Below are 57,671 nucleotides of genomic sequence, written 5' to 3' on the forward strand. Positions count from 1 at the left end.
TGAACTCTTCTGTGTAGCGTTTTCCGCTCATGATAACACCTCATAGTTTATTGAATTATATAACTATTAAGTGTCTAGTGAAGTGGGGTCTTACCAAACGGTAGCTTCAAAGTTATAGTTATCACGATAGCGTTTTTATTACACGGACGAATAATCTGGCTCATTGGAGATCGGTAACCCCCTAATGCCTTCCCAGCAATTACAACATTGGTTTGCAACGCTAACCTCAAATAGTCCTTTCTTTTTTGCCATTATTGATAAGAAACACAGTTATCGAATGGTAAGTGAGCGCTATTGTGACATTGCGGGCTTAGGCCATAGCGAAATCATTGGTCTTAACGATAGCCAAGTTCTAGGTGACGTATTCTATAAGAAGCTTGCTCCTTACTATCAACGCGCTTTCAAAGGCGATCATGTAGAAGCAGAAATAACCCTAGATGAAACGGGCTTAGAGACTAACTTACATTTTAGTCTTTCTCCGATTAAAGAAGGGAATGAAACCCGATTCGTGGTATTTCATGCCATTGATACTTCTGAAAAACACATTCTTGTTCGTTCTTTAGAAGAGTCAGAAAGCAAATTTTCCAAGCTTACTCAGCTTTTACCTGATGGTTTGTTATTGGTTGAAAATGACATCATCATTTCTGCCAACCCCGCATCGTCTCGCTTACTTGGTCTAAACTCGCCACATGAATTGCTCGGAGAAGAGCTGTCTCGTCTATTCATCGATGAAAACAGCAAGAAAGTTTTTAGTCATCGCATCAGTTCACTCCTGTCTGAAAAACCGTTTGCCTGTTTAACCAGTGCAAGATGTGGATTTGAGCGAAAGGTACGCCTGCATGCTGACACCACCGCTGTTCTTGGCAGTGAATCCCAAATAATCCTTATCCAGGATGCCGACGACACACCTAAAACGCTTTCTTCAGGCTCCGCTGAAGATGCTCACATTGACTCTCTGACCAAGCTATACAACCGCTTTGGGTTTACCAAACGTCTTGAGCAACTGATTAACAGGCGCACGCCACTATTGGTGTTTTATCTTGACATCGATAACTTCAAAAACATCAATGACTCACTTGGCCATCACATTGGTGATAAAGTCATTCAGGAGGTATCCGCTCGTCTTAAGCACTCATTACCAAGCCAAGTAATCATTGGCCACCTTGGGGGAGACGAATTCGGTATTATTTTGCCAGAACCAGAAAATACCCGTATGGCAGAGAGCCTTTCCGAGCGCATCATCTCTTTGATCAACCAGCCATTTGATCTACACCACTTCAGTAAACGTCTTGCTTGTTCAATTGGGAGTGTGCGTTATCCAGAAGATGGCCAAGACGCACGAATCCTCCTGCAAAATGCCGATACGGCAATGTATGAAGCCAAGGATCGCGGCCGCAACCGCCTGATCAAGTTTAACGATCAGATGAATAAAGAAGCGCGCATGCGTTTGTGGTTGGAAATTGAGCTGCAAAAAGCATTGCAACAACACGGATTGGAAGTCTGGTATCAACCAAAAGTAAATGCTCGCGACTTCAGCATTAACGGAGCGGAAGCCTTAGTGCGCTGGAAGCACCCTGTCGAGGGTTACATCAGTCCAGGGGCGTTTATCCCTGTAGCCGAACGTGCCGGCTTGATCGAGCACCTTGGTAAAGTGGTCATGCGTGATGTATTTAATACTGTCAAGCGTTGGAAGCTACAGGGTATCCTGCCAGGACGTGTGGCAATTAACCTTTCTCCTGAACAATTTGGCAATCCTCAGCTCATTGACTACATGGAAAAGCTACTGCGCACTACCGAGCTCGATCCAAGCTGCATTACTTTCGAGCTAACCGAAAGTGCGGTGATGAGTGACAGTCAACACACACTGCAAATGCTAAACGCAATAAAGAAACTCGGCTTCAACCTTTCTATTGACGACTTTGGTACAGGCTACTCTTCCCTCTCTTATTTGGCACGCTTTCCAATCGATGAGCTAAAAATAGACCGAGCCTTTATCAGCGACATTGATATCTTGTCAAAACAGGTGACTGTTATTGAAAACATCATCAACCTAGGTAAATCGCTCGATTTAACGGTCGTCGCAGAGGGCGTAGAAACACACCAGCAAGCGACCCTGTTATCCAACTTGCAATGTAACTCGATTCAAGGCTTTCATTTCTATCGTCCTCAACCGAAGCACGAAGTCGAAGAACTGTTCGTACAAAACCGTCGCCACAAAAAATAATGCGCACTTTCCCCCCCTGACTCTCATGGGGGAAACGTATCGATAAAACTACAACCACTTAATATTCGAAGTGTTGCCTATCATACATGCCAACTCTGACTCCCGAAGCCAAGCCTCTCGACGTTACTTAAGGGATAAATCTCAACTTTATTGAGCTAAACCTAACTTAGGTCAATTTCGCTATTCATAATTCTTCATAAAATGCGACCATCTTTTTATTCTCTATGATTGTGAGCATATGGAACTCTTGTGCCCTGCGGGTAACTTGCCTGCGTTAAAAACCGCGATTGATTGCGGTGCAGATGCTGTATACATCGGCTTCAAAGACGATACAAACGCTCGTCACTTTGCTGGTCTTAACTTTAACGGCAAAAAACTTGAAAAAGCGGTGCAATACGTCCACGACCGCAACAAAAAGATCCATGTTGCACTCAATACGTTTGCTCACCCAAATGGATTTGAGCGTTGGACAAATGCGGTAGATAACGCTGCAGCCCTTGGTGTAGACGCACTGATTGTCGCTGACATTGCGGTACTTGAGTATGCTGCTCGCAAATATCCAGAGCTTGAACTACACCTTTCGGTACAAGCATCTGCAACCAACGTTGCGGCTATCGATTTCTACAAACAGAACTTCAACGTTAAACGAGTCGTACTGCCTCGTGTACTGTCGATCCACCAAGTGAAACAACTATCGCGTAACATCACTAGTGACGTCGAGCTAGAGGTATTCGCTTTTGGCAGCCTTTGTATCATGTCTGAGGGACGCTGTTACCTATCGTCATACATGACAGGTGAATCACCAAACACCGTTGGCGCTTGTTCTCCCGCGAAATACGTTCGCTGGCAAGAAACAGAACAAGGTCTAGAGTCGCGCTTGAATGATATTCTTATTGATCGCTACAGCGCAGGTGAAAATGCCGGCTACCCTACTCTTTGTAAGGGTCGTTTTGATGCTGAAATTGAAGGCGAAAAAAAACGCTATCATGCACTAGAAGAGCCAACCAGCTTGAACACCCTTTCTATGCTACCTGAACTGTTTGCGGCCAATGTTGCATCGGTGAAAATCGAAGGTCGTCAGCGTAGCCCTGCTTATGTAGAGCAAGTAACACGCACATGGCGAGCCGCGATTGATCGTTACCAAGCAAACCCTGAAGCCTATCAAGTAGAAGCGGCTTGGGATGCGGCACTAGCAAACGTGTCTGAAGGTACACAAACCACATTAGGTGCTTACCACCGTAAATGGCAATAGAGGTTAAGATGGATAATTCAATGAAATACGCACTTGGCCCACTGTTGTACTTTTGGCCAAGACAAGATGTAGAAGCATTTTACCAGCAAGCGAAATCAAGCTCAGCTGACATCATCTACCTTGGTGAAACGGTGTGTTCAAAGCGCCGTGAAATGAAACCTACACACTGGTTTGATATCGCGAAGGAGCTGTCTGCTTCCGGTAAACAAGTGGTGCTATCAACCATGGCTCTGCTAGAAGCACCAAGTGAAGTCAACATCATGAAGAAGTACATCGACAACGGTGACTTCGCGATTGAAGCAAATGACGTCTCTGCGGTTCAATTGGCTTCTGAGCACAAAGTGCCTTTTATCGTTGGCCCTGCGGTGAACACGTACAATGCGCATACGCTGAATGTGTTCTTAAAGCAAGGCATGACTCGCTGGTGCATGCCAGTTGAGCTATCACGTGAATGGTTGAGCAACACGCTGACACAATGCGATGAGTTAGGTATTCGCAGTAAGTTTGAAGTGGAAGTGTTCAGCCACGGTTACTTGCCACTGGCTTACTCAGCTCGCTGCTTTACCGCTCGTGCAGAAAACAAAGCCAAAGATGATTGCGAAACCTGCTGTATTAAATACCCAACGGGCATCCAAGTAAGCAGCCAAGAGGGTCAGGAGGTCTTTAACTTGAACGGCATCCAAACTCAATCTGGTTACTGCTACAACCTAATCAACGATCTACCAAGCATGGAAGGGTTGGTTGATGTGGTTCGTCTAAGTCCACTGGGCATCAGCACCTTCTCTGAACTGGACCATTTCCGTTCAAATGAGAAAGGCACTAATCCAGGTAAGATCCAAGATCGCCAATGTAACGGTTACTGGCATCAACTTGCTGGCTTAGAAGTGAAAAACATCTAAACACTTTCCACTAGTTTCAAAGCAATTAAAAAGCGAGGCACTACCCTCGCTTTTTAATTTGTCTTTTTCTTTAAGACGTTTGAATGCTCGGCTCAGCAGTGCTCTCATTCATTAATTTCTTAACATCACGCCACAGCATACTCATCACCACCAGGCTTAATGCAATATTGGAGAGTGGGAACGCAATCCAGATACCCGTTACGCCTAGGAGCTTCGGCAAAATAAATAAGAATGGCAACTGAATAACCATATTACCAATGGTGACAAACATCGCTTTGCTGCCTTTGTTCACCGACTGATAGTATGCTGCTGCTACCACCAAGAAACCATCCAAGAACAGCGCAAACATGTGCAGACGAATACCAACGACCGTCGCATCAATCAGATGTTGATCTGCGTTGTTGAACACAGAAACAAACTCGTAAGGAAAGAGGTTCATTAAGATGACGAACGCGACACCACCGAGTACAGAAGTACCCATCGCAATCTTCAACAGCTTGCGAATATTGTCTTGATTGCGTGCACCATGATTGTAACTCACCAAAGGCTGCATACCATTCGCGATACCCTCAGCAATCAAATAGTAAACCGTCACGATGTAGCCCAAGATCGCATAAGCGCCTATCAGCAAAGTACTGCCGTACTGAGCAAATAGGTTGTTGTGCAGCGCAACCATCATCGAGGTATAAGCATACATAAAGAAACTCGATGTACCGATGGTGACAATTTTGGGTACAACATCAAACTGCACCTTCAAATCGCTAATGGTTAGGCGTAGTTTTGCTTTCGACGTAAAGAAATAAGCTACGCCCAGAATCGTTACGATCATCTGTGCTAGCGCCGTCGCAATCGCAGCCCCCGTTAACTCCCAGTTTAACCAAGCAATAAAGATGTAATCCAATACGATATTAACGACCGCACCTATCACCATCAAAATGGTCGCTAGATTTGGACTATCATCATTACGAAGTAAAAAAGGCACCGCAATAGAGCCAAGAGAAAACACACAAGCGACAATGAGAATATGTAAATATTGCAAGCTCAGCTCATAGACTCGTCCTTCTGCCCCCTGCCAGTGAATGAAATCGTCTGCAAAAAAGAACAAGATCGTCGCGACCACCGGCATCAATGCGACTAGCAACAGTAGACCAGTGGAAAGAATGCGCTTCGCACCCTCAGCATCTTTTTCACCTTGTTTGATCGAGGCTAGCGCACCGGTACCGACTCCTACCATCATACCGATACCCAGAATAGAGCCAATGATCGGCCAAGCGACGTTAATCCCCGCGAGTCCGTCAGCACCAACGTAGCGACCGATAAAGATACCATCCACGACTTGATACAAACCGTTAACCAGCATAGCGGAAACGGTTGGAATTGTGTATTTCCAAAACTGTTTATAAATAGCGTTTTGCATGACAACCACCAATAGTTAGCAAGGCTAACTAAATAGTTAAAATAATAGACTTTGTTATTTGTTACTCAACGCTTTAGTCAGTAACGCTTGTAGTTGTTGTACTTCCTGATCATTTAAGTTTCTCATCATCTGCTCAGAAATATCTTTGTAGACAACTTGCTCTAACGACATCTCTTTCACGACTTCTTCCGTCAATACCGCGCGTTTAGAGCGGGCATCTTCACTGCATGCTATGCGCTTAACCAAGCCTTTTTTTTCTAGACGAACCACCATGTTAGAGGCCGAAGGCTTAGTTACTTGAAGCTCCGCAGCAAGATCAGTGATGCGCACACCTTCAGGGTAACGCTGAATAACTCGTAAATAATCAAACTCGTTAAAACTTAAACAAGAAAGCGGATCTTCTTTCGCATACACTCGCCATGCTTTAGCACAGAAGCGCTCTAAATCGATCAGGCTTTTTTCTAATGCCATTCTACTGACTCATTTAGTTAGCAAGGCTAACTATTTTAGTCAAGCCACTAAAAATCTTCAAGCACAAAAAAACCGCTCGTTTGAGCGGTTTTCCATGATTACTGTTGTTCTTTCTGCTGTTGCTCTGCTTTGAGCTTTGCCAACTTTTCTTGTTGTAGCTGCTCGTAAATCTGCCCCAGCTCTAGGAAAGAGTAACGGTGCTCCACATATTCGTAGACGTTAAACGAAATCGCGAGCTTATACAAAGAGATCGCATTTGCTACGTTCCCTTCCAATTGATGGCGTTTTCCTAAATAAAAATAGGTTTCTGTTAAACGCTCTGCAAGACGGTAATTTTCTCTGGTACCATCCATAATCGCTTTCAGCGCAGTATCGTCTGACACATCACGTAACATGATTGCAACTAGCACCCATCCCCACTCTTCACTGCGGTCACGTTGGTAACGCTGCTGAAGATTGGCTTTCGCTTGCTCTGGGTTCTGATCCGCTTCAATGATATATAGCCACAACGCACGAAATGGATCGCTTGGCATCTCCTGGTAATGCTTGGTCATATCTTCCAAAGCTAACCCTATACGACCACCATAGTACAATGCGATCGCACGGTTACGCTCTGCGTAAGAGTTTTCTGGAGCAAGCTCTAGCGTCGAATCAAACGCTTCATAAGCCGCATCAAACTCTCCCACTTGAGTAAAATACACCCCGAGTAGGTTAAAAATATCAGGCTGAGCTGGATTCAACTGCAAAGATTGATTGAAGTCCAAACGAGCAAGATCACGCAAACCGACACTGTCATAATAATTGCCACGCTCAAAGTGCATCTTTGCTCTTACTTCATCACTGAGATCTGGTCGCTGTAAAAGCTGAGATAGACGTGCAATCTGAACTTCTTGCTGGACACTTGGCTGCAGAGGAACCGCCATCGGTGGGTAAATCCACCTTTCTTCTGATTGCTGAGCGATATTAGCACAACCGGTCAGTGCAATAGACACACATAAACTTGCGGTTTGAAACCATTTCACTAATTTGTACTCCTGTTCGGACCGCTTTGGGCCTGTTTCTCTTAATGCACTATAGAATAAATAACCTCATTTGAGGCTGAATCCCTCGAGACAGGCCAAAAAAAGGGAGCAATAATGCTCCCCTTTTATAACATGCTTTCAGGCTCTTAAGCTAATAAAAGGCCTAAAGTCATCATTTCGTTTATTCGTCTTTTGCAGCAGGAGCTTCAACTGCTGCTTCTTCAGCAGCTGTTTCTACCGCTTCTTTCATGCTTAGACGAACACGGCCTTGGCGGTCGATTTCAAGCACTTTAACTTGAACTTCTTGGCCTTCAGCTAGATAGTCAGATACTTTCTCAACACGTTTTTCAGCGATTTGAGAAATGTGTACGAGACCGTCTTTACCTGGAAGAATCGTTACGAATGCACCGAAGTCTGCTAGACGCGCTACTTTACCTGTGTAAATGCGGCCTACTTCAACTTCTGCTGTGATTTCTTCGATACGACGGATTGCTTCTTTCGCAGCAGTGCCTTCTGTTGCAGCAATCTTGATTGTACCGTCGTCTTCGATTTCGATAGTTGTACCTGTCTCTTCAGTTAGAGCGCGGATAACTGCACCACCTTTACCGATCACGTCTTTGATCTTCTCTGCGCTGATCTTCATTGTGTAGATACGCGGAGCAAATTCAGAGATCTCTTCACGAGCACCCGAGATAGCTTCATCCATTACAGAAAGGATGTGCTTACGTGCACCTTGCGCTTGGTTAAGTGCAATTTGCATGATCTCTTTCGTGATACCTTCAATTTTGATGTCCATTTGAAGTGCAGTGATACCGTCGTTAGTACCTGCTACTTTAAAGTCCATGTCACCTAGGTGGTCTTCGTCACCAAGGATATCAGAAAGAACAACGAAATCGTCGCCTTCTTTAACAAGACCCATTGCGATACCCGCAACAGAAGCTTTGATTGGCACACCAGCATCCATAAGAGCCAGAGAAGTACCACATACCGAAGCCATTGAAGATGAACCGTTAGACTCAGTGATTTCTGAAACAACGCGAACAGTGTATGGGAATTCATCTACAGAAGGCATTACTGCTTGGATACCACGTTTCGCAAGCTTACCGTGGCCGATTTCACGACGCTTAGGAGAACCTACAAAACCTGTTTCACCTACACAGTATGGAGGGAAGTTGTAGTGTAGTAGGAAGTGATCTTTCTTCTCACCAGTTAATTCATCGATGATTTGAGCATCACGTTGAGTACCTAGCGTCGCCGTTACGATTGCCTGCGTTTCACCACGAGTGAATAGCGCGCTACCGTGTGTACGAGGAAGAACGCCAGTACGTACGTCTAGTGCACGAACCATGTCTTTCTCACGACCGTCGATACGTGGGTGACCGGCAATGATGCGGCTACGTACAACATTCTTCTCTAGAGAACCAAGCATCTTCTTGATTTCCATCTCGTCTTGCTCTTCGTCTTCAGCAAGAATTGCTGCAACGACGTCAGACTTGATAGCACCGACTTGCTCGTAACGAGCCATTTTTTCAGTGATTTGGTATGCTTCTGTTAAGCGAGTTTCTGCTAGATCTGCGATTTTCGCTTTAAGCTCAGTGTTTACTGCTGGCGCTTCCCATTCCCAAGCTGGTGTTGCAACTTCAGCTTTGAATTCATTGATAGCAGAAATAACCACTTGTTGTTGGTCGTGACCAAATACAACTGCCGCTAGCATTTCTTCTTCAGTTAGGTTGTCTGCTTCAGATTCAACCATTAGCACTGCAGATTCTGTACCCGCAACCACTAGGTCAAGCTTAGACGCTTCTAGTTCAGTGTTGCTTGGGTTAAGAACAAGTTGACCGTCGATGTGGCCAACACGTGCTGCACCGATAGGACCATTAAACGGAATACCAGAGATAGCGAGTGCCGCTGAAGTACCGATCATTGTCACGATGTCTGGTTGAACATTCGGGTTCACAGACATCACTGTTGCGATCACTTGAACTTCGTTTTTGAATGCGTCTGGGAATAGTGGGCGAATCGGACGGTCGATTAGACGAGCAGTCAGTGTTTCACCTTCTGAAGGACGACCTTCACGCTTGAAGAAACCACCAGGGATCTTACCTGCAGCGTAAGTACGCTCTTGGTAGTTAACCGTTAGCGGGAAGAAATCTTGACCTGGTACCGCTTCTTTTTTACCTACTACAGAAACGAATACAGCCGTATCGTCCATAGTAACCATCACTGCTGCCGTTGCTTGACGAGCGATAACGCCAGTTTCTAAAGTAACCGTGTGGTTACCGTACTGGAACGTTTTAACAACTGGTTTTTCGAACATTGTTATTCCTTGCTCTAAGTAGAACTTAGATAAATTGAGTGAGACTCAAAGCACTACGAATCGCGACTAGTGAAAGCAGACTCGATGATAAGCAAGCCAACTTTGAATAGTCGCGACCACTTGGTCGACTTGGTTGACTGTAATGCTAGGAGTATTTCTGAGAAATCTCGCGATGAGACTTGCCGTGCGTATTATAACGGCATAAGTCCTAATTTGCTAAATTTAGGCAATAAAAAAGGGGCATAAAGCCCCTTTTTTAAACAAACTGTTCTATGCAGCCGCTGATTAGCGACGTAGGCCTAGACGCTTGATTAGATCTTGGTAACGAGCAAGGTTTTTACCTTTCAAGTAGTCAAGAAGCTTACGACGGCGAGAAACCATACGTAGAAGACCACGACGGCTGTGGTGATCGCCTTTGTGTGCTTTGAAGTGACCTTGTAGGTGGTTGATAGAAGCTGTAAGTAGAGCTACTTGAACTTCTGGTGAACCAGTGTCGCCTTCGCCTTGTGCGTATTCTGCAACGATTGCTGCTTTAGTTTCTGCATTCAGAGACATAATTCTCTCCTAATAAGAGTAGGTTAATATTTGTGCCAGCCAATCTCTGATTCAGCCGGCACGAGGAGCGCGAATTATAAGGAAGTTTCCTCAATCACGCAATATAAAAATACCGGCACTAATTGCCGGTATTTCTTAAGCTTTACGAAGTCACTCTTCGTCGCGGAAAACCACCAAGCGTTTTGGTGCAACTTTTCCATCATCGTTCACTTCAGCGACACCAATAAAGAGCTTATCTTCACCGGAAGTCATGCGAATTGGTGTGCCTTCTGGGGCTCCAAATACCTGTACTGGCATACCATGCTGTACGAGATTGGTTAGCTCTGCGTTTAGGTTTACCTCTGGTAAATCTTCAACGGCGGTATCCATTGGTAGCAATAGTGAATCAAGCAGTTCTTTCGGTGCGATCTCATCACGATGCGCTTGCTCTAACAACTCATTAAGCTGCTCAAGTGTTACCATCTTTTCGTATGGGTACTTAGCAACGCCTGTGCGACGCAGCATCGTCACGTGAGCACCACAACCTAGCATCTCACCAAGATCATCAACGATAGTACGGATGTACGTGCCTTTTGAACAATGTACTTCCATTTCTACTTCATTTTCTTCAAAACGATGCAGGATGATTTCGTAGACGGTGATCTTACGAGACTCTCGAGGAACTTCTATCCCTTGTCGAGCGTACTCATACAATGGCTTCCCTTGGTATTTCAAAGCCGAGAACATCGATGGGATCTGATCAGATTCACCACGAAACTTCTCGATGCAAGCTTCCAACTTCTCTAGAGACACATCAACAGGACGTGTCTCAACCACCTCACCATCAGAATCGGAGGTGTCCGTGCGTTCACCCAACTTGGCAATCACTCGGTAACGTTTATCTGAATCTAATAGGAACTGAGAGAATTTGGTCGCTTCACCTAGGCAGATTGGCAGCATACCCGTCGCTAGAGGGTCCAAAGCACCCGTATGACCTGCTTTCTCAGCGAAGTAGATACGTTTTACTTTCTGTAGTGCGTCATTCGACGAAATACCTGTCGGCTTATCTAAAAGCACCACGCCATTAATTGGACGACCTTTACGACGACGAGCCATTAGCTATCTTCTCCAGTCTGAGATTGTTCATCTTCGCGACCAGAATCTTTTTGTTTGCGCTTATCTTCACTTACGACTTCAGACACTAGGTTAGACATACGCATACCTTCTACTAGTGTGTTGTCGTAATGAAAACGAACTTCCGGCGTCAAACGAAGACGAATACGCTTACCTAGCATCATGCGAATGTGAATCTCATGTTCACGCAGTGCTTCTAGGCAAGACTCAGGTGTTTGCTCACCCACACATAGGAAGGTCACGAATACTTTTGCATAAGCGAGGTCACGAGACACTTCTACGTCAGAGATGGTTACCATCCCTAAGCGAGAATCGCGAACTTCGCGTTGAAGGATCATTGCTAGTTCTTTTTGCAGCTGCTGTGATACGCGCTGCGTGCGGCTAAATTCTTTTGACATATTCATTCTCTTAAATAGAAAGAATGGGGGGATGGTCAAGCCAGCCCCCCATGGTGTATTCAACAACCAATTACTATTTGTCTTTTAGACGTTTAGTAATTTTAGTCAATTAGTCTAGAGTACGTTTAATTTCAACGATTTCAAACACTTCGATCTGGTCGCCTACGCGAACGTCGTTGTAGTTCTTAACGCCGATACCACACTCGTAACCATTCTTAACTTCTTGAACGTCATCTTTAAAGCGGCGTAGTGACTCTAGTTCACCTTCATAGATAACAACGTTATCACGTAGAACGCGAATTGGGTTGTTACGCTTTATCAGACCTTCAGTCACCATACAACCAGCGATTGCGCCCAGTTTTGGTGACTTAAATACGTCACGTACTTCAGCAAGACCAATGATCTCTTGCTTGAATTCTGGAGCAAGCATACCGCCCATTGCTTGTTTAACTTCATCAATCAATTGGTAAATGATTGAGTAGTAACGTAGATCAACACTTGCGGCTTCAATCGCACGACGAGCAGATGCATCCGCACGTACGTTAAAACCAAGGATGATAGCGTTTGAAGCTTCTGCTAGTACAGCATCAGTTTCCGTAATACCACCTACACCAGAACCAACGATGTTTACTTTCACTTCGTCAGTAGACAGTTTCAGTAGTGAGTCTGCGATAGCTTCTACAGAACCTTGTACGTCCGCTTTCAGTACTACGTTTAGTTCTGCAACTTCACCAGCCGTCATGTTAGAGAACATGTTCTCTAGTTTAGATTTCTGCTGACGAGCAAGTTTCACTTCACGGAATTTGCCTGCACGGTAGTTTGCAACTTCACGCGCTTTGCGCTCATCACGTACTACTGTTGCTTCGTCACCTGAAGACGGTACACCAGAAAGACCTAGGATCTCAACAGGGATAGACGGACCTGCTTGAGAAATTTCTTTACCTAGCTCATCGCGCATTGCACGTACACGGCCGTATTCTTGACCACAAAGAACGATGTCGCCTTTGTTTAGTGTACCTGATTGAACCAATACGGTTGCTACTGGACCACGACCTTTATCTAGGCGAGATTCAACAACCACGCCAGATGCCATGCCTTCGGCTACAGCTGTGAGTTCAAGAACTTCTGACTGAAGAAGGATTGCTTCTAGAAGACCATCGATGTTTGTACCCTGTTTAGCAGAGATGTGAACGAACATGTTCTCACCGCCCCATTCCTCAGGGATTACGTCGTATTGAGCTAGCTCATTCTTAACGTTGTCTGGGTTTGCGTCTTCTTTATCGATCTTGTTCACAGCAACAATCAGAGGAACGCCTGCCGCTTTCGCGTGCTGAATCGCTTCAACGGTTTGTGGCATTACGCCATCATCTGCTGCTACTACAAGAACAACGATATCTGTCGCTTGAGCACCACGAGCACGCATAGCAGTAAATGCCGCGTGTCCAGGAGTATCAAGGAACGTGATCATGCCGTTTTCAGTTTCAACGTGGTAAGCACCGATGTGCTGTGTAATACCACCAGCTTCGCCTGAAGCAACGTGAGTACGACGGATGTAATCCAGTGTTGATGTTTTACCGTGGTCAACGTGACCCATAATAGTAACAACAGGTGCGCGTGGCACGGCTTCTGCTGAACTGTCACGATCAGATAGAACCGCTTCTTCAAGCTCGTTCTCTTTACGCAGTACCACTTTGTGACCCATTTCTTCAGCAACAAGTGCTGCTGTTTCTTGGTCGATCACTTGGTTGATAGTCGCCATCGCGCCCATCTTCATCATCACTTTAATCACTTCTGTCGCTTTAACCGACATTTTGTTAGCAAGTTCTGATAGAACGATGGTTTCGCCAATCACAACATCTTGTTTAGCAACCATCGCCGACTTATCGAAGCCGTGTTGCATTGATGTTGGTTTCGCTAGTTTACCTTTACGACCACCTTTACCACCACGTTGGTTACGACCACCGCGCTCGTTGTCATCGTTGCGGTTAGAAGGTTTTTTCTTCTTCTTACGACGACCAGCTTCTGAGCTGCGATCTGCAGCGTCTTCTGCTTCACGTGCATACGTTGATGTCGTCACGTGGTAGTCAGAGTTTTCTAGCTCTTTCTTTTTCTTTTCTTCTTCATTCCAACGAGCTTCGTTTTCTTCTGCAAGTTTACGCGCTTCTTCTACAAGTTTTGCTGCTTCTTGCTCAGCTTTACGTTGGGCTTCTTCTTCCTGACGACGCTTTAACTCGTCAGCTTCTTTCTTTGCTTGCGTATTAACATCCGCATTTTTTGCATTCATGTCTTTCTTAGCCTTATCAGCTTGTGCGCGTTTTGCCTTTTCTTCAGCGTCACGTTTTGCATCCGCTTCACGTTTTGCTTTTTCATCGGCTTCGCGCTGTGCTTTTTCTGCAGCCTCGCGTTTGGCTTGTTCTTCAGCCTCACGCTTCGCAAGCTCTTCAGCTTCACGCTTTGCTGCTTCCTCAGCCTCACGTTTTGCATCGTCTTCGATAGTGCTGCGCTTCACATATGTGCGCTTCTTACGCACTTCTACTTGAACATCTTTACTCTTGCCACCACCTGCTGCAACACTCAATGTGCTGCGAGTCTTACGCTGGAGCGTTAGGCGAGTCGGCTCTGAATCACCTGATTTATCACCGTGTTCTTTTTTAAGATGAGCAAGAAGCTTTTGCTTCTCCTCGTCTGACACATTGTCAGAGCTCGCCTTTTTCATGCCAGCATCAGCAAGTTGCTCCATTAAGCGGTCAACTGGCGTACCAATCTCTTCACTCAGTGCTTTAACTGTTAATTGTGTCATGCCGCTTCCTCCTTGCTGAAATTATTATTCTTCGCCGAACCAACAGATGTTACGTGCCGCCATGATTAGCTCACCAGCACGTTCTTCAGTCAGGCCTTCGATACCATCCAAGTCATCAATACCTTGGTCAGCGAGATCTTCCAGTGTTGTTACACCTTTCGCTGCCAATTTAAACGCCATTTCACGCTCTAGCCCTTCAAGGCCTAATAGATCTTCAGCAGGCTCCAGACCATCGAAAGATTCTTCTTGTACAAGAGCAATCGTTGTAAGTGCATCTTTCGCACGGCTACGTAGCTCTTCAACGAGATCTTCGTTCAGGCCGTCAACTTCAAGCAATTCGTTTACTGGAACGTATGCTACTTCTTCAAGCGTTGAGAAGCCTTCTTCAACCAATAGTTGAGCGAAATCTTCTTCAATGTCTAGATACTTCATGAAGTTTTCGATTGACGCTTGGGACTCTTCAGCATGTTTCTTCTGCAGATCAGCGACTGTCATTACGTTCAGTTCCCAACCTGTTAGTTGAGACGCTAAACGAACGTTTTGACCATTACGGCCAATCGCTTGTGCTAGGTTGTCCGCTTCAACAGCGATGTCCATTGAGTGCGTATCTTCATCAACAATGATTGAAGCTACGTCTGCTGGCGCCATTGCGTTGATAACAAACTGAGCTGGGTTATCGTCCCAAAGTACGATATCGATTCGCTCACCACCAAGCTCGCCAGAAACAGCTTGAACACGCGCACCGCGCATGCCAACACACGCACCTACTGGGTCAATACGTTTGTCGTTAGTCTTAACCGCGATCTTAGCGCGAGAACCTGGATCACGAGCAGCACCTTTCAGCTCGATGATTTCTTCAGCGATTTCAGGCACTTCAACTCGGAATAGCTCAGCTAGCATTTCTGGTTTTGAACGCGTGATGAACAATTGGAATCCGCGCGCTTCAGGAGCGACTTTGTACAGAAGACCACGTACACGGTCACCTGGACGGAAGTTTTCACGAGGTAGCTGGTCATCACGTAGGATAACGGCTTCTGCGTTGTTACCTAGATCCAATACGATTGTTTCACGGTTTACTTTTTTAACAACACCGGTGATTAGGTCACCTTCGTTGTCGATGAATTGCTCAACGATTTGTGCGCGCTCAGCTTCACGTACTTTTTGCACGATAACTTGCTTCGCTGTTTGAGTCGTAATACGGTCAAACGTCACTGATGGAATATCATCTTCTACAAAATCACCCAATTGAACTTCAGGATCTTCGTACTGTGCTGCTTCTAGTGAAATCTCTTTTGTTGGATTCTCAACGTGGTCGACAACCAACCAACGACGGAATGTTTCAAATTCACCCGTTTTACGGTCGATAGCAACACGCACATCGATTTCGATTTCGTATTTTTTCTTAGTAGAAGTTGCAAGAGCAATCTCTAGAGCTTCAAAGATACGCTCACGAGGTACGGCTTTCTCATTTGATACCGCTTCTGCTACCGCTAAAATTTCTTTACTCATTGTATTTAGCCTCTAAGCTTCAAATTTTTTAGGAAACTAAAATTTAGGGATAAGGTTTGCTTTAGAAATATTGCTTAGTGCAAACATTTCGTCTTGCCCATCGACAGTAACAGCAATGGTTTCACCATCAACTGAATGGATGATACCTTTCCACTTTCGACGGTTACCAACAGCCATCTTCAGAACGATGTTGACCTCGTGACCAATAAATTGCTCGTAATGTGCTGCTTTGAAAAGTGGTCTTTCTAAACCTGGAGAAGAAACCTCTAGGCTGTAAGCAACTGAGATTGGATCTTCAACGTCCAGTACAGCACTCACTTGACGGCTAACTTCTGCACAGTCATCGACATTAATACCATTTTCAGAATCAATAAAAATGCGCAATGTTGAGTGTGCACCTGCACGAATGAATTCTAATCCAACCAACTCATAGCCCGATGCCTCTACTGGCGCTTCAAGCATTTCAGTAAGTTGTCTTTCTAAACCAGTCATTTGAACCACTCCAGAAACAAAAAAAGGGCTCAGAGCCCATTCTAAAAACCAAGCAACGATCTGAGTAAAGTTTAAAAACTCAGATAACAAAAAACCCCGAATAAGTCGGGGTTTTGTCGCTGGACCCTGATACGTTAAGCGTATCGAATACGAATCACTTAACTTGCAGTATGGTTAGCACTGCACAAACTTGCCAATCAGATAATATTCACTATACGAATATCGAAGATTGGTTGCGGGGGCCGGATTTGAACCGACGACCTTCGGGTTATGAGCCCGACGAGCTACCAAGCTGCTCCACCCCGCGTCCGACTTGCTGTGCATTATACGCACAAACAAGTGATTTACAAGTTTGTAAATACATGGTGCCGAGAGAGGGACTCGAACCCTCACACCAAAGGCACTAGCACCTCATGCTAGCGTGTCTACCAATTTCACCATCTCGGCGTCATAAACCATTACAGCTTATTGAGGAATTTCATCACCAGCTGGTGCTGGAACTTCACTCGCTGCATCGTTAACTTGTTCTACAACTGGTAGGCCTAACGTTGGGTCTATCCATTGTGACTCAGTCGTTTGCGTTGACATACGGCCAAGTAACAAGCTAATGATAAAAAATACGGTTGCTAAAATAGCAGTTGTTCGGGTTAAGAAATTACCTGAGCCGCTAGCGCCAAACACTGTGTTTGAAGCACCTGCACCGAACGAGGCTCCCATATCTGCGCCTTTACCTTGTTGAATCAACACAAGGCCAATCACACCAAGCGCTGCCAACAGGTAAATCACAAGTAGAACTGAAAACATTTTTTCCACCTATGTTCCAAATTGTTGAGCCAGCGCCGTTCAAAAACAATTTCATTTATCTAAGAACAAGGCTAGCGACCTCCTAACGGGAGGCGGAGCAATACTAGCGAAACCCCGTTACGCTGACAAGGGGAAATTAGAAAAAAATCAGTACTAACGCACTAAGCGCTCAAAAAAAGGGCAAAAACAGCCCTTTTCTCTCGCTAATCATCCTAAAGCAATGATTAGCAACTTGCTTTTACAGCGTCAGCAATCTTAAGTGCGGATGCTTGAACAAGGTCAGCATCTTCCCCTTCCACCATGACACGAAGAAGTGGCTCAGTCCCGGATTTACGCAGCAACACACGACCTTTATCGCCTAGTGCCGCTTCAACTTCAGCAACAGAATCTAGCACCGACTGTGCTTCCAGTGGATTGCTATCACCAGTAAAACGCACATTTTCAAGCACTTGCGGGTAAAGCATCATGCCTTGCGTCAAATCGTATAGAGACATATCGCTACCAACCACAGACGCAAGAACTTGCAGGGCGGCAACAATCGCATCACCTGTTGTCACCTTATCTAGCAAAATAACGTGACCTGAGTTTTCAGCGCCAATTTTCCAGCCTTTTTCTAGCAAACGCTCCATCACATAGCGATCACCCACTGCAGCACGTACGAATGGGATCCCGAGTTGCTTCAGACCGTTTTCCATGCCTAGGTTAGTCATTTGCGTACCAACAACTCCACCTTTAAGCTCACCACGGCGCAGAGCATCTCGAGCAATAATGTACGCAATCTGGTCGCCATCAACCTTGTTACCTAAGTGGTCGACCATTATGATGCGGTCACCATCACCATCGAAAGCCAACCCCAGGTTAGCTTGTTCTTCTACCACGCGTTTTTGCAGCGCACGTACATCTGTCGCGCCCACTTCAGCATTGATGTTGGTACCGTTTGGCTCAACGCCCATGGCAATAACATCTGCACCGAGTTCAGTGAACACGTTTGGTGCGATGTGGTACGTTGCACCATGCGCACAATCCACCACAATCTTCAGATTCGCCAAGCTAAGTTCGGATGGGAAAGTACTTTTACAGAATTCAATGTAACGACCTGCAGCATCATTTAGACGCGTTGCTTTACCAAGATCTGCAGACTCCACACATTCGATATCTTTATCAAGCTCAGCTTCAATAGCCAGCTCAATATCATCAGGCAATTTAGTGCCCTCTGAAGAGAAGAACTTGATACCGTTGTCGTAATAAGGATTGTGAGAAGCGGAGATCACGATGCCCGCTTCCGCACGGAAGGTTTGGGTAAGGTATGCTACTGCTGGTGTCGGCATTGGGCCAGTAAACGTCGCTTTTAGGCCTGCAGCCGCTAGACCTGCTTCTAACGCAGACTCAAGCATGTAGCCAGAGATACGTGTGTCTTTACCGATAATAACTTTCTTCGTGCCTTGTTTTGCGAGTACACGACCAGCCGCCCAGCCAAGCTTAAGTACAAAATCTGGCGTGATTGGGTATTGTCCAACTTTACCGCGCACACCGTCAGTACCAAAGTAACGTCTTTTATCAGACATAAAACTTTCCTTAATTCTTTTAGATATTGTTGTTCATCATCTCAACAACTTTCATTGCTTCGATCGTTTCTTCAAAGTCATGAACTCGAATGATTTGCGCACCTTTCATTGCAGCGATAGTTGCACAAACGACGCTCGCATTGACGCATTCCGCTGCAGGCTTATCCAGTAATTTGAAAATCATTGACTTACGAGACATACCAGCCAAGATTGGCAAGCCAAAGTCATGAAACTTATCGAGATGAGCAAGCATATGATAATTGTGTTCTAAGGTTTTGCCAAAACCAAACCCCGGGTCGAGGATAAGTTGCGACTTATCGATCCCAACCGCTTCACAAGCCTTGACACGCTCTTGGAGAAATACAGTAACATCTTCCATCAGATCATCATATTGAGGATCTGTTTGCATCGTTCTCGGCTGACCTTTCATGTGCATCAAACAGATAGGCAACTTTGCTTCTGCCGCCACTTCCAATGCACCAGGTTCTTGCAGGGCACGAACATCGTTAATTAAGTCTGCTCCTGCATCTACTGCTTGTCGCATCACCTCTGCTTTACTGGTATCAACAGAGATCCATACATCATACTTTTTACGAATGGCTTGAATCACGGGAATTACGCGCTGCAACTCTTCTTCCAAGGTAATGTCTGGCGCACCTGGTCGAGTGGATTCACCGCCTACGTCAATAATACTAACCCCGGCAACGATCATTTTCTCTACTTGCGCGAGTGCAAGATCAACAGAGTTGAATTTACCGCCATCAGAAAAAGAGTCAGGAGTGACATTAAGAATCGCCATCACGTGAGGACGAGAAAGGTCGAGGGATTTGTTGTTTGCTTTAATAATCATAATAAACACAAAAACCCCGAGCGAACTCGGGGTTTATTATTAGCACTAGGCGTTATTCAGAGTCTTTCTTTTCTGGAGCTTCGCTTGAAGTTGCTTCTTGAGTCGTTGACGGCTCTGCAGGCTTAGTTGCATCGACGCTATTCTCTTTCGCTTTTACTTCAGGTTTTGCTTGAGGTTTGTCATCACCTTCTGGTGGTGTTGTCGGCTTGTCGCCCCATCCAGCAGGTTCGCGAATATCCTCTTTACGCTCCATTAGGTCATTAATCTGACCGGCATCAATGGTCTCATACTTCATTAGCGCATCTTTCATCGCATGCATGATGTCCATATTCTCTTCTAAGATCTGCTTCGCACGGTCGTAGTTGCGATCGATGATATTACGAACTTCATCATCAATAAGCTTCGCAGTGTCATCAGACATGTGTTTAGTCTGAGTCACACTACGACCTAGGAATACTTCGCCTTCATCTTCTGCGTATAGCAGTGGACCAAGTTTTTCTGAGAAGCCCCATTGCGTCACCATCTTACGTGCGATCTCTGTTGCACGTTCAATGTCGTTAGAAGCACCCGTTGATACTTTCTCAGCACCGTAAATCAATTCTTCAGCAAGACGGCCACCGTAAAGACTTGAAATCATCGACTCTAGGTGTTGGCGAGACATGCTCACTCGATCTTGCTCAGGCAGGTACATCGTCACACCTAACGCACGTCCACGAGGAATGATAGATACCTTGTACACTGGATCGTGTTCCGGCACGAGTCTGCCTACAATTGCGTGACCGGCTTCGTGGTATGCCGTTGACTCTTTTACTTCTTCCGACATCACCATTGAACGGCGCTCCGCACCCATCATAATCTTGTCTTTCGCCAGCTCAAACTCAACCATAGAAACGTTATGTTTATTACCACGAGCCGCAAACAATGCCGCTTCGTTTACTAGGTTAGCAAGATCGGCACCTGAGAAGCCTGGTGTACCACGCGCGATAAGAGATGGCTCGACATCGCTAGCTAGAGGTACTTTGCGCATGTGAACCTTAAGAATCTGCTCACGACCACGTACGTCTGGTAATCCAACGACCACTTGACGGTCAAAACGACCAGGGCGCAATAACGCTGGGTCAAGTACGTCTGGACGGTTAGTCGCAGCAATCACGATAATACCTTCATTGCCTTCAAAGCCATCCATCTCAACCAGCATTTGGTTTAGTGTTTGTTCACGCTCATCGTGACCACCACCCACACCAGCACCACGTTGGCGACCTACCGCATCAATCTCATCGATGAAGATGATACAAGGCGCCGCTTTCTTCGCTTGTTCGAACATATCACGAACACGAGATGCACCTACACCAACGAACATTTCTACGAAGTCAGAACCTGAGATGGTAAAGAACGGTACTTTTGCCTCACCCGCAATGGCTTTCGCAAGAAGCGTTTTACCCGTACCAGGAGGACCGACCATTAGAACACCCGTAGGGATCTTACCGCCCAGTTTCTGGAAGCGGCTTGGATCACGCAGGTAATCTACCAGTTCTTTTACGTCTTCTTTTGCTTCGTCACAGCCTGCAACATCCGCAAAAGTCGTCTTGATTTGCTCTTCGCTCATCATACGAGCTTTGCTCTTACCGAAAGACATCGCGCCTTTACCGCCGCCGCCTTGCATTTGACGCATGAAGAAAATCCACACACCAATCAGTAAGATCATAGGGAACCAAGAAATGAAGATAGTACCTAGTAGGCTCTGCTCTTCAGGAGGCGTACCTTGTACTTTTACATTTTGGTTAATTAGGTCATCTAGAAGCTTCTGATCATACACAGGCATGTAAGTGACCATTTTGGCACCACCGCCGCGACGAACGAAACTGATTTCACCGTCTTTAAAAGTTGCTTCTTGAATCTGGCCTTGGCCAACTTCCTGTACAAACGTGGTGTAATCCACGGTTCTGCCATTGCTCTCTCCAGGGCCAAAGCTCTGGAATACCGACATCAACACGACAGCGATAACAAGCCACAGAATTAAATTTTTTGCCATGTCACTCAAGGTGTCAGCCTCTCGATAACTAATTGTAATTAAAGGTAGGGTACTACAGTTTATTAGCTGTAGCTATAGTGTTAACCATGTTCTAAACAAGCGAAATAGTTAACCTTTGTAACCAGTGGCTACAACAAAGACTTCTCGTGAGCGAGCTCTCGATGAGTCGGGTTTTCTGATTTTTACGGCTTTAAACATGTTTCGGACTTCTTTAACGTACTCGTCGAAGCCTTCACCCTGGAAAACCTTGACGACAAAGCTACCATTAGGTGCTAGAACTTGTCGACACATATCTAAAGCCAATTCAACTAAATACATAGCTCGTGGCTGATCGACTGAATTATTACCTGCAATATTAGGTGCCATGTCAGACATGACTACATCCACCATAGATGGTTGGATTCTTTCCAACAACGCTTCTAATACTGCATCGTCACGAAAGTCACCTTGTAAGAAGCTCACGCCCGCAATTGGATCCATAGGCAGTAAGTCACAAGCAATAATTTGACCTTCATCACCTATTATCTTAGCAGCATATTGTGACCATCCCCCGGGAGCGGCGCCTAAGTCGACCACAGTCATCCCAGGTTTCAGCAATTTATCTTTCGCTTGGATCTCATCAATCTTGAAGTAAGCACGTGAACGATAGCCTTTTTTACGGGCTTCATTTGCGTATTTATCATCAAAGTGTTCTTTCAACCAACGACCAGAGCTCGCTGAATGTTTTTGTCTACTCATTTTAATCCCAACAAGGCGCAAATAGGAGCTATTGTTTTAATAGGTCCAACCTATTACTCAATAAATTATAGTCTTCAGCAATAGATGGCGTTAAAATAGCTTTTTTCAACCCTTATTTTAAAGAAAATTGGCGGCGTAATGAACCTAAGCACCAAACAAAAGCAGCACCTTAAAGGCCTGGCTCACAGTTTAAAACCTGTTGTGCTAATGGGCGCAAATGGACTTACAGAAGCCGTGCTAGCAGAAATTGAAATCGCTCTAAACCATCATGAACTGATCAAAGTGAAAGTTGCATCAGAAGATCGTGAGACAAAACAGCTAATCATCGACGCTATCGTACGTGAAAGTGGCGCTGAAAAAGTTCAGACAATTGGTAAGGTACTTGTACTATACCGCCAGTCTGAAGAGCGTAAAATCGAAATCCCTCGCAAGTAGTTGCTACTTACTGAGTGGAAGAAGAAAAGGTCGCCAATGGCGACCTTTTTTGTATCTGCGATTCCATGCGAAATTCTTGATTAGATGTATTCAACACGGTCGATTTCGAAATCTTTTGCGCCACCAGGTGTTTGAATCACCACCTCATCGCCTTCCATTTTACCGATCAGACCACGCGCAATCGGTGAACTGATAGAAATACGGCCAGCTTTAATTTCGGCTTCATCGTCACCCACAATTTGGTAGGTTTTTTCTTCATCAGTGTCACAGTCAATCAAAGTAACGGTTGAACCAAAAATTACTTTGCCGGTGTTGTCCATCTTAGTCACATCGATCACTTGTGCTACGGATAGCTTGTATTCTATATCACGAATTTGCGCTTCACAGATCCCTTGCTCTTCACGTGCTGCGTGATATTCAGCGTTCTCTTTCAAGTCGCCTAGCTCGCGAGCCTCAGCGATTGCTTCAGAAATTTGTGGGCGAAGCTTTAGTAGACGTTCGAGTTCTGTACGTAGCAGCTGCTCGCCACGCATTGTCATTGGAACTTTTTCCATTATATAACCTCAATGCCAAAGGTGCCTTTGGACAAAAAAAGCCTACCCGACCATTAGGCTGGGTAGTACGTTCAAAGAGTTGATTCACTTAGTTTAAACAAACTCCGGTGTGAAATCACTTTAATTTGATTAAGCAACTTCGCATCTCTCATTACATTACCTTCTGGATGATTTTCAGAGCTGACCATTATCGCAATTTATTGAAAACCAACGCGGCTTATTACATTAGAAAAATCAAAAAACATAAAAACAAATCAATATCAGACCAATGTTATATAAATAAAAAGAATATAATAACAATAACTTAGCACTATTAAACCATTAATTGCACACTGTTCATTATTTTGATTGATATCATTTTACTACCTCATAGGGAAACTTTAGCAGTAAAACATGTCCTGCAACTTGTTACGGCATAGCTTTGAGCGAGTGAGTCGATTTCACCAAATAAAACTATGCATATAACAATAACTTGAGAGAGACTAACTCTCCCCATAAAACAATAATTATGGACAGCTAACTAGGACAAATAAAATGAAAAAGACTTTAATTGCTCTTTCTGTATCTGCAGCAGCTATGGCAACGGGTGTTAACGCAGTGGAACTTTACAACCAAGACGGCACTTCTCTAGAGATGGGTGGTCGTGCAGAAGCTCGTCTATCGATGAAAGATGGCGATGCAGCAGACAAATCTCGTATCCGTCTAAACCTTCTTGGTACTCAAGCAATCAATGACAACCTATACGGCGTTGGTTTCTGGGAAGGTGAATTTACCACCCAAAACGATCAAAACGTGGACACTCGTTACGCATACGCTGGTCTTGGTGGCGCATTCGGTGAAATAACTTACGGTAAAAACGATGGTGCACTAGGCGTTATCACTGACTTCACTGATATCATGGCTTACGCAGGCAACACTGCGGCTGACAAACTAGCAGTGGCTGACCGTACCGACAACATGCTGTCTTACAAAGGTCAATTCGAGAACCTAGCAGTTAAAGCAAGCTACCGTTTTGCTGACCGCGAGATTGATAAGCCAAACACTCCTGAAGCTAAATACACTGACAATGGCGAAGATGGCTACTCACTATCTGCTATTTATGCGTTAGCTGACACTGCAATTAACCTAGGTGCTGGTTACGCAGATCAAGCTGACGCTAACGAATACATGCTTGCTGCATCTTACACTATGGGCGACCTATACTTCGCAGGTGTATTCACTGACGGTAAAAAAGCTAAGAAAAATGGCGACTACACAGGTTACGAACTGGCGGGTGCTTACGCTCTAGGTCAAACGGTATTCACATCTACATACAACAATGCAGAAACCAACAACGAAACGTCTGCAAACAACTTAGCAATTGACGCATCTTACTTCTTCAAGCCTAACTTCCGTGGTTACGTATCGTACAATTTCAACCTAATCGACTCTGGCGATAAACTAGGTAAAGTTGGTGGTAACACAACTGCATCTAAGGTTGATGCTGAAGACGAGCTAGCACTAGGTCTACGTTACGACTTCTAATCCAGCCTTGTGATTTGAAGATAAAATGCCCGCATCTTGCGGGCATTTTTATATCCAGAATTCTTATGCTTTTCAGTATATACTCATTGCACAACCAACCTTATCAGTATTCAGTATTCACTATGCATTTACGTTGGCTTCTCACTGCCCTATTTTATTTCGTGCCACTTACCCTACAGGCCTACCCTCATCAAGAGATCTTGCCGGCAGGCTCTCGTGTGAGTTTGATTGCTGAAAAGCTTAATGGTCAAAGTAGAATCAACGGCATTCAAACTAATAGCGAACTTTTTCCGCCAGCGAGTACACTGAAAGTTGTCACAGCGTTAGCTGCTAAGCTAGAGCTTGGAGACCAATTTACCTTTCGTACCACACTCAAAGCATCAAACTCCGATGCTGTAATCACATTCTCCGGAGATCCTACCCTTAGCACACAAGATCTAAAAACACTGTTATTGCAGGCAAAACAAAATGGTCTAACACGTATAAATGGGGATCTATGGCTAGATAACAGTGCTTTTACTGGCTACGACCGCGCGGTTGGATGGCCGTGGGATATTTTAGGCGTTTGCTACAGTGCGCCCGCCTCTGCGATCACACTCAATGAAAACTGCGTTCAAGCATCCATTTACACTCAGAAAAATGGATCCACTCGCGTCTATGTTCCTGAACATCAACCAATAAAGGTTAAAACCAGCGTAAAGACAGTGTCTAAAAGCGTCCAAAAGAGCCGTCATTGTGATTTGGGACTCATGGCACATTCAGACAACCAATACGAGTTAACAGGCTGCTTAGTCGACCGAGGGGACAAACCGCTTCCTCTCAAATTTGCCGTACAAAACCCGGAACAATACACCGTTCAAAACCTAAAGACGCTCCTAACGCAAGTGGGTATTGATTTAAAAGGGTCAATTCACATCGGGACAGCACCTAAGATATCACGCAAATTCCTTGCTCAACACAAATCAGAACCGTTACCTAAGCTACTAGAAGAGATGCTCAAGCGTTCCGATAACTTAATCGCCGATACGTTAACCAAAACACTCGGCGCAACCTTCTTTGTTCAGCCTGGTAGCTTTACTAATGGTACAGAAGCGATCAAGCAAATCATTTTTTCCAAAACTGGCGTGGATATCCGTAATGCGCGCTTAGAGGATGGCTCTGGACTATCAAGAAATAATCGACTTTCAGCGACAAGTATGGCCGATATTCTTCGTTATATTTGGAAGCAGGATCATCAACTTAACTTAATTGCTATCATGCCAAGATCTGGCGAGTCTGGAACTCTTCAATACCGTCAAAGCATGCGTAAAGCCCCAATTAAAGGTCAATTGATTGCGAAAAGTGGCTCACTGTACGGAACCTATAATATGGCTGGGTATGGTCTAGATAAAAATGGTAAGCCGAACACTTTATTTGTCCAATTCGTGTCGGACTATTTCCCAGACAAAAGGGACGATAACAAACCTGTCGTCGCCCCTATTACGCGTTTTGAAAAACTGTTTTACCAAGATATTGTGAGTTTTAGTCAGGCAATGCCTAAGAAGTAATTCACCACCGTAAAGTAGATCCACATTCCTGAGATATCTACGATTGACGCCAAAACTGGACTCACCAATACGGCTGGGTCCAGCTTGCAAGCGCGCGCTATAATAGGAAGTAACCCACCCAGCGTCGTAGAAATGGTCACCTGAATAAACAGCGCAACCGCAATAGCCAACGCGATATCTTCAAGCGCAAAACCGCCTGTTGATTGGCCGCTACTAAACAGCATGATTCGCCCTACCATCACAATGCTGATAGCAAACGCAATAAATAGGGCTACGCGGCTTTCTTTCCAAAGCACCTCTAACCACTGACGCTTCTTTAACTCTCCCGTAGCGAGAGCACGAATCACCAAGGTCGCTGCCTGTGTTCCCGTATTACCACCCGCAGCCGCAATCACTGGCATATAAACGGCCAATAAAACCAGCTGACTGAGCGTGTCTTCGTATTGCGCAATGATCAATCCCGACACAATACCTAACAGTGCCAATGCAATGATCCAACCAATGCGCTGTCTCACATGCCCTATCACACTGGTAGAAAGGTAACCTTCCGGTGTATCCACTTCCGACATGTGCAAACCTAATTGGTGTGCGTAATGTCGAGCGCGTTTGTCATGTCCCGCTTGCTCCAGTTGAGCAATAAGGCCGTTCACGTAACCTACAGAGCAGTGCTGCAAAATACCCACCGCCTCATCAATCGGCATAATGGTCAGCAAATGCAGTTGTTGTTCTTGCTCGTACTTTAAAAATGCATTACGTGCGGCACCAATTTCTACTTGAGAAAAGTTGGGTGTAGTTTCAATAAAAGTGTTGTTCATTACCGTCATGGCGAATCTCCCGATTGGCATTGGTAACGACCATCGACAACGCACGTAAAAAGCCATCAACACACTCGCCTCTACCTTTAGAAACTTAGGCGTGAGAAAACATCAACGCAATCGCATTGTCTATTCAGAATTTATGAAGGAAATAACCAGAAGAAAAATTAGAAAAGATGCCTCACCACTTAGGTAAGGCGGAGATCGCCAATACCGAAGCGGGTTATTTCGCTCCCTTAATCTTACTCACCCAATAACTGGGAGGATGGTCGGTATTGTTCATGTAAATCTCCAATAATGTTGCCCGTCTAGCAACGCGCGTATAGTAGCAAAGTTAATCAACTTATACAGTTAATCTGATCTGTTTTAAGCAAATTTTCATACAAAAAAAGCGCCCAATGGGCGCTTTCATTTTGAACAGTTATTGATTACTTAATAGTAATACGTGCGAACTTACGTTTACCTACTTGGAATACGTAAGTACCTGCTTCAGGAGCAAACTTCGCATCTGCCACTTTCTCGCCTTCCATCTTCGCTGCGCCTTGCTTAACCATGCGCATTGCTTCTGAAGTGGATGCACATAGACCCGCTTCTTTTAGTAGATTGGCTACTGGTGTACCTACTTCGAAGTCAAACTCTGGCATTTCGTCAGGGATCTGGTTCTTCGCGAAGCGGTTAACGAACTCTTGCTCTGCTGCATCTGCATCTGCCTCACTGTGGAAGCGAGCGATGATCTCTTTCGCTAGCAGTACTTTGATATCGCGTGGGTTCTTGCCTGCTTCTACATCCGCTTTAAACTGTGCAATTTCTTCCAGAGGACGGAAAGACAGCAGCTCGTAGTAGCTCCACATTAGATCGTCAGAGATAGACATGATCTTACCAAACATTTCGCTTGGTGCTTCGCTGATACCAATGTAGTTACCAGAAGATTTAGACATCTTCTTCTCACCGTCTAGGCCAACAAGAAGAGGCATCATTAGTACTACTTGTGGTTTTTGACCATGGGATTTTTGCAGTTCACGACCCATTAGCAGGTTAAACTTCTGGTCAGTACCACCAAGCTCAACATCCGTTTCCATTGCTACAGAGTCCCAACCTTGCAGTAGTGGGTACATGAACTCGTGAATAGCAATTGGCTGACCGCCAGTGTAACGCTTTTTAAAGTCATCACGTTCTAGCATACGAGCAACCGTTTGGTTTGCAGCCAGGCGAATCATGCCTTCAGCGCCAAGCTCAGATAGCCATTCAGAGTTGAACTGAATTTTAGTCTTAGCTGGATCTAGGATTTTAAACACTTGCTCTTTGTACGTTTCAGCATTACGCAGAACATCTTCGCGACTTAGCGGTGGACGGGTTGTGTTCTTACCTGTTGGGTCACCAACCATTGCAGTGAAGTCACCGATTAGGAACGTCACTTCATGACCTAGTTCTTGGAACAAGCGAAGCTTATTGAAAATAACCGTATGGCCTAGGTGAATGTCAGGTGCTGTTGGATCGGCACCTAACTTAATACGTAGCGGACGGCCTTCTTTTAGTTTTGCGATCAGTTCTTCTTCTGGAATCAGCTCTTCAACACCGCGCTTAATCTCGGCTAGTGCAGCTTCAATGCTCGCCATTCTTGTTCACTCCCACAGATTTGGCAAAATATAATAGCTGCACATCTTACTTGAATAGCGATGCATTTTGAAACACGTTAGACTAGGTAGTTGTCAATTTTTACGTTTAATTTATCAGTCAAGTAACTCATGCATTCGATTTTTGCCCGACTTCCACTCTTACACAAAGTTCTGATCGGCCTTTTTAGTGCTCTTATCATCTTTGCACTTTTCTTTTTGCCCGATCCACGAGAGCTCGAGCCGCAACAAAGCCGACTCCAGGTCGGCCAATATTACTCGGTTCCACTTTCTTTAGAATCTCCCGAGCAAAGTTCTTCTAACCTACCTGCGGTTTTACGCTGGGAAACCTACCGAGTTAGTAATGGGGAAAGTGCGGCGGTTCTCTTCGATCGGGTGGGGATCTCTCCTCGCCTTCTGCATGAATTGATTACTCAAGATAAAGAGATTGAACAGCAGCTAACGCGCCTTCAACCCGGGGACACGCTGCATTTTGGTTTTGATGAAAATAATGACTTCGTTCAGCTCAAACGTACATTAAGTGCTTTTGAAACTTTTCGTATAAAACTTAAAGACGGTGAATACGTTTCAGAAGTCGATAAGAAAGAAGTCAACTACCAATACAACTACGCAGAAGCAACCATTGAGTCTAACTTTTGGAATGCCGGGATAAGTTCAGGTTTAAATGCGAACCAAATCATGGAACTGGCTGGCATTTTTGGTTGGGATATCGACTTCGCTTTAGACATTCGCAAAAATGACACCTTTCGGGTGTTGTATCAAGAAGAAGTCGTTGAAGGTGAAGTCATTGGTCGTGGAAAGATCATTGCTGCTGTGTTTAAAAACCAAGGTGACACATTCACGGCAATCTTAGATGAGAAAAGTGGTAAGTACTACGATGAGAATGGCCGAGCAATGAAGAAGGCCTTCTTGCGCGCACCATTAGACTTCCGTCGTGTCACGTCTAACTTCAACCCAACCAGACGCCACCCTGTAACAGGTAAAGTTCGCGCTCACCGTGGTACAGATTATGCGGCACCAGTCGGTACGCCCATTTGGGCAGCGGGTGATGGTATTGTACAAAAATCGGCGTACAACAAGTTCAACGGTAACTACGTGTTTATAAAACACAGTAATACCTACATCACTAAGTACCTGCATTTAACCAAACGTACAGTGAAAACGGGGCAGCGAGTAAAACAAGGTCAAACTATAGGTACATTAGGCGGTACAGGACGCGTAACAGGGCCTCACTTACATTACGAGTTCCTGGTAAATGGTGTACATAAAAATGCTAGAACAGTTAAATTACCGCAGTCAAAATCGCTGACAGGCAAAGCGAAACAAACGTTCATGGCAAACGCCAAAATCAGCATGATAAAACTGGATCGTTACAGCAAATTGCTCGCAATGAAATAACCGTCCCACAAACAAAAACTAAGAGGCAGCCTAAGCTGCCTCTTTTGTTTCTACTTGAGGTTCATCAATATTGTGCTCACGGCCTAGCATCAATAAACAAGGTGTCAAAACCAACGTTAGTACCGTGGCAAACGCCAAGCCACCAGCAACGGCACTCGCCAATTGAGACCACCACTGCGTACTTGGTGCACCAAACTCAACTTTTTGATTAATTAAGTCGATGTTCATTTCTAGTACCATAGGTAACAATCCCAAAATCGTAGTTACCGTGGTCAGTAATACAGGGCGTAAACGTTGTACTCCAGTACGCAAAATCGCGTCTTTCTTATCTAAACCACGCCTGCGCATTTGATTATACGTATCGATCAATACGATATTGTTATTAACCACAATACCAGCTAATGCGATGACCCCTATCCCCGACATAATGATGCCAAAGGGTTTTTGTAACACAAGTAATCCAGCAAACACACCAACCGTAGAAAATAACACGGCACTCAGAATCAAAAAGGCTTGGTAATAACTATTAAATTGCGTAATCAAGATGAGCGCCATAACACCTAGTGCAATCAAGAACGCCGTTTGTAGAAATGCGGAAGAGTTCTCCTGCTCTTCATTTTGACCACGAATCTTAAACTCGATACCATCAGGTAAATCAAGTTTTTGTATTTCCTCACTAATTCTAGGTAGCTCTAACGCTAAGTTATAACCCTCGACCATATCCGCTTTAATATTGATGACCCTGCGACCGTCCACTCGTCGGATTGAGTCTTGTTTATGATCAGGAAGAATCTGTGCAAAATTAGTGATAGGCACAAGGCCCGCTGCCGTTTTGACTCGGAGCTGATCAAAGCGACCAATATCGCGCTTATCTTGAGGGTAGCGAACTAAAATATCGACCTCTTCATCGGCATCATCAGGCAAGTAATCCCCGATCTTAAGCCCGTTAGTCACAAACTGTACTGTGTTACCGACAAGCGTGGCATCGGCGCCAAATCGAGAAGCATCGTCTCGACGGATATCAATCTGCCAATCAATACCCTCTTTATTGGTGGTGTCACTTAAATTAGTAAGTGCTGGGTTCGTATCAGCCCAATGCCGCACCAATTTAGCGGCGCTATCTAACATTCCAAGACTTGCATTTTGAGCCGACATTTCAATAACAAGATCATGCTCCACAGGCGGACCAGCATCTGGAAACTTGTATTCTAGCTCCACACCAGAAAAGCGATTGGTCACCTGCTTTAAGTCTTCGATAATAACTTTCACTTGACGACGGTATTGCCAATCGACAGGGGTTATTTGAATTTGTCCAATTTCATCACCACTGCTCGATTCAGATCCCGTGCGAGTATAAACACTTTCAAACTCATCATGTCCGAGCATCACGTGTTCTATTTCACGCATGACCGCATCTTTCTCATTAATAGAAAGGTCGCCATAGGATCGTACTTTAACCGTAAAGAATGCAGGATCGACTTCAGGAAAAAATTCCACCCCTAGCCCCGCCTTGCTGTAGGTATAGCTCACCCCTGATGCAAGCAATATAGCGCTTAACAACACTTTGAGTGGGTGTCGTAAGGCGATAGAAAGCGTCAAATAATAAAGTTTTGTGATACCTGTTGCCTTGTCAAATTCACCATTATGTAAGTCCAGCATCTCTTGTTTTCGCTGCTCATTGACAACTTGTGGTTTTCCTATGAGCCCCCCAATAACAGGAACAAACAGAAGTGCCATCATCAACGAAGCACTTAATGTTGCTATCAACGTCAGCGGTAAGTATTTCATGAACTCACCGGTAATATCGGGCCAAAACAATAACGGAGCAAATGCTGCCAGCGTCGTTGCTGTCGACGCAGTAATCGGCCAAGCCATGCGCTTTGCCGCATCACGATACGCTTGCTTTCTTTGCACGCCCTCTTGCATTCTCCTGTCTGCAAACTCCGTCACGACAATGGCACCATCCACTAGCATGCCCACCGCCATGATCAATGCGAACAGCACGACAATATTGATCGTCAACCCAAAAACAGACAGAACAAAAAGACCGGTTAAGAAAGAACCCGGTATCGAGATACCAACCAATAGTGCGGTTCGAACCCCTAAAATAGCAATGATAACAATAACCACGAGAATGATGGCCGAAAGAATGTTATTTTGCAGATCACTCAACATCAACTTCACATCATCGGACTGATCCCAAGTGTATTTGACTTGTAGATTATTAGGCCACTCTGACCGCTTTTGCGCCTCAGCGATGACCAACTTAACCAAATCAACCGTATCAATGATGTTCTCTCCCGCGCGCTTTTTTACATCCAATACAATTGCCGGTTCACCATCTAAACGAGCAAAACTTTCAGGGTCACGAAATGCTCGACGTACGCTTGCCACATCACCAAAAGTGATCACTTCTTTGCCATTAACCTTGATCGGCAGCTCTAACACATCTTTAAGAGAGTCAAATACCGAAGGAACCTTGACCGAAAATCGCCCATAACCAGTATCGACAAACCCCGCAGCAACCACGCGGTTATTCAATGCAATTAAGTTGTAAATATCCGCTTGATCTAATCCGTAACTTTCCATCAATAAAGGATCGACTACGATCTCAACAATGTCTTCTCGATCCCCCGCAATATCGACTTCAAGTACTTGGCGGTAGCTTTCTAGTTTGTCACGTAGTGCTCGCGCGATTTGTACGGTCGTTCGTTCAGGGACACTCCCATATAGAACCACAGTAAGCACTGGCTCTTCGGAAGCAAACGTCACTTCATTCACCGTTGGCTCATCGCTGTCGGCTGGTAATCTTGGCTTAGCCAAATCCACCGCATCACGAACATCAGCCATCGCTTCGGCTAAATTCACCCCAACACTGAACTCTAACGTGACCGAGGCATGCCCTTCTGATGCTACCGAAGTCATCTCTTTTACCCCTTCAATCGAACGCAGTTCCTGCTCAATTGGACGGACAAGTAATCGTTCGGCATCCGTCGGTGAAATGCCTTGATGACCCACCGACACATAAATAATGGGAATCGTGATATCCGGGCTCGACTCTTTAGGGATCGTAATATAGGTAATGACACCAGCAATAAGGATCATCATTAACAACGTCAACATGGTACGTGCGCGAGATAAGGCTGCATCAATTAAAGCGAACATGTTGCCCCCTACTGCCTAGTTGTGGAATCACTCACGTCATCCACTTTGGTTGCTGTGACCAAATCACCATCACGGGCAAAGCCTTGGCCTAGAACAATAATGTCGACTTGTTCACCTAAACCCGATAGCCAAACACCATCGCTTTCCGCTTTGACTAATTGGATCGGGATAAAACGCACATGCTGGTCACGTAATGTTTTTATCCCCAAATTTCCTTGCTCATCTAACGCTAACATGGCAGCAGTCACCTTAATCGCTGACACTTCACTTAGCGCTAGGGTGACTTCTGCACTGATCCCCGCAGGCATGGCGTTTTCAGTGTTATCAATTTCTATTTCAATTGGAAATGTATTGGTGGAAGTGGAAGAGACACGACCAATATAGCGAATGAAGCCCTGATGATGGCGGTTATCAATCGTACGAATGTCCGCTTGCTGGCCTTCTTTGAGGTATTGAATATGACGCTCACTGACATCGGCTTCAATAAGCAATTTTTTTAAGTCGATAACCGTTGCGATTGGGTCACCAACACCGACAAAATCCCCTAGTTCAACAAAGCGGTGATCCAAGATGCCATCAAAAGGCGCTTTAACTTCCGTATTTTTGAGCGCGGTCTCAACATTACTAAGATTAGCCCGTGCATCAACTAAAGCCGCCTGGGCTGTGGCAAAGGCGACCTCACCTTGTAAGCCGCGATTTTTCAACGACTGCGCCGCTTTAAATTCTTTCTCTTTGACACTCAACATTGCTTTGGCACGTTGACGTTGAATATCAAGATCACGCTTATCTATATTAGCAATCACTTGCCCTTGCTGAACGGCTTGTCCTTTTTCTACGTTAAGTCGTATGATTTTTCCCGCGACCTCTGCACCTAAACGAGCTTGCCGATTTGGTGCAGTACGGCCATATAACTCAATTGTTTTACTGGTTGGTTGTGCAATAAAGGTATCGAACATCACCTTAGCTACAGGCGTTTTTTTAGCCAGAGTATGATCAGAAGGGTGGGCCTCATCACCCTGCGCGTTGAGTTGCCCCATTGCGAGCCACGCAGCAAGCACAATGATAAGAGTAAGAGAGACCAGCCACGGGCGTCCGACGATATGTCGTCTAAAGGAAACTCCAGACATTCAAAATCCTTTTAATTATTCTTCACTGCAAAGTAGTGTTTACGTGTCTTCCTGCTACGCAAAAAAAACAGGCAGCCAACTGGCTGCCTGATGTCGTGTTAATCACACGCTGAATGATGCCCCACAACCACAAGTTGTTGTTGCATTCGGGTTGTTGACGAAGAAGCGTGCTCCTTCCAAACCTTCAGTGTAATCAACCACGCCACCGATTAGGTATTGCAGGCTCATAGGGTCGACAACCAGTGTTACACCACTGTTCTCAATTGTTGTGTCACCTTCATTTACGTTTTCATCAAAAGTAAAGCCGTATTGAAACCCACTACAGCCACCACCAGTAATGTATACGCGCAATTTCAATGCTGGGTTTTCTTCTTCTGCAATCAGCGCCTTAACGCGAGATGCTGCTGCATCAGAAAAAGATAATGGTACGTTTACTTCGCTCACGAAGACCTCTCTCACTCGTGTCATGCGTCAAGCCTTAAGCGAGACGTCAAATTCGTATTAATTAGAGTGATTATCCAATACCTGACCAACTCGTTCAAGTATTCACCGACGATTCTTTGTATCAGAGCAAGTTTACACTGCCTATGCCCACATAAATTGCGCAAAATGTTTCTAACTTGAGATTAGCTAGGTACAATTCGCACCTCTTGGTCCGAGCAATCAAAAGAGGATAATCCCATGACCAAATCATCAGAGCTGTATCAAAAAGCTCAGCAAACCATTCCTGGCGGTGTGAATTCACCAGTTCGTGCATTCAACGGTGTTGGCGGTTCTCCACTATTTATCGAACGAGCGGACGGTGCCCTGATTTTTGATGCCGATGGTAAAGCGTACATTGATTACGTCGGCTCTTGGGGTCCAATGATTCTTGGTCACAACCACGCGGTTATCCGTGAATCTGTGATCAATGCTGCGCAGCGCGGTCTCAGCTTCGGTGCACCAACCGAGATGGAAATCGCAATGGCAGAACTGGTTTCTGAACTCGTACCATCAATGGAGCAACTTCGTATGGTTAGCTCCGGTACTGAAGCAACCATGAGTGCAATTCGCCTTGCTCGCGGCTTCACAGGCCGTGACAAAATCATGAAATTTGAAGGCTGCTACCATGGTCATGCAGACAGCTTGCTAGTTAAAGCAGGTTCTGGTGCACTGACGCTTGGTCAACCAAGCTCTCCAGGTGTACCAGCAGACTTTGCTAAACACACCCTAACCGCAACATTCAACGACTTAAACTCCGTACGTGAGCTGTTCGCGGCAAACAAAGGTGAGATAGCATGTATCATCGTTGAGCCAGTAGCAGGCAACATGAACTGTATTCCACCTGTAGAAGGCTTCCATGAAGGTCTACGTGAAATCTGTGATCAAGAAGGCGCACTACTGATTTTTGATGAAGTCATGACCGGTTTCCGCGTGGCACTGGGCGGTGCTCAAGCGTACTACAACATCAAACCAGATCTAACGACGCTAGGTAAAGTTATCGGTGGCGGTATGCCTGTGGGCGCTTTCGGCGGCCGTAAAGACGTAATGCAATACATTGCCCCAACAGGCCCTGTTTACCAAGCCGGGACATTGTCTGGTAACCCAGTGGCAATGGCAGCAGGTTTTGCATGTTTGAACTTGCTAAAAGAAGAAGGCAATGAAAAACGCCTAGCGGCGAAAACAAAGCAACTTGCAAATGGCTTCAAAACACTTGCAGACAAGCACGGCGTTCCTCTTGTCGTAAACCAGGTAGGCGGTATGTTTGGTTTCTTCTTTACCGAACAAGAAAGCGTAACTTGTTATGAAGACGTGACTAAGTGTGATGTTGAACGTTTCAAGCGTTTCTTTCACCTAATGCTAGAGCACGGTGTATACCTTGCACCATCAGCATTTGAAGCAAGCTTTACTTCTCTTGCTCATGGCTCTAAAGAAATCGACGCAACACTTGAAGCGGCTGACCGCTGTTTCGCGATCCTTGCTAGCGAAGCAAAATAATCGATTCTTCTCGACTTAAAAAGGGCCGTCTCGGTCCTTTTTTGTTCCCTATCGACTTACCGCCAATTTAGAACGACTAAGATGGCTAACACTCCGACAACAATAGCAAACCAAGGCACACGCCTCGATTTCTTCTCGCTTTGGCATTTCTAATCGTTGTTACAGCACCCCATTTTTCCATCTCTTGATTGATAACCACCTGATTAATGGCCATTATAACTAGGCCCAATGTGTACTCCAATTCTGGCATGTCATAACATTGAAAGAATTAAGGATATACAGAAATATACATATGATGGAGTTGTCTAAGACTGGAAATAGTATAACTCATCCGAAAATTGGATTAATCTCATGCCAAATAACGTAAAAATCACCTCGAGTCATCGCGTTCTCGTTGTCGCTTTACTTGCCGCAGCTTTTGCTTGCTACCTACTGGTTGAGCCATATATCAACTCAATCGTAATGGCGTTTATCATTTCACTGCTCATGTTCCCGCTGCATGAATGGTTCGAGAGTAAACTACCAAAATATAGAAACATGACCTCATTACTCTCTTGTGTGGTTCTTACCTTTATCATCGTCATTCCATTATTGTTTGTGTTTGCGGCCATCATTCAGCAAGGCTCAGTCTTCTCACAAAACACCTACAAATGGGTTTCCAATGGTGGCATTCAAGAAATTTTCCAGCACCCATGGGTAGTCAAAGGGTTAGCCGTCGTCAACGAGTACTTACCTTTCGACAAAATTGAGCCTCAATCAATCGCAGAAAAAATAGGCCAATTTGCCACATCTTTAGGCTCCAACCTTGTGACCATCAGTGCCAAAATCTTAGGTGATGCGACCAACTTCTTGATGGATTTCTTCTTGATGTTGTTCGTACTGTTCTTCTTATTGCGTGATCACGACAAAATCATTTCAGCGATTCGTCACATTCTGCCACTGTCTCGTAGTCAAGAAGATAGAATTTTGACCGAGATCGAACAAGTCTCTAAGTCCGCCGTAATGGGCTCCTTCTTAACCGCTATCGCACAAGGTATTGCAGGTGGTGTTGGTATGTGGCTAGCGGGTTTCCCTGGCTTATTCTGGGGCACTATGATGGGCTTTGCATCCTTCATTCCGGTTGTCGGCACTGCATTAATTTGGATTCCAGCAGCGGCCTATCTATTCCTTACTGGTGATACGACTTGGGCCGTATTCTTGACAGCGTGGAGTGTGGTGGTTGTCGGGTCAATTGACAACCTACTGCGTCCACTGCTAATGCAAGGCAGCGCAGGTATGAATACGTTAATGATTTTCTTTTCACTGTTAGGTGGTATACATCTATTTGGCTTGATTGGTCTGATATACGGTCCATTAATCTTTGCCGTCACCATGGTGTTGTTTAATATCTATGAAGAGGAGTTTAAAGACTTCCTCAACCAGCAAGACAACACGTAACGTTAACTACTTCAAGCTTGGACCAGATTATGCGAAAATCTGGTCCAAATTATTTCTGATGAATCAAATTTATGTCTGCTTATATCGCTCCAAGCCAAATAGCACAGCGCCAGTTAGAGTATTTCAACGGAAAACACGTGCTCGTCGCGGGTGAAGTTGAAGACTTGTTTCCACTAGAATTAGTGGATCACTGTGAGTCTGTAGAAGTGTTTACTTCTAACTACAGCTATTACCGTCAAATTCGCAATTCTGACAAAATCAAAAGCCATTTTGGTTCAGAGTTTGACGTACAAACTCAGGCAAATATGATTTTGCTGTATTGGCCTAAAGCAAAAGCAGAAGCAGAATATCTATTGGCAATGCTGATGGCCAAGTTGGGAGTAAACACTGAGATCGTCGTAGTTGGTGAAAACCGCTCTGGTGTAAAAAGCATCGAGAAGATGTTCAAAGAGTATGGCCCTGTAAACAAATATGATTCAGCACGCCGCTGTTCGTTCTACTGGGGCACTTGCCTTAACGAACCAAAACCTTTCAATCAAGCCGATTGGTTTAAGTCTTATACCGTCACACTCGGTGAGCAATCACTGACAGTTAAGAGCCTTCCTGGCGTATTCAGTCATGGTGAATTTGATTTAGGCAGTCATTTGCTGCTTGAAACCCTGCCTAAGTTGTCTGGCAAAGTTCTCGACTTTGGTTGCGGCGCGGGCGTACTAGGGGCATTTATGGCGAAAGCAAATCCAAACATTGCGATTGAAATGTGTGACATCAACGCCTATGCGATCACATCAAGCCAAGCCACACTAGAAGCTAACGGATTAACGGGGCGTGTATTTGCGTCAGACATTTATTCAGATGCTTCAAATGACTATCGTTTTATCATCAGTAATCCACCATTCCATAGCGGTCTCGACACAAATTACAGCGCGGCGGAAACGCTATTAGGTCAAGCTCCTCGTTATATGACTCATGATGGTGAAATGCTCATTGTTGCGAACAACTTCTTAAAATACCCACCAATTATTGAACAAGCATTCAATAATTGCGAGACACTAAATAAGACCACCAAGTTCTCTATCTACTACGCTAAAAAATCGTAATCTCTTGCTGCGCAGGCGAAATCCTGCGCAAGCTTTGCCTAAAATACATCAAATTCAGCGAAAAACTGCGTCTTTCACCACGCTTTACACTCAACTTTCTTGTCAAAGAAAAAAAACTCGTTAATTTTGTTAATTCTATTGCGTCTAACGCCTTATCCGTTTTTAACGAGAACCTCGGCAAGCCCCAATCATTGGTCGCTGCCCTTTTATGAGTTGTAATCTTATTCATGTTTAAATTCTACAAAAAGCAGAAATTTAAGCGCCTGCAAAGCACACTGATGGCCGCATTTTTGGTTCTCAGCATCACCCCTCTTACGATCATTGCGATTTTCTTCCTGCAATCTCACAGTAAAGATCTTGAAGAGCAAAGTACGTCACACCTACTGTCAGTTCGCGACACCAAGCAACAACAGATCATCGATTATTTTGCTGCTCAGGAAACTGAAGTGATGGGCTTTGTACGTTCAGAATTAGCGTACGCAAGTGGGGGGCGGTTTTATGGTTTAGTTAATGCGTTCAGCCGGCTAGGCCAAGATCTTGAGACAGCAAGAGAAAATGCACAGCAACGCTACATCAGAGGCAGTGGCGATCAAATCAAGACATCGATTTTGCCGGAGTCTTCTGACTACGTAGGCAGTGAGCGTTACCGCTTGCTGCATAAACGCTACCACTGGGCATACCTCGAACTGTTAAAACGCTCAGACTTTAACGATATCTTGTTGGTCGATATCGACGGTAACGTCACCTACTCGATCAATAAAGACGAAAACTACGGCACCAACCTATTAACAGGTCGCTACAAAGAAACAGCATTAGGCAGAACATTCAAACATTTATCCGAAGATGTCTCCGCTCGTCGTAAGATAAACGAAGACTATACCCCGGTTATTATTTCTGATTTCGAGTCAGAAGGGGGAAAACAGGTTGCGTGGCTAGGGGCACCAATTGTTCAACAAGGCTACTTGCACAGCTACGCCATGTTCCGCTTGCCAAACAATGGTATCACCAAGTTAGTTGCCGAGATTAACCAAGATACATCCATAGATACACTATTGGTTGGCAGTAACCACCAACCTCGCACGATGAACACGAAACAAGGTGACATCGAAAATAGCTTAGAAGTGGTCGATAAGGCGCTTGCCGGTGAAACCAGAGTTGGTACATACAGTAACGGACTTGGTGAAGAGTTCATCGCGGCTTTTGCTCCGATTGAGACGCATGGCATAACTTGGGCACTTGTCGTCCAATTGCCTGAAAAAGAAGCCTTTTCTCGCGTCCATCAACTCGAAAAGATATTTGTTATTGCGATGCTCATTGCGATTATTCTCGTTGTGATTGCTTCGCATTACCTATCGAACTTCATCACGTCGCCACTACTAAAATTAACCTGGGCGGCCGAAAAAGTTTCTGCTGGTGACCTAGACGAAACCACATTCAACACAACACGAAAAGATGAGATAGGCCGCTTAGCAATTAGCTTCGCACGTATGCAACGCTCCATTCGTGAGAAAATCCAAACGATTAAGCAGCAAAATGAAGAGCTGGAAAGCAATATCAAGCTGATTCAAAAGCAAAACGAAGAACTGCAGCTTGCTGATAAGCTTAAAGATGAATTCTTGGCGACCACTTCCCATGAGTTACGCACACCACTGCATGGCATGGTTGGAATCGCGGAAACACTAGTCTCTGGTGCAAACGGGGCCATCCCTGCAAGTCAGAAATACCAACTGGACATCATCATCAAGAGTGGTCAGCGATTGGCGAACTTAGTTGACGATTTATTGGACTATCACAAGATGCGCTACGGCAGCATGGATATTCATAAATCGGCGGTGAGTCTCGCCAGTGCTACGCGGCTTGTACTTGAACTCTCCGGACACTTGTTGGGCAATAAGACCATTCGTATCATTAATCAAGTACCCGTTGATTTGAAAGCCGTCTCCGCCGACCCACAGCGCTTAGAGCAAGTTCTGTACAACTTGATTGGCAATGCGATCAAGTACACCTCAGAAGGTAAGATCGTTATTTCTGCTACAGTGGTGGACGAACAAGTACGCGTGCAGGTAGTAGATACCGGTCAAGGCATTCCTGCTGAGCAACTAGAGCACATCTTTGAGCCACTGATTCAAGCTGGACAAGATTCAAGCCGCTACCGTCAAGGCGCTGGGCTTGGACTCTCTATCAGCCGACAATTGATCGAGCTAATGGGAGGATCACTCTACGTCAGCAGCCAGCCAATGGTGGGGACAACGTTTAGTTTCACCTTACCATTAGCAAGCGAAGAAGAGATTCAAGCAAGCCAAACCCTAGCCGCTAGAGGTCACTTCCAAATTCCAGATCTCAATATGGAAAGCAACGACGACCTATCTCTACCAGAGAACCCTAATGGCCCGCTGTTGTACGTGGCCGATGATGAACCGGTAAACTTACGTGTATTAGAAAGCTTCCTACGTTTAGAGGGCTACCGAGTACGTACCATCTCTGACGGTCCAGATACCCTTGCGTTAATTAAGAAAGAAAAACCAGAACTTCTTCTTCTCGATATCATGATGCCAGGAATGAGTGGTTACCAAGTGTGTAGTGAACTTCGTAATACATACGATCACGCAGAGCTACCCATCATTATGCTTACCGCATTAAACCAAACGGAAGATCGCGTTCGAGGGTTTGAATCCGGAGCAAATGACTACCTGTCGAAGCCTTTTAATAAACAAGAGCTCGCCGCGCGCATTCAAGCGCATTTAACCGCAAGTAAAGCGGAGATGCGTCATGTAGAAAATAAACTGCTTGAATCAGAGCTCCGCCAACGAGCACAAGTAGAAGCGAGTCTTTTAGAAACGCAAGGTCGGTTACTAGAACAACTTGAGTCTGCGCCAGAAGCCATTATTTGTTTACGAGAAGATCAACGTATTCGGTTTGCTAACGAGGCGGCGTGTAAACTATTTAAGCGTAGCTTAGAGCAGCTCAAGCGTTCTTCGGCCGACGAACTTATTGCCCCGAAATTTCTCACCGTGGACCAACCGCACTACTGCGGAAAAATTGATATCTATATCGAGGACATCCGTCAAAACATTGAAGCGGACATTCTCAAGCTACCTGAAGGTTCTGGTTTGGATGTAATGTACATTTTTAACGTTGGTGGTGGTGCAAATGCGGCGCGCATTCATAACCTAGAAACGGCGGTAGAAGTACTCTCAAGCTACGCATTTGATGGTGATAAGGATCAACTGCAGAAACTAAAAGAGCTTGGTGGAGAGTTTACTCGCCTTGCAGATAAGGCTCTGGGCAATAAAAAGGATAAACAAGATTTAATGCGTGAAGTGTTAGTCGATGTGATGACCCATGCGCTAGAGTACTGGGAGTCCGTCACTGGAGAGAGCAAGTTTGCCTTTGCCGAGCAAAGTGGCTTATGGCGCGTCTATCTTGACCGCAGTACGCTTCAAACTCGAACCTTAGATAAATACATGCGTATTGAGACACTGCCTAAAACACCTCGCTGGAGAACCGTTCTCAGCTCAATTGAGTTTATTCTCGAGCACTGTAAAGAGCAGAGTCCAGATCGCTCCCATATTGAAGCACAGCGCGATAAGTTACAGCGGCTTCTCACTAGCTAAAGTAAAAAATGAAAGCTCACATCGCCCCGCCTATTTAGCGGGGCTTTTTATTACACTGAAAAGCCATGGTCTAAAAATGACCCAATGCAGAATCAACATCCTCACGACGACTATTCCTCTATCCCCAACAGCAGAACTAGATTGATAGGTAAGCACTCGACAATGGTTTTTAGTATCGCTCTTATAGCAAAGCTAATGGCAAAAACCTGGGTCAACTGGAATGCCTATATGCTCAATAAAAACCGCAAAAAAACACTTCATTTCCAACGTAAAACAAGCACAATAAGCGCCTAAAATTTGCTGGCAAAATGTACCTTTTTTTACTGGCAACGTAGATTTTGATGAACAATTGATAAAGATTGCGAACTCAATCACAACAGAACGGCAGATTAAATTTTAGCTGAATAATTAACGGAATTTTAACGTGTGAGCTAGATCGACAAAGGATTAAAACGAATAAAAACCACACAAAAATAAAGACCCACTGTGTTAGCAAGCACTAACACAACACATTTTCTTTAAATGTAAGTTGCGATGCACATCAATGTTAAAACATGAAACAAATGCGGATTAAAAATAAACAAAATGACGTTTATGACGTAGTTAGGGGTTCTTTTAACGTTTTTAACGGGAAACGGGTTTGCTTATTTTGTAGATACGGTGTTTTCTTGTCCTGACTAAGGCCTACAGGCCACTCTAGCAGCTACTCATATGCAAGGTGTAGTGAAGAGGTAGGCCTTGAAGAGTGTTTACCAATTGATAACATTCAATTCCATTAGTGAAACAAAAAGCAAATAGTAAGGAACAGCTATGCTTGCCAATATTAAAAAAACAGCACTAGCAACAGCAATTATTGCAACCGCTACGACAGGTTTTGCATCAGTAGCAACTGCAGCTGAACGCAGTGAACTAACTATCCACCCTAAAGAGTTTACAACTTTTGTTCGTAACTTTAACCCATACTTAGGTGCAACTAACCTGCACACAACGACGGACTTTATTTACGAGCCACTCGTTGTTTTCAACGAAATGCACGGTAACACGCCTGTATTCCGTTTAGCAGAAAACTTCAAAATGTCTGATGACCTAATGAGCGTAACTTTCGATATTCGTAAGGGCGTGAAATGGTCTGACGGCGAGAAATTTGATGCTGATGACGTTATTTACTCTTTCAACCTAGTTAAAGAGAAACCAGAACTAGACCAATCTGGTATCAACACTTGGGTTTCTGGCGTAGAAAAACTTAACGATTACCAAGTGAAGTTCCGCCTAAAAGAAGCGAATTCAAACGTTCCTTACGAAATTGCTCGTGTACCAGTCGTACCACAGCACGTATGGAGCAAAGTGAAAGATCCAGCAACGTTCACCAACGAAAACCCAGTAGGTACTGGTCCTTTCACGGTGATCGATACGTTCACTCCTCAACTATACATTCAGTGTGAAAACCCGAACTACTGGGATGCTGCTAACCTTGACGTTGACTGTCTACGTGTACCTCAAATTGCAAACAACGACCAATTCCTAGGTAAAGTTGTAAACGGTGAAATGGACTGGACTTCTTCATTCGTTCCAGACATCGACCGTACTTACGCAGCAGCGAGCCCTAAACATCACTACTGGTACCCGCCAGCAGGTACTCAAGCGTTCGTTGTGAACTTCAAAAACCCAGATACCGCTAAGAACGAAGCGCTAACTAACGTAGACTTCCGCCGCGCATTCTCTATGGCGCTTGATCGTCAAACCATCATTGATATCGCATTCTACGGCGGCGGTACTGTGAACGACTTCGCATCTGGCCTTGGCTACGCGTTCGAAGCTTGGTCTGACGAAAAAACACACAACAAGTACAAAGACTACAACAGCTACAACGTTGAAGGCGCTAAGAAACTGTTAGCGAAAGCTGGCTTCAAAGATGTAAACAAAGACGGTTTCGTTGATACACCATCTGGTAAGTCTTTCGAGCTTCTTATTCAATCGCCAAACGGTTGGACTGACTTCAACAACACGGTACAGCTAGCGGTTGAACAGTTGGGTGAAGTTGGCATCAAAGCACGTGCTCGTACTCCAGACTTCTCTGTGTACAACCAAGCGATGCTTGAAGGTACTTACGATGTTGCGTACACCAACTACTTCCACGGTGCAGACCCATACACATACTGGAACAGTGCTTACAACTCAGCACTACAGTCAGGTGAAGGCATGCCACGTTTCGCGATGCACTACTACAAGAACGATAAGCTAGATGGTCTACTTAACAGCTTCTACAAGACTGCTGATAAGCAAGAGCAGCTAGAAATCGCTCACGGTATCCAGCAAATCATCGCGGCTGACCAAGTAACGATCCCTGTGCTATCTGGTGCTTACATGTACCAATACAACACAACTCGCTTTACTGGTTGGTGGAACGAAGAAAATCCTAAGGGCCGTCCAAACATTTGGGCTGGTATCCCAGAGCGTCTATTACACGTACTGGACCTAAAACCAGTTAAGTAAGTAGAAGTTCATGTCTCGCGGCACACATTCCGTGTGCCGCCTATAAACCCCCTTGTTACGAAAGTAAATTATGGCGCTCGTCGTCAGGGGTTTTTTCGCTCTAAATTTCGCTAGGAGCGACCTGAAACCAGCAACAGGAAAAAAATCTGGGTGAGTAAGGTGTGAGTTATGGGTTATTTTTTAAGACGTTTGTCGTTCTATCTTGTCGCGCTCTTAGTTGCAGCGACGTTAAACTTTATTATTCCGCGAGCAATGCCTGGTGACCCAGTTACCATGATGTTTGCTAATGCATCAGTACAGGTAACGCCGGAACGAATCGCAGCAATGAAAGAGCTGTTAGGCTTTGTCGAAGGCGGTTGGATCGCACAATATTTTGCATACATTAAAAACATTCTAAGCTGGGAGCTTGGCACTTCTATCCAATTTTACCCACTTTCAGTGAACACGCTATTAGGTAACGCATTCGGTTGGTCACTATTCCTTGCCGGTACTGCAGTTGTACTTTCATTCTCGATTGCTTCCATTCTAGGTATCTTTGCAGCATGGAAACGAGGCAGCAAATACGATGCATTCGTTACGCCTGGCACGCTCATTATCCAAGCGATTCCGCAAATGGTTATCGCGATGCTAGCGCTATTTATCTTTGCTATCGGTCTTAAATGGTTCCCATCTGGTTACGCTTACACACCCGGTTTAGTACCTGATTGGACAAGCTGGGAATTCCTGAAGAACGTTGGTTACCATGCTGTGTTACCTCTGTTCTGTGCAACCATCGTTCAAGTTGGCGGCTTCTTGGTAAACATGCGTAACAACATGATCAACCTGCTGGCTGAAGACTACATTACAATGGCAAAAGGTAAGGGTCTGAGTGAGAACCGCGTGGTATTTAACTACGCTGCTCGTAACGCATTACTTCCTAGTGTTACCGCGCTTTCAATGTCTCTCGGCATGGCCATTGGCGGTCAACTCATCATCGAGATGATCTTTAACTACCCTGGTCTAGGCACTGTTCTTCTAAATGCAATTCATGCACGTGACTACCAGGTACTTCAAGGTCAGTTAATTATCATGACCATGTTCATGCTGTGCTTCAACCTAATGGCTGACATGCTGTATATGATTCTCGACCCTCGCCTACGTAAGGGAGGCAAATAATCATGAAAGAACTATTTAAACTAATTCTAAGTAATGCATTCGCCCGTATTGGCTTAGCTATCATCAGTCTGTTTATTTTTGTTGCGGTTGCCGCACCAATGATCACCAAACATGCACCCGATAAGCGCACTGGTAACCCCCACGAATACCCAAGTTTCGTGGTAAAACAAGCACAAAACAACCCTGACGGCTGGGTTGCTACAAACCTAGCCGATGACCGTCGCACACTGGTTATGTCTAAGAAAGCCGATCACGTACTAGGCACTTCTCGTATGGGTCGTGACATTTGGTCTCAACTGGCTTACGGCGCTCGTGTATCTTTAGGTGTTGGTTTTGGTGCCGGTATCATTGTTTGTTTCCTAGCAACCGTCATCGGTATTTCTGCAGGTTACTTCGGCGGACGTGTCGATGACGTTCTTAGTGCCGCAATGAACATCATGCTGGTTATCCCACAATATCCACTGTTGTTTGTACTCGCAGCCTTTATTGGTGAGGCGGGACCATTAACGATTGCATTAATCATTGCCGGAACTTCTTGGGCATGGGGTGCGCGTGTTGTCCGCTCACAAACCATGGCCCTACGTGAAAAAGAATTTGTTAAAGCCGCAGAAGTGTTAGGTGAATCTTCATTCCGCATCATCTTCGTTGAGATTCTACCTAACTTAGTTCCAATTGTAGGCGCTAGCTTCATCGGTTCAGTCATGCTTGCCATCAACACTGAAGCGGTTATCTCGTTCTTAGGTCTAGGTGATGCAAATACGATCAGTTGGGGCATTATGCTCTACAACGTTCAAACCTCTTCCGCAATGCTTATAGGCGCATGGTGGGAAGTGTTAGCTCCATGTTTAGCCCTAACCTTGTTAGTGACAGGGCTTGCTTTACTTAACTTTGCAGTTGATGAAATTGCTAACCCACAGCTTCGCTCTCATAAAGGCATGAAGCGTTGGAAGAAAATGGCAAAGCAAGACAAGAAAGAACGTGAGCCAGAATTGGCACCACAAAATGCACTATGGAGCGGAGATAAATAATCATGACTGCACCACTAATTTCTATCCGTAACCTATGCGTAGACTACATTACTGACGCGGGCGATGTCCGCGCTTGTAACAATGTCAGCTTCGATATTGCACCAGGAGAAGTCTTTGGTCTTGCAGGTGAGTCGGGCTGTGGTAAATCAACCGTCGCCTTCTCTCTAATGCGACTTCATAAGCCGCCAGCGTTTATTACGGGTGGTGAGGTTATCTTCAATGGTGAAGATATCCTTAAATACAGCGATGATCGCATGCAAGCGTTCCGCTGGAGCGAAATGTCAATGGTATTCCAAAGTGCAATGAATGCGCTGAACCCTGTTCTGAACATGGAAGAACAGTTCTGCGACGTCATCATGCGTCATACCAATATGACAAGAGAGCAAGCAAAGAAACGTGCTGAAGGCCTATTGGAAATCGTTGATATCCACCCTAGCCGTCTTAACGATTACCCACACCAATTCTCTGGTGGTATGCGTCAACGCCTTGTTATCGCGATTGCTCTAGCTCTTAATCCAAAAATGATCATCATGGATGAGCCAACCACTGCACTTGATGTAGTGGTGCAGCGCGAAATCTTACAAAAGATTTATGCACTGAAAGAAGAGTTTGGTTTTTCTATTCTGTTCATCACTCATGACTTATCGTTAATGGTCGAGTTCTCTGACCGTATCGGCATCATGTATTCCGGTGAATTGATTGAAGTTGCACCTTCTAAGCAAATTTTGGAAAGCCCTTACCATCCTTACACCAAAGGCCTGGGTAGCTCTTTCCCTCCATTAACAGGTCCAAAAACTAAGCTGACTGGCATTCCAGGCAATCCATTGAACTTGCTTGAAGTTCCACAAGGTTGTCGCTTCCAAGCTCGCTGTGACCGTGTCCACGAAGCTTGTACAAAGCTACCAACTCAGCTACGCGAAATTGAACCTGGTCGTTTGTCGAACTGCCATTTGTACGGCGAAACAATTGCTCAAGCTAAGGTTTAAACAAAATAACAACATTAGCTAAGAACAAATTTAATCTGGAGAGAATTATGAGCAAACAACTCGGCGAACTGCTGATTGAAGGCAAAAATGTCGTTAAAGACTTCCCTTTAAACAGTAACTCAATCAAGCAGTCTAAGATGCGCGCAATTAACGACGTATCATTTAAGATGTACAAAAGTCGCGGCTTGTCAGTGGTTGGCGAATCAGGTTCTGGTAAATCGACCACAGCAAAAATGATAGCGAAGATGTACGCACCAACCGACGGTATCATTGAGTACAAAGGACGTGATATTCAAGACATCACATCAAGAAACGACCTAATGGCCTACCGTGAAGGTGTACAAATGGTATGGCAAGACCCGTTTGGCTCGCTAAACCCAACACACAATATTTTCCACCATATTGCTCGCCCACTGCTGATCCACAAGAAGGTTTCACCGGGCAACAAGAAGGAACTGGAAGAGCGTGTGTATGACCTACTGGAACAAGTTGGTCTGATTCCACCAAAAGAGACGGCGCAAAAGTTTCCGCATCAGCTTTCTGGTGGTCAGCGTCAACGTGTGAACTTAGCGCGTAATATCGCAGTAGGGGCTGAAGTGGTACTTGCAGATGAACCAACATCAATGCTTGACGTATCGATTCGTGCCGGTGTTCTTAACCTGATGGAAGAGATGAAGTTTGAGAAACAAATGTCTCTGCTTTATATCACCCATGATATCGCAACGGCTCGTTACATCGCAGAAGATCTAGCCGTAATGTACGTTGGTCACATGGTTGAATGGGGCGATACAGAGGAAATCATCCATGATCCGCAACACCCATACACCCAACTATTGGTTTCTGCGGTTCCAGACCCATCGAAGTCAATTCACGAGAAGTTGAAGGGTAACAAAGGCGACATCCCTCTTTGGACACCAGAATCCGTTGGTTGTCCATTTGCTGGCCGCTGTGTGCACGCAACGGATAAGTGTCGTGAGCAACTCCCTGGAGTGACTCAGCTATCTGACAACCACTTTGTTCGTTGTTACCTATTTGAAAATTAATCATCGCCAGGGCAGGTATCAATCTGCCCCCCTTTCCCTTTGTATTTTATTGTTTCCCGGAGAAATTGAATGCTGCTACTGACTAACCATATTGGTTACGAGCGTCAGGGTCCTAAGAAAGCGATCATCCAGACGAGTCAACCACGTCTGTCTTCTTATACTGCTTTATTGGTTTGTGCCGACAGCCACCAAACTGTTGCGACACTGACAGTAGAAAAACAAGGCAAAGTGGCAAACTGGCATCAAGGTCATTTTTACCTTGTCGACTTTTCTTCATTTAACACTCCCGGTAACTACTACCTTCGCTTCGATCATTTGCGCTCATCTCACTTTGAGATTGGAGAACATGTTCTTCTCGATCGTACGCTGTCTGATGTGATCCATTATTTTAAATCTCAACGCTGTGGTGGCATTTTCGATCAACAAGATCGCCAAGCACCGCTACTTAACTCTAGCGAAACCGCTGATGTCCACGGTGGTTGGTATGACGCGTCAGGCGACGTCAGTAAGTACCTGAGTCATTTGTCTTACGCGAATTATCTAAATCCACAACAGACACCGATGGTAGTTTGGAACATGTTGAAAGGGTTATCTCTGCTCGAAGGCAACGATAAACTGGCTAAGTTCACTGCCACTCGTCTTGTTGAAGAAGCGTTATTTGGCGCAGACTTCCTTGTTCGTATGCAGAATGAAAAAGGTTTCTTCTACATGACAGTGTTCGACAAGTGGAGTAAAGATACAGCGCAACGCGAGATCTGCGCGTACGAAACTCAACTTGGTCATAAGTTCGATGACTATCAAGCAGGCTATCGACAAGGTGCAGGCATCAGCATTGCAGCATTAGCTTCAGCAGCACGCCTAGATGTTCATGGTGAGTTCGACCAACAAAAATACCGTAATGCGGCAGAAAACGGTTACTGGCACCTAAAAGAACACAACACCCAATACTTAAACGATGGTGAAGAGAACATCATCGATGAATACTGCGCGCTTCTTGCCGCTGTAGAGCTATTCAAGACCACCAAAGAGGCACGTTACCTAGAAGAAAGCCGCGTATGGGCAAAACGTCTTTCCGCTCGCCAAACAAGTGATGAGAACATTCAACACTTTTGGAGTGCTAATCAAGATGGCAGTCGACCTTACTTCCATGCCGCAGAAGCAGGGCTTCCTGTCATCGCACTGTGTGAATACTTAACCATCGAAGACGACTCTGAGCGCACAACGGTAGCAAAACAAATCATCACTCAAGCGTGTGAATTTGAAGTCTCTATCACCAACAAAGTGAAGAACCCATTTGGCTACCCTCGCCAGTATGTAAAAGGCGTTAACGAAGCGAAACGTGATGCGTTCTTTGTGGCACACAACAACGAATCAGGTTACTGGTGGCAAGGTGAGAATGCTCGTCTAGGTTCACTGGCAACCATGGCTTATGGGGCACTCCCCTTCATTGAGTCAAAAGCGCTAAAACAGCAGCTCTCTAAACTCGCACAAGATTCTATTAACTGGATTGTGGGCCTGAACCCATACGACATGTGTATGTTGGATGGTCATGGTCGTAACAATCCGGACTATCTTCCTCAATACGGCTTCTTCAATGCAAAAGGTGGCGTGTGTAACGGCATTACCGGTGGTTTCGAAGATGAAGAAGACATTGCATTTAATCCACCAGCACAGAAAGACGACATGCTTCAGAACTGGCGCTGGGGTGAACAATGGATCCCACATGGTGCTTGGTACCTACTTGCGGTGATGAGTCAGGCTCAGCACATCTCGACTTTAGCGAACTCTCAAGCCTTCAAGGAGCAATAAACATGGGGATGTATTTTGTAGGCATTGATGGGGGCGGCACGTCATGCCGCGCTCGAATCAAAGACGCACAAGGCAACTTCATTGGTGAAGCCAAAAGCGGCAGTGCAAACATCATGCTGGGCGCAGAAATCGCGATGGCGTCGATTCTTGAATCTATTGCTTCAGCGGCAGCACAAGGTGGTCTAACTCAACAAGATTTCGCTTCTATGCACGTAGGGCTGGCTCTAGCAGGTGCGGAACATAAAACCTCTTGGCAAGCATTCATGGCTTTAGAGCACCCATTTGCCAGTATGACACTCAATACCGATGCTTACGGTGCTTGTATCGGTGCGCACAATGGTAAAGATGGTGCGATCATGATTGCAGGGACTGGTTCTTGCGGTATTTACCTTAAAGGTCTTGAGCAACATGTTGTTGGTGGTCGTGAGTTCCCAATATCCGATCAAGGTGGTGGCGCGGTAATGGGGTTACGTCTCATCCAACAAGTCTTACTTGCAGAGGATGGCATCCGAGAAAAAACACCATTAGCAACGCACATCATGGAATTTTTTCAAAACGATATCGACAACGTAGTGGCATGGTCTAAGCACGCATTGCCTCGAGATTATGGTCAGTTTTCCCCGGCTATTTTTCAACACGCTGAACAAGGCGATACGTTGGCGATAGAAATACTCAAACAAACTGCTAACGATATTGAAATGTTCTTGGTCGCGCTTAATAAACGCGGTGCAACGCGCATTTGCTTGATGGGCAGTATCGCAGAGCGAATTCTGAACTGGTTGTCTCCACCAGTTCAACAGTGGGTGGTCGAACCTCAGTTTGATGCGATTGAAGGAGCCATTATGTTTGCTGGTAAGCCAGAACATAACCTTTACTCGGTGAGTGTTGAGTAGGAGTAAACATGGAATATCGTATTGATCTCGTTGTGCTTTCTGAGCAAAAACAAAACTGCCGTTTGGGACTGACTTTTCATAACTTGAGTGATCAGGCTCTAAATAGCTGGAGCCTGACTTTCGCTTTTGATCGTTACATCCTTCCAGATAGCGTTTCAAATGGTCAACTAACTCAGGTTGGTAGCTTTTGCACTCTCAAACCAGAAGGTGTGGTGCTGGCCGCCAACCACCACTATTACTGCGAATTCAGCATTGGCTCTAATCCATTCCGTTACTACTCAGACGGTTTTAATGAAGCGATGATCGATTTTGTTGTTGATGGTCAACCTCAACGCGCACAGGTCGATGTCACACCTATCGTTTTAGCTTCACCTTATCGTGAACGCAGCGACATTCCAGCAAGCTTAACCCACGCTCAACCGTTATTGCCAAAACCGAACCATATTGAAGTCAGCGACCACTCGTTCACGTTTGATGAACAAGCTGGCGTTGCAATTTACACCGACTTAGCGAACTCAGCAAAAGCGTGGTTACTAGAAGAGCTCCAGCGTATTCACCAATTTGCACTTTCTTCTTCTAACAGCGGCAAGATCATTTTCAAAAGCAACCCAACACAGGATGAAGGGGCATATAAGCTCAAAGTATCAGAAGAGTCAATCAAGATTGAAGCAGGCTCTTCGTCTGGCTTTACCCATGCTTGTGCAACTTTATTGCAGCTACTAAAACGAGATGAAGCGACCAATACCATGGAAGTCGTGTGCTGTTCGATCAAAGACAGCCCACGCTTTCGTTACCGCGGCATGATGTTGGACTGTGCTCGCCATTTCCACTCGGTGGATCAAGTTAAACGCCTGATCAACTTGTTGGCGCATTACAAATTTAATACTTTCCACTGGCATTTAACGGATGATGAAGGCTGGCGCATCGAAATCAAATCGTTACCACAACTGACTGACATTGGCGCGTGGCGTGGCATCGATGAAACCATCGAGCCACAGTACACCCATTTATCAGAGCGTTATGGTGGCTTCTACACCCAAGAAGAGATCAAAGACGTTATCGCATTTGCAGCACAGCGTGGCATCACCATCATTCCTGAGATTGATGTACCTGGCCATTGCCGCGCAGCCATCAAGTCTCTGCCACATCTATTGGTTGAAGCAGAAGACACCACTGAGTACCGCAGTATTCAGCATTACAACGATAACGTCATCAACCCGGCTTTACCGGGTACCTACGAGTTTATCGACAAGGTGCTTGAAGAGGTGGCTGCGCTATTCCCTGCCCCTTACGTCCACATTGGCGCAGACGAAGTGCCTAATGGCGTGTGGTCGAAAAGCCCTGCTTGCCAAGCATTTATGGAGCAGTTGGATTACACCGATTACAAAGAATTGCAAGGTCACTTCTTACGTCATGCAGAAGACAAACTGCGCAAACTTGGCAAACGGATGCTAGGTTGGGAAGAAGCCCAACACGGCAACAAGGTCAGCAAAGACACAGTGATCTATTCATGGCTAAGCGAAGAAGCCGCATTGAACTGCGCTCGCCAAGGCTTTGATGTGGTACTGCAACCAGCGCAAACCACTTATCTGGACATGGCCCAAGATTACGCCCCCGAAGAGCCGGGCGTAGACTGGGCCAATCCACTGCCATTAGAGAAAGCCTACAACTACGAACCGCTAGAAGAAGTACCTGCTGACGACCCGATCAGAAAACGCATTTGGGGCATTCAAACCGCTCTATGGTGCGAAATCATAAACACCCCATCGCGCATGGACTACATGATTTTCCCTCGCCTAACTGCCATGGCAGAAGCATGTTGGACTGAAAAACAACACCGCGATTGGACCGACTATTTATCACGTTTGAAAGGTCACCTTCCTCTGCTTGATTTGCAGGGCGTGAATTACCGTAAACCGTGGAAGTAATACCAAGCCAGACGCCAACGCATCGCGCTTAAAGAGTTTTTAAATTTTTGGCTGCAGACGCAGCTTAGTAAAAAGGAAAGATACAAATGAAATACGGCTATTTCGATAACGAGAATCGCGAATACGTCATCACTCGACCTGACGTACCAGCACCATGGACAAACTACCTAGGTACTGAGAAATTCTGTACGGTTATCTCGCACAACGCGGGGGGCTACTCGTTCTATAACTCTCCAGAATACAACCGTGTTACTAAATTCCGTCCAAACGCGACATTCGATCGCCCAGGACACTACGTTTACCTACGTGATGATGAGACAGGTGATTACTGGTCAATCTCGTGGCAACCCGTTGCTAAGAGCTTAGACGAAGCAAACTACGAAGTTCGTCATGGCTTGTCTTACTCTAAGTTCAAATGTGAATACAGCGGTATTACGGCAACGAAAACGCTATTCGTACCAAAAGGCGAAGACGCAGAAGTTTGGGATGTCGTTATCAAGAACACTTCAGATAAACCACGTACAATCAGTGCGTTCTCATTTGTTGAGTTCTCATTCAGCCACATTCAATCTGATAACCAAAACCATCAGATGTCTCTGTACTCTGCCGGAACATCATACAACGAAGGTGTGATTGAGTACGACCTGTACTACAACACTAACGATTTCGAAGGCTTCTACTACCTAGCGTCTACGTTTGACCCAGATTCATACGATGGTCAGCGTGACAGCTTCCTAGGCCTATACCGTGACGAAGCAAACCCGCTAGCGGTAGAACAAGGTAAGTGTTTCAACACCGCACAAACGTGTTACAACCACTGTGGCTCTCTGCACAAGCAATTCACTATCCAACCAGGTGAAGAAGTTCGTTTTGCTTACATTCTAGGTATCGGTAAAGGCAACGGTGACCGTCTACGTGCTAAGTACCAAGATCTTGCAGAAGTCGACAATGCATTTGCAGGTATCAAAGCACACTGGGATGAGCGTTGTGGCAAGTTCCAAGTGAAATCGCCAAACGAAGGTCTAGACACCATGATCAACACTTGGACACTATACCAAGCAGAAACTTGTGTGGTGTGGTCTCGTTTTGCTTCATTCATCGAAGTGGGTGGTCGTACTGGTCTTGGTTACCGCGATACGGCGCAAGATGCAATTTCAGTCCCTCACGCTAACCCAGCAATGACGCGTAAACGTATCGTCGACCTGCTACGTGGTCAGGTGAAAGCGGGTTACGGTCTGCACCTATTCGATCCAGATTGGTTCGATCCAGAAAAAGCAGATGTTAAACCATCGAAATCCCCAACCGTTGTTCCTACTCCGTCTGATGAAGACAAGATCCACGGTATTGAAGATACATGTTCTGATGACCACCTATGGCTAGTCCCAACCATCTGTAAGTATGTGATGGAAACAGGTGAGCACAGCTTCTTCGACGAAGTGATCCCTTACGCTGACGGCGGTGATGCAACGGTTTATGATCACATGAAAGCAGCACTAGACTTCTCGGCTGAATACGTGGGTCAAACCGGTATCTGTAAAGGTCTGCGTGCAGACTGGAACGACTGTCTAAACCTAGGTGGTGGTGAGTCTTCAATGGTGTCGTTCCTGCATTTCTGGGCACTGCAAGAGTTCATCGACCTAGCGAAATACCTAGGCAAAGACGCCGACGTTAAGAAATACACTGAAATGGCAGCCAACGTTCGTGAAGCGTGTGAAACACACCTTTGGGACGACGAAGGCGGTTGGTACATCCGTGGTCTGACGAAGAATGGCGACAAGATCGGTACAGCGCAGCAAGCAGAAGGCCGAGTACACCTTGAGTCAAACACGCTAGCGGTACTTTCTGGTGCGGTATCTCAAGAGCGCGGTGAGAAAGCGATGGACGCTGTCGACGAGAACCTATTCTCTGAATACGGCCTGCACCTAAACTCACCATCATTCGCAACACCAAACGATGACATCGGCTTCGTGACTCGCGTTTACCAAGGCGTAAAAGAGAACGGCGCTATCTTCTCGCACCCAAACCCATGGGCTTGGGTAGCAGAGGCAAAATTGGGCCGTGGAGACCGTGCAATGAAGTTCTACGATGCACTGAACCCATACAATCAAAACGACATCATCGAAAAACGTATTGCAGAACCTTACTCATACGTGCAGTTCATCATGGGTCGTGACCACCAAGACCACGGCCGTGCAAACCACCCTTGGCTAACGGGTACATCTGGCTGGGCTTACTTCGCTGTTACCAACTTTATCCTTGGTGTGCGTACAGGCTTCGACGGTCTAACTATCGATCCTTGTATCCCAACCAACTGGCCTGGTTTCGAAGTGACTCGTCAGTGGCTAGGTGCAACGTACAACATCAAAGTGGTCAACCCAGATTCAGTGAGCAAAGGCGTTAAGTCAATTACCGTGAACGGTGAAGCAGTAAATGGTGCATCAGTGCCAGTTCAAGCTGAAGGCTCTGTAAACGAAGTTATCGTTACTCTAGGTTAATCATCTTTTAGGGGAGAACTTCTCCCCTTTTGATTGATCCGATGCGCTTGAATTTGATAAGTGCATCGGTTCGCTAACAAAGATTTAAGAGGCGGTGGGATGCCGCTCTTATCGAGGATCGAATCATGATCAAATTTGGTACAGGCGGTTGGCGTGCATTTATCGGTGAGGAGTTCACCAAAGATAATGTACGTTTAGTTGCCCAAGCAGTCGCAAACATCACCAATGCCGAGTCAGTTGCCGACCGTGGTTTTGTGATTGGCTATGACCGTCGTTTCCTTTCTGACAAGGCTGGACGTTGGTTCGCAGAAGTACTCGCAGCCAATGGCATTGTTGTTAGCTTCATCGACAAGTTTGTCCCAACCCCTATCGTGATGTTTCAAGCGAAAGAAATGAACTGCGCTTATTCGGCATGTATTACTGCCTCTCACAATCCGGCGGATTACAACGGCGTAAAAATCTTCATCGAAGGCGGCCGTGATGCAGATGAGATGATCACACAGAAAATTGAAGAGCAAATTGCGCACTTAACCTTGGACCAAGTTAAGTTTGTCGATTTTGACCAAGCTATCGAAGACAAACTGATTGAAATCATCAACCCGATGAACGCGTTCGTTGATTCGATCATCAATTTCATTGACATCGAAGCAATCAAAAAAGCCAACCTACGCGTATTAGTCGACCCGATGTTTGGTGTCGCGAAAAACGCGCTACAAACGGTATTGATTAATGGCCGCTGTGAAGTAGACGTAATCAACGATGGTAAGAACCCAGACTTTGGTGGCTTGATGCCTTCACCAAGTGCAGCAACACTATACCGTTTGATGCACCTTGTCGAACAGGAAGGCTACGACATCGGTATCGGTACGGATGGTGACGCTGACCGCCTTGGCATTATCGACGAAAAAGGCCACTTTATTCATCCAAATGAAGTGTTGCTCCTGCTCTACTACTACTTGCTTGAGTACAAGGGCTGGAAAGGTTCGGTGGTACGTAATATCGCGACCACACACCTGCTCGACAAAATCGCGGAAGATCATGGCGAAAAGTGCTTTGAGG

General features: G+C 45.3%; 42 protein-coding genes and 2 tRNA genes (1 of these 44 running past the window's edge). 21 read left to right on the forward strand and 23 right to left on the reverse strand.

The features are described from left to right. Positions 1 to 184 precede the first annotated feature (184 nt). The 3 genes from ACVA54_RS10575 to ACVA54_RS10585 all read left to right on the forward strand — a co-directional run bounded on the left by ACVA54_RS10575 (position 185) and on the right by ACVA54_RS10585 (position 4,375). Positions 185 to 2,224: an EAL domain-containing protein gene (locus tag ACVA54_RS10575; protein WP_446639920.1), complete on the forward strand. Its 2,040-nt coding sequence runs from the start codon at positions 185 to 187 to the stop codon at positions 2,222 to 2,224. 238 nt (positions 2,225 to 2,462) lie between these two features. Then, positions 2,463 to 3,476 carry a ubiquinone anaerobic biosynthesis protein UbiU gene (gene ubiU / locus ACVA54_RS10580; RefSeq protein ID WP_099080191.1) on the forward strand — a complete coding sequence of 338 codons (1,014 nt, stop codon included), beginning with the start codon at positions 2,463 to 2,465 and terminating at the stop codon, positions 3,474 to 3,476. Between the two features lie 20 nt (positions 3,477 to 3,496). Beyond that, positions 3,497 to 4,375 (forward strand): U32 family peptidase, encoded by an 879-nt coding sequence (locus ACVA54_RS10585; RefSeq protein ID WP_172438157.1) that lies wholly within the window; start codon positions 3,497 to 3,499, stop codon positions 4,373 to 4,375. Between the two features lie 70 nt (positions 4,376 to 4,445). Here ACVA54_RS10585 and ACVA54_RS10590 read toward each other — a convergent pair whose 3' ends face one another. The 17 genes from ACVA54_RS10590 to rlmE form a co-directional block, all read right to left on the reverse strand. Next, entirely contained in the window at positions 4,446 to 5,792 is a 1,347-nt protein-coding gene (locus ACVA54_RS10590; RefSeq protein ID WP_099079900.1) for an MATE family efflux transporter, read from the reverse strand. Between the two features lie 54 nt (positions 5,793 to 5,846). Continuing rightward, positions 5,847 to 6,263 (reverse strand): MarR family winged helix-turn-helix transcriptional regulator, encoded by a 417-nt coding sequence (locus ACVA54_RS10595; RefSeq protein WP_099079899.1) that lies wholly within the window; start codon positions 6,261 to 6,263, stop codon positions 5,847 to 5,849. Positions 6,264 to 6,361: 98 nt separating this feature from the next. Continuing rightward, complete coding sequence (gene nlpI / locus ACVA54_RS10600; RefSeq protein WP_099079898.1) at positions 6,362 to 7,285, reverse strand: lipoprotein NlpI; 924 nt, start codon at positions 7,283 to 7,285, stop codon at positions 6,362 to 6,364. Positions 7,286 to 7,466: 181 nt separating this feature from the next. After that, positions 7,467 to 9,602 carry a polyribonucleotide nucleotidyltransferase gene (pnp, locus tag ACVA54_RS10605; RefSeq protein ID WP_099079897.1) on the reverse strand — a complete coding sequence of 712 codons (2,136 nt, stop codon included), beginning with the start codon at positions 9,600 to 9,602 and terminating at the stop codon, positions 7,467 to 7,469. Between the two features lie 285 nt (positions 9,603 to 9,887). Then, positions 9,888 to 10,157, reverse strand: a complete 270-nt coding sequence (gene rpsO, locus ACVA54_RS10610) for a 30S ribosomal protein S15 (RefSeq protein ID WP_005380094.1) — start codon at positions 10,155 to 10,157, stop codon at positions 9,888 to 9,890. A 150-nt stretch (positions 10,158 to 10,307) separates the two neighbouring features. Next, the gene (truB, locus tag ACVA54_RS10615; RefSeq protein ID WP_099079896.1) at positions 10,308 to 11,252 is read right to left on the reverse strand and encodes a tRNA pseudouridine(55) synthase TruB; all 945 of its coding nucleotides are present in this window, start codon (positions 11,250 to 11,252) and stop codon (positions 10,308 to 10,310) included. Then, complete coding sequence (rbfA, locus tag ACVA54_RS10620; protein WP_099079895.1) at positions 11,252 to 11,668, reverse strand: 30S ribosome-binding factor RbfA; 417 nt, start codon at positions 11,666 to 11,668, stop codon at positions 11,252 to 11,254. Before rbfA ends, truB begins: the two co-directional genes overlap by 1 nt. A 109-nt stretch (positions 11,669 to 11,777) precedes the next feature. After that, positions 11,778 to 14,468 carry a translation initiation factor IF-2 gene (infB, locus tag ACVA54_RS10625; protein ID WP_099079894.1) on the reverse strand — a complete coding sequence of 897 codons (2,691 nt, stop codon included), beginning with the start codon at positions 14,466 to 14,468 and terminating at the stop codon, positions 11,778 to 11,780. Between the two features lie 24 nt (positions 14,469 to 14,492). After that, positions 14,493 to 15,977 (reverse strand): transcription termination factor NusA, encoded by a 1,485-nt coding sequence (gene nusA / locus ACVA54_RS10630; protein ID WP_446616950.1) that lies wholly within the window; start codon positions 15,975 to 15,977, stop codon positions 14,493 to 14,495. 36 nt (positions 15,978 to 16,013) lie between these two features. After that, the gene (gene rimP / locus ACVA54_RS10635) at positions 16,014 to 16,469 is read right to left on the reverse strand and encodes a ribosome maturation factor RimP (protein ID WP_099079892.1); all 456 of its coding nucleotides are present in this window, start codon (positions 16,467 to 16,469) and stop codon (positions 16,014 to 16,016) included. Positions 16,470 to 16,699: 230 nt separating this feature from the next. After that, a tRNA-Met gene (locus ACVA54_RS10640) sits at positions 16,700 to 16,776 on the reverse strand. A gap of 56 nt (positions 16,777 to 16,832) precedes the next feature. Then, positions 16,833 to 16,916, reverse strand: a tRNA-Leu gene (locus tag ACVA54_RS10645). Positions 16,917 to 16,934: 18 nt separating this feature from the next. After that, on the reverse strand, positions 16,935 to 17,273 hold the full coding sequence (secG, locus tag ACVA54_RS10650) for a preprotein translocase subunit SecG (RefSeq protein WP_119463559.1): 339 nt from the start codon (positions 17,271 to 17,273) through the stop codon (positions 16,935 to 16,937). Positions 17,274 to 17,497: 224 nt separating this feature from the next. Next, positions 17,498 to 18,838 carry a phosphoglucosamine mutase gene (gene glmM, locus ACVA54_RS10655; protein ID WP_099079890.1) on the reverse strand — a complete coding sequence of 447 codons (1,341 nt, stop codon included), beginning with the start codon at positions 18,836 to 18,838 and terminating at the stop codon, positions 17,498 to 17,500. 19 nt (positions 18,839 to 18,857) lie between these two features. Continuing rightward, positions 18,858 to 19,688, reverse strand: coding sequence for a dihydropteroate synthase (gene folP, locus ACVA54_RS10660; protein WP_099079889.1), 831 nt, complete (start codon positions 19,686 to 19,688; stop codon positions 18,858 to 18,860). 52 nt (positions 19,689 to 19,740) lie between these two features. Beyond that, entirely contained in the window at positions 19,741 to 21,720 is a 1,980-nt protein-coding gene (gene ftsH / locus ACVA54_RS10665; RefSeq protein WP_172438139.1) for an ATP-dependent zinc metalloprotease FtsH, read from the reverse strand. A 108-nt stretch (positions 21,721 to 21,828) separates the two neighbouring features. Further along, a complete protein-coding gene (gene rlmE / locus ACVA54_RS10670) occupies positions 21,829 to 22,458 on the reverse strand; it encodes a 23S rRNA (uridine(2552)-2'-O)-methyltransferase RlmE (protein ID WP_099079887.1) in 630 nt (209 codons plus the stop codon). Positions 22,459 to 22,596: 138 nt separating this feature from the next. On the opposite strand from rlmE, the gene yhbY reads away from it, so the two are divergent. Next, positions 22,597 to 22,893, forward strand: a complete 297-nt coding sequence (yhbY, locus tag ACVA54_RS10675; RefSeq protein WP_099079886.1) for a ribosome assembly RNA-binding protein YhbY — start codon at positions 22,597 to 22,599, stop codon at positions 22,891 to 22,893. Positions 22,894 to 22,973: 80 nt separating this feature from the next. Here the strand turns inward: yhbY and greA are convergent, their stop codons facing one another. After that, a complete protein-coding gene (gene greA, locus ACVA54_RS10680; RefSeq protein WP_099079885.1) occupies positions 22,974 to 23,447 on the reverse strand; it encodes a transcription elongation factor GreA in 474 nt (157 codons plus the stop codon). A gap of 534 nt (positions 23,448 to 23,981) precedes the next feature. On the opposite strand from greA, the gene ACVA54_RS10685 reads away from it, so the two are divergent. After that, positions 23,982 to 24,971, forward strand: coding sequence for a porin (locus ACVA54_RS10685; protein WP_446649601.1), 990 nt, complete (start codon positions 23,982 to 23,984; stop codon positions 24,969 to 24,971). Positions 24,972 to 25,093: 122 nt separating this feature from the next. Next, positions 25,094 to 26,518, forward strand: coding sequence for a serine-type D-Ala-D-Ala carboxypeptidase (gene dacB, locus ACVA54_RS10690; RefSeq protein ID WP_119463515.1), 1,425 nt, complete (start codon positions 25,094 to 25,096; stop codon positions 26,516 to 26,518). Here dacB and ACVA54_RS10695 read toward each other — a convergent pair. Together ACVA54_RS10695 and tyrS are read right to left on the reverse strand one after the other, a co-directional pair. After that, positions 26,497 to 27,342 (reverse strand): magnesium transporter, encoded by an 846-nt coding sequence (locus ACVA54_RS10695; RefSeq protein WP_172438138.1) that lies wholly within the window; start codon positions 27,340 to 27,342, stop codon positions 26,497 to 26,499. The two genes, dacB and ACVA54_RS10695, sit on opposite strands and share 22 nt — an antisense overlap. 419 nt (positions 27,343 to 27,761) lie before the next feature. Further along, the gene (gene tyrS / locus ACVA54_RS10700; protein ID WP_099079881.1) at positions 27,762 to 28,949 is read right to left on the reverse strand and encodes a tyrosine--tRNA ligase; all 1,188 of its coding nucleotides are present in this window, start codon (positions 28,947 to 28,949) and stop codon (positions 27,762 to 27,764) included. A 129-nt stretch (positions 28,950 to 29,078) separates the two neighbouring features. Here tyrS and ACVA54_RS10705 point away from each other — a divergent pair, with 129 nt between their 5' ends. Beyond that, positions 29,079 to 30,365, forward strand: a complete 1,287-nt coding sequence (locus ACVA54_RS10705) for a peptidoglycan DD-metalloendopeptidase family protein (protein ID WP_099079880.1) — start codon at positions 29,079 to 29,081, stop codon at positions 30,363 to 30,365. 30 nt (positions 30,366 to 30,395) lie between these two features. On the opposite strand, the gene ACVA54_RS10710 is transcribed toward ACVA54_RS10705, so the two are convergent. The 3 genes from ACVA54_RS10710 to erpA form a co-directional block, all read right to left on the reverse strand. Further along, positions 30,396 to 33,530: an efflux RND transporter permease subunit gene (locus ACVA54_RS10710; RefSeq protein ID WP_099079879.1), complete on the reverse strand. Its 3,135-nt coding sequence runs from the start codon at positions 33,528 to 33,530 to the stop codon at positions 30,396 to 30,398. Between the two features lie 8 nt (positions 33,531 to 33,538). Continuing rightward, positions 33,539 to 34,657, reverse strand: coding sequence for an efflux RND transporter periplasmic adaptor subunit (locus ACVA54_RS10715; protein WP_119463518.1), 1,119 nt, complete (start codon positions 34,655 to 34,657; stop codon positions 33,539 to 33,541). A 102-nt stretch (positions 34,658 to 34,759) separates the two neighbouring features. Continuing rightward, entirely contained in the window at positions 34,760 to 35,101 is a 342-nt protein-coding gene (gene erpA, locus ACVA54_RS10720) for an iron-sulfur cluster insertion protein ErpA (RefSeq protein ID WP_099079905.1), read from the reverse strand. Positions 35,102 to 35,338: 237 nt separating this feature from the next. On the opposite strand from erpA, the gene hemL reads away from it, so the two are divergent. The 14 genes from hemL to ACVA54_RS10790 all read left to right on the forward strand — a co-directional run. Beyond that, the gene (gene hemL / locus ACVA54_RS10725; protein ID WP_099079877.1) at positions 35,339 to 36,634 is read left to right on the forward strand and encodes a glutamate-1-semialdehyde 2,1-aminomutase; all 1,296 of its coding nucleotides are present in this window, start codon (positions 35,339 to 35,341) and stop codon (positions 36,632 to 36,634) included. Between the two features lie 351 nt (positions 36,635 to 36,985). Continuing rightward, positions 36,986 to 38,071 (forward strand): AI-2E family transporter, encoded by a 1,086-nt coding sequence (locus tag ACVA54_RS10730; RefSeq protein ID WP_119463520.1) that lies wholly within the window; start codon positions 36,986 to 36,988, stop codon positions 38,069 to 38,071. A 71-nt stretch (positions 38,072 to 38,142) separates the two neighbouring features. After that, a complete protein-coding gene (gene rsmC, locus ACVA54_RS10735; RefSeq protein WP_446619701.1) occupies positions 38,143 to 39,168 on the forward strand; it encodes a 16S rRNA (guanine(1207)-N(2))-methyltransferase RsmC in 1,026 nt (341 codons plus the stop codon). 227 nt (positions 39,169 to 39,395) lie between these two features. Beyond that, positions 39,396 to 42,782: an ATP-binding protein gene (locus ACVA54_RS10740; RefSeq protein WP_119463521.1), complete on the forward strand. Its 3,387-nt coding sequence runs from the start codon at positions 39,396 to 39,398 to the stop codon at positions 42,780 to 42,782. Positions 42,783 to 43,592: 810 nt separating this feature from the next. After that, positions 43,593 to 45,275: an ABC transporter substrate-binding protein gene (locus ACVA54_RS10745; RefSeq protein WP_446619700.1), complete on the forward strand. Its 1,683-nt coding sequence runs from the start codon at positions 43,593 to 43,595 to the stop codon at positions 45,273 to 45,275. A gap of 168 nt (positions 45,276 to 45,443) precedes the next feature. After that, positions 45,444 to 46,430: an ABC transporter permease gene (locus ACVA54_RS10750; protein WP_099079872.1), complete on the forward strand. Its 987-nt coding sequence runs from the start codon at positions 45,444 to 45,446 to the stop codon at positions 46,428 to 46,430. A 2-nt stretch (positions 46,431 to 46,432) separates the two neighbouring features. After that, on the forward strand, positions 46,433 to 47,458 hold the full coding sequence (locus ACVA54_RS10755) for an ABC transporter permease (protein WP_099079871.1): 1,026 nt from the start codon (positions 46,433 to 46,435) through the stop codon (positions 47,456 to 47,458). Between the two features lie 2 nt (positions 47,459 to 47,460). Next, positions 47,461 to 48,444 carry an ABC transporter ATP-binding protein gene (locus tag ACVA54_RS10760; RefSeq protein WP_099079870.1) on the forward strand — a complete coding sequence of 328 codons (984 nt, stop codon included), beginning with the start codon at positions 47,461 to 47,463 and terminating at the stop codon, positions 48,442 to 48,444. Positions 48,445 to 48,491: 47 nt separating this feature from the next. After that, the gene (locus tag ACVA54_RS10765; RefSeq protein ID WP_099079869.1) at positions 48,492 to 49,487 is read left to right on the forward strand and encodes an ABC transporter ATP-binding protein; all 996 of its coding nucleotides are present in this window, start codon (positions 48,492 to 48,494) and stop codon (positions 49,485 to 49,487) included. Positions 49,488 to 49,556: 69 nt separating this feature from the next. Further along, the gene (locus tag ACVA54_RS10770) at positions 49,557 to 51,296 is read left to right on the forward strand and encodes a glycoside hydrolase family 9 protein (protein ID WP_099079868.1); all 1,740 of its coding nucleotides are present in this window, start codon (positions 49,557 to 49,559) and stop codon (positions 51,294 to 51,296) included. 2 nt (positions 51,297 to 51,298) lie between these two features. Further along, a complete protein-coding gene (locus tag ACVA54_RS10775) occupies positions 51,299 to 52,189 on the forward strand; it encodes a BadF/BadG/BcrA/BcrD ATPase family protein (protein ID WP_446649602.1) in 891 nt (296 codons plus the stop codon). A gap of 8 nt (positions 52,190 to 52,197) precedes the next feature. After that, on the forward strand, positions 52,198 to 54,117 hold the full coding sequence (locus ACVA54_RS10780; protein WP_446643000.1) for a beta-N-acetylhexosaminidase: 1,920 nt from the start codon (positions 52,198 to 52,200) through the stop codon (positions 54,115 to 54,117). An 86-nt stretch (positions 54,118 to 54,203) separates the two neighbouring features. Continuing rightward, positions 54,204 to 56,612 carry a GH36-type glycosyl hydrolase domain-containing protein gene (locus tag ACVA54_RS10785; protein WP_119463524.1) on the forward strand — a complete coding sequence of 803 codons (2,409 nt, stop codon included), beginning with the start codon at positions 54,204 to 54,206 and terminating at the stop codon, positions 56,610 to 56,612. Positions 56,613 to 56,737: 125 nt separating this feature from the next. Continuing rightward, a protein-coding gene (locus tag ACVA54_RS10790) for a phosphoglucomutase/phosphomannomutase family protein (protein ID WP_099079864.1) crosses the window boundary here: on the forward strand, positions 56,738 to 57,671 show its 5' portion. It continues 479 nt past the right edge of the window; 934 of the gene's 1,413 nt are visible here — the first part of the coding sequence; its start codon is at positions 56,738 to 56,740; its stop codon lies beyond the right edge, outside the window.

The sequence above is a fragment of the Vibrio sp. PNB23_22_6 genome (assembly GCF_052877535.1).

Coding starts and splice junctions, on each gene's coding strand:
- ACVA54_RS10760 (WP_099079870.1), top strand. CDS start 47,461: ATGACTGCACCACTAATTTCTATCCGTAACCTATGCGTAGACTACATT.
- folP (WP_099079889.1), bottom strand. CDS start 19,688: ATGATTATTAAAGCAAACAACAAATCCCTCGACCTTTCTCGTCCTCAC.
- ACVA54_RS10770 (WP_099079868.1), top strand. CDS start 49,557: ATGCTGCTACTGACTAACCATATTGGTTACGAGCGTCAGGGTCCTAAG.
- ACVA54_RS10785 (WP_119463524.1), top strand. CDS start 54,204: ATGAAATACGGCTATTTCGATAACGAGAATCGCGAATACGTCATCACT.
- nusA (WP_446616950.1), bottom strand. CDS start 15,977: ATGAGTAAAGAAATTTTAGCGGTAGCAGAAGCGGTATCAAATGAGAAA.
- pnp (WP_099079897.1), bottom strand. CDS start 9,602: ATGTTCGAAAAACCAGTTGTTAAAACGTTCCAGTACGGTAACCACACG.
- ACVA54_RS10780 (WP_446643000.1), top strand. CDS start 52,198: ATGGAATATCGTATTGATCTCGTTGTGCTTTCTGAGCAAAAACAAAAC.
- ACVA54_RS10755 (WP_099079871.1), top strand. CDS start 46,433: ATGAAAGAACTATTTAAACTAATTCTAAGTAATGCATTCGCCCGTATT.
- ACVA54_RS10590 (WP_099079900.1), bottom strand. CDS start 5,792: ATGCAAAACGCTATTTATAAACAGTTTTGGAAATACACAATTCCAACC.
- ACVA54_RS10585 (WP_172438157.1), top strand. CDS start 3,497: ATGAAATACGCACTTGGCCCACTGTTGTACTTTTGGCCAAGACAAGAT.
- hemL (WP_099079877.1), top strand. CDS start 35,339: ATGACCAAATCATCAGAGCTGTATCAAAAAGCTCAGCAAACCATTCCT.
- ACVA54_RS10575 (WP_446639920.1), top strand. CDS start 185: ATGCCTTCCCAGCAATTACAACATTGGTTTGCAACGCTAACCTCAAAT.
- ACVA54_RS10740 (WP_119463521.1), top strand. CDS start 39,396: ATGTTTAAATTCTACAAAAAGCAGAAATTTAAGCGCCTGCAAAGCACA.
- rimP (WP_099079892.1), bottom strand. CDS start 16,469: ATGACTGGTTTAGAAAGACAACTTACTGAAATGCTTGAAGCGCCAGTA.
- secG (WP_119463559.1), bottom strand. CDS start 17,273: ATGTTTTCAGTTCTACTTGTGATTTACCTGTTGGCAGCGCTTGGTGTG.
- ACVA54_RS10705 (WP_099079880.1), top strand. CDS start 29,079: ATGCATTCGATTTTTGCCCGACTTCCACTCTTACACAAAGTTCTGATC.
- greA (WP_099079885.1), bottom strand. CDS start 23,447: ATGGAAAAAGTTCCAATGACAATGCGTGGCGAGCAGCTGCTACGTACA.
- rpsO (WP_005380094.1), bottom strand. CDS start 10,157: ATGTCTCTGAATGCAGAAACTAAAGCAGCAATCGTTGCAGAATACGCA.
- rbfA (WP_099079895.1), bottom strand. CDS start 11,668: ATGTCAAAAGAATTTAGCCGCACGCAGCGCGTATCACAGCAGCTGCAA.
- infB (WP_099079894.1), bottom strand. CDS start 14,468: ATGACACAATTAACAGTTAAAGCACTGAGTGAAGAGATTGGTACGCCA.
- ACVA54_RS10685 (WP_446649601.1), top strand. CDS start 23,982: ATGAAAAAGACTTTAATTGCTCTTTCTGTATCTGCAGCAGCTATGGCA.
- ACVA54_RS10775 (WP_446649602.1), top strand. CDS start 51,299: ATGGGGATGTATTTTGTAGGCATTGATGGGGGCGGCACGTCATGCCGC.
- ACVA54_RS10730 (WP_119463520.1), top strand. CDS start 36,986: ATGCCAAATAACGTAAAAATCACCTCGAGTCATCGCGTTCTCGTTGTC.
- yhbY (WP_099079886.1), top strand. CDS start 22,597: ATGAACCTAAGCACCAAACAAAAGCAGCACCTTAAAGGCCTGGCTCAC.
- rsmC (WP_446619701.1), top strand. CDS start 38,143: ATGTCTGCTTATATCGCTCCAAGCCAAATAGCACAGCGCCAGTTAGAG.
- ACVA54_RS10765 (WP_099079869.1), top strand. CDS start 48,492: ATGAGCAAACAACTCGGCGAACTGCTGATTGAAGGCAAAAATGTCGTT.
- ACVA54_RS10750 (WP_099079872.1), top strand. CDS start 45,444: ATGGGTTATTTTTTAAGACGTTTGTCGTTCTATCTTGTCGCGCTCTTA.
- ACVA54_RS10745 (WP_446619700.1), top strand. CDS start 43,593: ATGCTTGCCAATATTAAAAAAACAGCACTAGCAACAGCAATTATTGCA.
- glmM (WP_099079890.1), bottom strand. CDS start 18,838: ATGTCTGATAAAAGACGTTACTTTGGTACTGACGGTGTGCGCGGTAAA.
- rlmE (WP_099079887.1), bottom strand. CDS start 22,458: ATGAGTAGACAAAAACATTCAGCGAGCTCTGGTCGTTGGTTGAAAGAA.
- ACVA54_RS10695 (WP_172438138.1), bottom strand. CDS start 27,342: ATGACGGTAATGAACAACACTTTTATTGAAACTACACCCAACTTTTCT.
- tyrS (WP_099079881.1), bottom strand. CDS start 28,949: ATGGCGAGCATTGAAGCTGCACTAGCCGAGATTAAGCGCGGTGTTGAA.
- ftsH (WP_172438139.1), bottom strand. CDS start 21,720: ATGGCAAAAAATTTAATTCTGTGGCTTGTTATCGCTGTCGTGTTGATG.
- truB (WP_099079896.1), bottom strand. CDS start 11,252: ATGGCTCGTCGTCGTAAAGGTCGTCCAATTAATGGCGTGGTGCTTTTA.
- ACVA54_RS10595 (WP_099079899.1), bottom strand. CDS start 6,263: ATGGCATTAGAAAAAAGCCTGATCGATTTAGAGCGCTTCTGTGCTAAA.
- ubiU (WP_099080191.1), top strand. CDS start 2,463: ATGGAACTCTTGTGCCCTGCGGGTAACTTGCCTGCGTTAAAAACCGCG.
- dacB (WP_119463515.1), top strand. CDS start 25,094: ATGCATTTACGTTGGCTTCTCACTGCCCTATTTTATTTCGTGCCACTT.
- ACVA54_RS10715 (WP_119463518.1), bottom strand. CDS start 34,657: ATGTCTGGAGTTTCCTTTAGACGACATATCGTCGGACGCCCGTGGCTG.
- ACVA54_RS10710 (WP_099079879.1), bottom strand. CDS start 33,530: ATGTTCGCTTTAATTGATGCAGCCTTATCTCGCGCACGTACCATGTTG.